This is a genomic window from Polaromonas sp. P1_F8 (assembly GCF_056405635.1).
Map to the genome: position 1 here is coordinate 54,530 of NZ_JBFUBS010000008.1, position 56,606 is coordinate 111,135.

At 61.5% G+C, this 56,606-nt stretch carries 51 protein-coding genes (2 of these 51 running past the window's edge); 32 read left to right on the top strand and 19 right to left on the bottom strand.

Annotated features, from left to right (window positions below; translation table 11 throughout):
• Positions 1–419, bottom strand: the beginning of a protein-coding gene (locus AC1D1J_RS20665) for a M48 family metalloprotease (protein WP_477695736.1). 607 nt of this gene lie to the left of the window's left edge; the window shows 419 of its 1,026 coding nt (coding positions 1–419); the start codon lies at positions 417–419; its stop codon lies beyond the left edge, outside the window.
• Between the two features lie 22 nt (positions 420–441).
• Entirely contained in the window at positions 442–1,044 is a 603-nt protein-coding gene (locus tag AC1D1J_RS20670) for an SH3 domain-containing protein (protein WP_477685913.1), read from the bottom strand.
• A 37-nt stretch (positions 1,045–1,081) separates the two neighbouring features.
• Here AC1D1J_RS20670 and AC1D1J_RS20675 point away from each other — a divergent pair, with 37 nt between their 5' ends.
• The 9 genes from AC1D1J_RS20675 to AC1D1J_RS20715 all read left to right on the top strand — a co-directional run bounded on the left by AC1D1J_RS20675 (position 1,082) and on the right by AC1D1J_RS20715 (position 10,083).
• Positions 1,082–1,876, top strand: coding sequence for an SDR family oxidoreductase (locus AC1D1J_RS20675; RefSeq protein WP_477685912.1), 795 nt, complete (start codon positions 1,082–1,084; stop codon positions 1,874–1,876).
• A 3-nt stretch (positions 1,877–1,879) separates the two neighbouring features.
• Positions 1,880–2,266, top strand: a complete 387-nt coding sequence (locus AC1D1J_RS20680) for a hypothetical protein (RefSeq protein ID WP_477695737.1) — start codon at positions 1,880–1,882, stop codon at positions 2,264–2,266.
• A 37-nt stretch (positions 2,267–2,303) separates the two neighbouring features.
• Positions 2,304–3,347: a LacI family DNA-binding transcriptional regulator gene (locus AC1D1J_RS20685; RefSeq protein WP_477685910.1), complete on the top strand. Its 1,044-nt coding sequence runs from the start codon at positions 2,304–2,306 to the stop codon at positions 3,345–3,347.
• A gap of 166 nt (positions 3,348–3,513) precedes the next feature.
• Positions 3,514–4,578: a Bug family tripartite tricarboxylate transporter substrate binding protein gene (locus AC1D1J_RS20690; protein WP_477695738.1), complete on the top strand. Its 1,065-nt coding sequence runs from the start codon at positions 3,514–3,516 to the stop codon at positions 4,576–4,578.
• Positions 4,579–4,589: 11 nt separating this feature from the next.
• Complete coding sequence (locus tag AC1D1J_RS20695) at positions 4,590–5,870, top strand: glucarate dehydratase family protein (protein WP_477695739.1); 1,281 nt, start codon at positions 4,590–4,592, stop codon at positions 5,868–5,870.
• Between the two features lie 57 nt (positions 5,871–5,927).
• Positions 5,928–7,121, top strand: a complete 1,194-nt coding sequence (locus AC1D1J_RS20700; protein ID WP_477685907.1) for an ABC transporter substrate-binding protein — start codon at positions 5,928–5,930, stop codon at positions 7,119–7,121.
• 123 nt (positions 7,122–7,244) lie between these two features.
• Positions 7,245–8,342: an ABC transporter ATP-binding protein gene (locus tag AC1D1J_RS20705; protein WP_477686272.1), complete on the top strand. Its 1,098-nt coding sequence runs from the start codon at positions 7,245–7,247 to the stop codon at positions 8,340–8,342.
• Positions 8,342–9,229, top strand: a complete 888-nt coding sequence (locus AC1D1J_RS20710) for an ABC transporter permease (protein WP_477685906.1) — start codon at positions 8,342–8,344, stop codon at positions 9,227–9,229. Before AC1D1J_RS20705 ends, AC1D1J_RS20710 begins: the two co-directional genes overlap by 1 nt.
• Entirely contained in the window at positions 9,226–10,083 is an 858-nt protein-coding gene (locus AC1D1J_RS20715) for an ABC transporter permease (protein ID WP_477685905.1), read from the top strand. The genes AC1D1J_RS20710 and AC1D1J_RS20715 overlap by 4 nt, the downstream gene beginning before the upstream one ends.
• A 95-nt stretch (positions 10,084–10,178) precedes the next feature.
• Here AC1D1J_RS20715 and AC1D1J_RS20720 read toward each other — a convergent pair whose 3' ends face one another.
• From AC1D1J_RS20720 to AC1D1J_RS20730, 3 genes are all read right to left on the bottom strand, one after another.
• Positions 10,179–12,167: an AAA family ATPase gene (locus tag AC1D1J_RS20720; RefSeq protein ID WP_477695740.1), complete on the bottom strand. Its 1,989-nt coding sequence runs from the start codon at positions 12,165–12,167 to the stop codon at positions 10,179–10,181.
• 13 nt (positions 12,168–12,180) lie between these two features.
• Complete coding sequence (locus AC1D1J_RS20725; RefSeq protein ID WP_477669692.1) at positions 12,181–12,417, bottom strand: hypothetical protein; 237 nt, start codon at positions 12,415–12,417, stop codon at positions 12,181–12,183.
• Between the two features lie 337 nt (positions 12,418–12,754).
• Entirely contained in the window at positions 12,755–13,654 is a 900-nt protein-coding gene (locus AC1D1J_RS20730) for a DMT family transporter (protein WP_477686271.1), read from the bottom strand.
• Positions 13,655–13,794: 140 nt separating this feature from the next.
• Between AC1D1J_RS20730 and AC1D1J_RS20735 the strand changes: the two genes are divergently transcribed.
• From AC1D1J_RS20735 to AC1D1J_RS20750, 4 genes are all read left to right on the top strand, one after another.
• Positions 13,795–14,790 carry a quinone oxidoreductase family protein gene (locus AC1D1J_RS20735; protein WP_477695741.1) on the top strand — a complete coding sequence of 332 codons (996 nt, stop codon included), beginning with the start codon at positions 13,795–13,797 and terminating at the stop codon, positions 14,788–14,790.
• A 113-nt stretch (positions 14,791–14,903) separates the two neighbouring features.
• Complete coding sequence (locus AC1D1J_RS20740) at positions 14,904–16,337, top strand: DUF1800 domain-containing protein (RefSeq protein ID WP_477695742.1); 1,434 nt, start codon at positions 14,904–14,906, stop codon at positions 16,335–16,337.
• A gap of 122 nt (positions 16,338–16,459) precedes the next feature.
• Positions 16,460–17,827, top strand: a complete 1,368-nt coding sequence (locus AC1D1J_RS20745; protein ID WP_477695743.1) for a DUF1501 domain-containing protein — start codon at positions 16,460–16,462, stop codon at positions 17,825–17,827.
• Positions 17,828–18,056: 229 nt separating this feature from the next.
• Positions 18,057–18,878 (top strand): NUDIX hydrolase, encoded by an 822-nt coding sequence (locus AC1D1J_RS20750; protein WP_477685900.1) that lies wholly within the window; start codon positions 18,057–18,059, stop codon positions 18,876–18,878.
• On the opposite strand, the gene AC1D1J_RS20755 is transcribed toward AC1D1J_RS20750, so the two are convergent.
• The 4 genes from AC1D1J_RS20755 to AC1D1J_RS20770 form a co-directional block, all read right to left on the bottom strand.
• Positions 18,875–20,533, bottom strand: a complete 1,659-nt coding sequence (locus tag AC1D1J_RS20755) for a Na/Pi cotransporter family protein (protein WP_457279510.1) — start codon at positions 20,531–20,533, stop codon at positions 18,875–18,877. The two genes, AC1D1J_RS20750 and AC1D1J_RS20755, sit on opposite strands and share 4 nt — an antisense overlap.
• Positions 20,534–20,589: 56 nt before the next feature.
• Positions 20,590–21,090, bottom strand: a complete 501-nt coding sequence (gene lspA / locus AC1D1J_RS20760; RefSeq protein WP_477685899.1) for a signal peptidase II — start codon at positions 21,088–21,090, stop codon at positions 20,590–20,592.
• The gene (ileS, locus tag AC1D1J_RS20765) at positions 21,090–23,909 is read right to left on the bottom strand and encodes an isoleucine--tRNA ligase (RefSeq protein WP_477695744.1); all 2,820 of its coding nucleotides are present in this window, start codon (positions 23,907–23,909) and stop codon (positions 21,090–21,092) included. Before ileS ends, lspA begins: the two co-directional genes overlap by 1 nt.
• 121 nt (positions 23,910–24,030) lie before the next feature.
• Positions 24,031–25,065, bottom strand: a complete 1,035-nt coding sequence (locus AC1D1J_RS20770) for a bifunctional riboflavin kinase/FAD synthetase (protein ID WP_457279507.1) — start codon at positions 25,063–25,065, stop codon at positions 24,031–24,033.
• A gap of 161 nt (positions 25,066–25,226) precedes the next feature.
• Between AC1D1J_RS20770 and AC1D1J_RS20775 the strand changes: the two genes are divergently transcribed.
• Positions 25,227–25,784: an HNH endonuclease gene (locus tag AC1D1J_RS20775; protein WP_092128654.1), complete on the top strand. Its 558-nt coding sequence runs from the start codon at positions 25,227–25,229 to the stop codon at positions 25,782–25,784.
• Positions 25,785–25,902: 118 nt separating this feature from the next.
• Complete coding sequence (locus tag AC1D1J_RS20780) at positions 25,903–26,514, top strand: hypothetical protein (RefSeq protein WP_477695745.1); 612 nt, start codon at positions 25,903–25,905, stop codon at positions 26,512–26,514.
• Between the two features lie 65 nt (positions 26,515–26,579).
• Here AC1D1J_RS20780 and AC1D1J_RS20785 read toward each other — a convergent pair whose 3' ends face one another.
• The 3 genes from AC1D1J_RS20785 to AC1D1J_RS20795 are packed head-to-tail and all read right to left on the bottom strand — an operon-like array spanning position 26,580 to position 29,154.
• The gene (locus AC1D1J_RS20785) at positions 26,580–26,810 is read right to left on the bottom strand and encodes a hypothetical protein (protein ID WP_477695746.1); all 231 of its coding nucleotides are present in this window, start codon (positions 26,808–26,810) and stop codon (positions 26,580–26,582) included.
• Positions 26,811–26,834: 24 nt separating this feature from the next.
• Entirely contained in the window at positions 26,835–27,950 is a 1,116-nt protein-coding gene (locus tag AC1D1J_RS20790) for an acyl-CoA dehydrogenase family protein (protein WP_477695747.1), read from the bottom strand.
• A 22-nt stretch (positions 27,951–27,972) separates the two neighbouring features.
• Entirely contained in the window at positions 27,973–29,154 is a 1,182-nt protein-coding gene (locus AC1D1J_RS20795; protein ID WP_477695748.1) for an acyl-CoA dehydrogenase family protein, read from the bottom strand.
• A gap of 170 nt (positions 29,155–29,324) precedes the next feature.
• Here AC1D1J_RS20795 and purN point away from each other — a divergent pair, with 170 nt between their 5' ends.
• On the top strand, positions 29,325–29,921 hold the full coding sequence (gene purN, locus AC1D1J_RS20800; RefSeq protein WP_477695749.1) for a phosphoribosylglycinamide formyltransferase: 597 nt from the start codon (positions 29,325–29,327) through the stop codon (positions 29,919–29,921).
• Positions 29,922–30,088: 167 nt separating this feature from the next.
• Positions 30,089–30,643 (top strand): fasciclin domain-containing protein, encoded by a 555-nt coding sequence (locus AC1D1J_RS20805; protein WP_477695750.1) that lies wholly within the window; start codon positions 30,089–30,091, stop codon positions 30,641–30,643.
• Positions 30,644–30,705: 62 nt separating this feature from the next.
• Here AC1D1J_RS20805 and mdeB read toward each other — a convergent pair whose 3' ends face one another.
• Positions 30,706–33,402: an alpha-ketoglutarate dehydrogenase gene (mdeB, locus tag AC1D1J_RS20810; protein WP_477695751.1), complete on the bottom strand. Its 2,697-nt coding sequence runs from the start codon at positions 33,400–33,402 to the stop codon at positions 30,706–30,708.
• 106 nt (positions 33,403–33,508) lie between these two features.
• On the opposite strand from mdeB, the gene AC1D1J_RS20815 reads away from it, so the two are divergent.
• Positions 33,509–34,018: an Lrp/AsnC family transcriptional regulator gene (locus AC1D1J_RS20815; protein WP_477695764.1), complete on the top strand. Its 510-nt coding sequence runs from the start codon at positions 33,509–33,511 to the stop codon at positions 34,016–34,018.
• Here AC1D1J_RS20815 and AC1D1J_RS20820 read toward each other — a convergent pair.
• The gene (locus tag AC1D1J_RS20820; RefSeq protein ID WP_477695752.1) at positions 34,001–35,848 is read right to left on the bottom strand and encodes a sensor domain-containing diguanylate cyclase; all 1,848 of its coding nucleotides are present in this window, start codon (positions 35,846–35,848) and stop codon (positions 34,001–34,003) included. The two genes, AC1D1J_RS20815 and AC1D1J_RS20820, sit on opposite strands and share 18 nt — an antisense overlap.
• Positions 35,849–35,994: 146 nt before the next feature.
• On the opposite strand from AC1D1J_RS20820, the gene AC1D1J_RS20825 reads away from it, so the two are divergent.
• Entirely contained in the window at positions 35,995–37,386 is a 1,392-nt protein-coding gene (locus tag AC1D1J_RS20825; RefSeq protein WP_477695753.1) for an esterase-like activity of phytase family protein, read from the top strand.
• Positions 37,387–37,472: 86 nt separating this feature from the next.
• Here the strand turns inward: AC1D1J_RS20825 and AC1D1J_RS20830 are convergent, their stop codons facing one another.
• Together AC1D1J_RS20830 and AC1D1J_RS20835 are read right to left on the bottom strand one after the other, a co-directional pair.
• Positions 37,473–39,089: a peptide chain release factor 3 gene (locus tag AC1D1J_RS20830; RefSeq protein WP_477695754.1), complete on the bottom strand. Its 1,617-nt coding sequence runs from the start codon at positions 39,087–39,089 to the stop codon at positions 37,473–37,475.
• A gap of 130 nt (positions 39,090–39,219) precedes the next feature.
• Entirely contained in the window at positions 39,220–39,468 is a 249-nt protein-coding gene (locus tag AC1D1J_RS20835) for a DUF1653 domain-containing protein (protein ID WP_477685890.1), read from the bottom strand.
• Positions 39,469–39,534: 66 nt separating this feature from the next.
• On the opposite strand from AC1D1J_RS20835, the gene AC1D1J_RS20840 reads away from it, so the two are divergent.
• From AC1D1J_RS20840 to AC1D1J_RS20855, 4 genes are all read left to right on the top strand, one after another.
• Positions 39,535–40,791 (top strand): RsmB/NOP family class I SAM-dependent RNA methyltransferase, encoded by a 1,257-nt coding sequence (locus AC1D1J_RS20840; RefSeq protein WP_477685889.1) that lies wholly within the window; start codon positions 39,535–39,537, stop codon positions 40,789–40,791.
• Positions 40,792–40,990: 199 nt separating this feature from the next.
• Positions 40,991–42,190, top strand: a complete 1,200-nt coding sequence (locus AC1D1J_RS20845; RefSeq protein WP_477685888.1) for a DesA family fatty acid desaturase — start codon at positions 40,991–40,993, stop codon at positions 42,188–42,190.
• A 588-nt stretch (positions 42,191–42,778) separates the two neighbouring features.
• Positions 42,779–44,704: a linalool dehydratase/isomerase domain-containing protein gene (locus AC1D1J_RS20850; protein WP_477695755.1), complete on the top strand. Its 1,926-nt coding sequence runs from the start codon at positions 42,779–42,781 to the stop codon at positions 44,702–44,704.
• A 127-nt stretch (positions 44,705–44,831) separates the two neighbouring features.
• Positions 44,832–45,230, top strand: a complete 399-nt coding sequence (locus AC1D1J_RS20855; protein WP_477695756.1) for a diacylglycerol kinase family protein — start codon at positions 44,832–44,834, stop codon at positions 45,228–45,230.
• A gap of 297 nt (positions 45,231–45,527) precedes the next feature.
• Here AC1D1J_RS20855 and rpmG read toward each other — a convergent pair whose 3' ends face one another.
• From rpmG to trxB, 3 genes are all read right to left on the bottom strand, one after another.
• Positions 45,528–45,695, bottom strand: a complete 168-nt coding sequence (gene rpmG / locus AC1D1J_RS20860) for a 50S ribosomal protein L33 (protein ID WP_007863188.1) — start codon at positions 45,693–45,695, stop codon at positions 45,528–45,530.
• Positions 45,696–45,706: 11 nt separating this feature from the next.
• Entirely contained in the window at positions 45,707–45,940 is a 234-nt protein-coding gene (rpmB, locus tag AC1D1J_RS20865) for a 50S ribosomal protein L28 (protein WP_293403299.1), read from the bottom strand.
• Between the two features lie 201 nt (positions 45,941–46,141).
• Positions 46,142–47,086, bottom strand: coding sequence for a thioredoxin-disulfide reductase (trxB, locus tag AC1D1J_RS20870; protein WP_477695757.1), 945 nt, complete (start codon positions 47,084–47,086; stop codon positions 46,142–46,144).
• A 176-nt stretch (positions 47,087–47,262) separates the two neighbouring features.
• Here trxB and AC1D1J_RS20875 point away from each other — a divergent pair, with 176 nt between their 5' ends.
• From AC1D1J_RS20875 to AC1D1J_RS20915, 9 genes are all read left to right on the top strand, one after another.
• A complete protein-coding gene (locus AC1D1J_RS20875; RefSeq protein WP_431097946.1) occupies positions 47,263–47,940 on the top strand; it encodes a Crp/Fnr family transcriptional regulator in 678 nt (225 codons plus the stop codon).
• Between the two features lie 248 nt (positions 47,941–48,188).
• Complete coding sequence (locus AC1D1J_RS20880; RefSeq protein ID WP_477685885.1) at positions 48,189–50,543, top strand: DNA translocase FtsK; 2,355 nt, start codon at positions 48,189–48,191, stop codon at positions 50,541–50,543.
• A 5-nt stretch (positions 50,544–50,548) separates the two neighbouring features.
• On the top strand, positions 50,549–51,193 hold the full coding sequence (lolA, locus tag AC1D1J_RS20885) for an outer membrane lipoprotein periplasmic chaperone LolA (protein WP_477695758.1): 645 nt from the start codon (positions 50,549–50,551) through the stop codon (positions 51,191–51,193).
• Positions 51,194–51,263: 70 nt separating this feature from the next.
• Entirely contained in the window at positions 51,264–52,562 is a 1,299-nt protein-coding gene (locus AC1D1J_RS20890; RefSeq protein WP_477685883.1) for a replication-associated recombination protein A, read from the top strand.
• Positions 52,563–52,825: 263 nt separating this feature from the next.
• Positions 52,826–53,755, top strand: a complete 930-nt coding sequence (locus AC1D1J_RS20895; RefSeq protein ID WP_457279487.1) for a branched-chain amino acid ABC transporter permease — start codon at positions 52,826–52,828, stop codon at positions 53,753–53,755.
• Between the two features lie 34 nt (positions 53,756–53,789).
• On the top strand, positions 53,790–54,908 hold the full coding sequence (locus AC1D1J_RS20900) for an ABC transporter permease subunit (protein WP_457279486.1): 1,119 nt from the start codon (positions 53,790–53,792) through the stop codon (positions 54,906–54,908).
• Positions 54,909–54,919: 11 nt separating this feature from the next.
• Positions 54,920–55,687, top strand: a complete 768-nt coding sequence (locus AC1D1J_RS20905; protein ID WP_477685882.1) for an ABC transporter ATP-binding protein — start codon at positions 54,920–54,922, stop codon at positions 55,685–55,687.
• 14 nt (positions 55,688–55,701) lie between these two features.
• Positions 55,702–56,418 (top strand): ABC transporter ATP-binding protein, encoded by a 717-nt coding sequence (locus AC1D1J_RS20910; RefSeq protein WP_477695759.1) that lies wholly within the window; start codon positions 55,702–55,704, stop codon positions 56,416–56,418.
• Positions 56,419–56,580: 162 nt separating this feature from the next.
• Positions 56,581–56,606, top strand: the beginning of a protein-coding gene (locus AC1D1J_RS20915) for a DUF2845 domain-containing protein (protein WP_477685880.1). 364 nt of this gene lie beyond the right edge of the window; 26 of the gene's 390 nt are visible here — the first part of the coding sequence; its start codon is at positions 56,581–56,583; the stop codon falls past the right edge of the window.

The window sequence follows — 56,606 nt, forward strand, 5'->3', positions numbered from 1 at the left end:
CTGATCCAGCGGCCCAACTGGTTGATATAGCGCTGCGCAGCCACGTCAGGGTAAAGCGGTTTGCTGCCCAGCAGCACGGCTGCCAGTTGCTGGCCGATCTGGATTTCACGTGGCTCGTCAATCTGATCCAGCGATTGTGACAACAGCTGGAACAGGTCACCACCTTGGGCCGCCTGCTGTCCGCCCGGTGTAAGGCTGGCGCCCAGCAATGCGCCGGCCAGGCCGGCCGCAGAATTGGGTTGCGCGGGGGCGGGTTGCGCCGGCTGGTTCGGGCGTATCAGTGACTGGAACAGGCCGCCCAGCGCTTTGCCTGCATCCTGGGCATGAGCGCCCAGAGGGAGCAGGCCGGCCAGCAGGGCCAATACAAAAAACGCACGGCGTGCGGGCGTTGCCAGTGTTTGGAGGGTGTGAAGATTCATTGCGGGGCCTCTTGTCTTGTTTTTAGCCGCCGTATTGTTCGGTCCTGGCGCTGGGTGCGGCAGCCGGCGGTGTGGGTGTGGGCAGGGGATCGACCTGCCGGACGTTCAGCGAGGCACTGCCCGCGAACTGCCGGGCTTGCGCAGCGTTCGCACGGTTGGCGTCGGCTTGCGCCACGGCCGCCAGGTTGGGAACGGCATTGGCCAGGTCTTCCGCACCCAGGCCGCGAATGCCGACGGTGGATGTGGCAACTGCGCCGCCCGGCGCCTGTGCGCTGCCCTTGTTGAAAAAGCTCGACAGGCTGCGCAGTGCACCGGTGCCGGCACCGGCCTGCGAGCTGGGGGCCGTGATGTCAAACATGTGCACCCAGCCGCTGGTGCCGTCGGCTGTGCGGACCTTGATCCACGCGCCGTTGCGCTCGCCCAGCCGGGTCACCGAGGTTTGAACCGGCAGCGGGGCCAGGCTGCGGGCCGATTCGCCCGGACCTTCGCGCAGTTGGGCTGCGCGCTTGATCAGTACGGCCTCGCCTTGCGGCTGGGCCTGTGCCGCCGCACTGAAAACCAGCATGGATGTGAGCAGGGGAGCGATAACCATTCCCGCCTGCATTTTGTATTTACTCAGTATCATGAGCCGCTCTCCCCTGTGGTTGTAATGAGGAATTATTATGGATTTGGGTATTGCAGGCAAATGGGCGCTGGTCTGCGGCGCCAGCAAGGGTTTGGGTCTGGGTTGCGCTGAGGCGCTGGTGCGCGAAGGCGTGCATGTGCTGATCGTGGCGCGCGGCGAGGAAACGCTGAAGGGCGCAGCTGAAAAACTGAAGGCGGACAAGGTCAAACCCGCGGGCACCAGCGTTCAGTATGTTGCCGCCGACATCACCACGCCCGAAGGCCGGGCCGCGGTTTTTGCGCTGCGCAAGGACTTCGACATCGTGGTGACCAATGCCGGTGGCCCGCCGCCCGGTGACTTCCGCGACTGGGACCGTGACGCCTGGATCAAGGCGGTGGATGCCAATATGCTGACCCCCATTGAACTGATCAAGGCCACGGTCGACGGCATGGCGGCACGCGGCTTCGGGCGCATCGTCAACATCACTTCCAGTTCGGTCAAGTCGCCCATCGACATCCTCGGCCTGTCCAACGGCGCGCGCAGCGGCCTGACCGGCTTCGTGGCCGGCGTGGCGCGTACCAAACTCGCGGCGCAAGGCGTCACCATCAACAACCTGCTGCCGGGCGCCTTCGACACCGACCGCCTGCGCGGCACCATGAGCGGCGCGGCGCAAAAAACCGGTCAACCTCTTGAGGCCATCATGGATGCGCGTCGCAAGAACATCCCCGCCCAGCGCTTCGGTACGCCCGAGGAGTTCGGGGCCATCTGCGCCTTCCTGTGCAGCATGCATGCCGCCTACATGACGGGGCAGAACGTGCTGGCCGACGGCGGGGCCTACCCGGGCACCTACTGAGCATTGAGCGCGCCCTTGAGCCTGGACTACCTCCACTTCGATTACGCGGAAGGCAACGACGGCACGGGCACGCTGGAAGCTATGGCCTCCACCTGGCCCGAGCAGGTGCAGGTCGTGCAGGCCGAGGTCGTCCAGGTGCTGGCATGGGCCCACGCGGAGTTCCCCGGGCGGCGCGGCCCGCTCGAGGAAGGCTTTGACTGGGACTACGACCTGCATGGCATGCAGGAGATGACGGCACCCGAGGCCTTGCACTATGACGAGGCGGCGCATCGCCTGAAGGTGGACGCCGGCAAGCCCGGCAAGCCGCGGCACACGCTGACCCTGTCGCTCAGCGGGATCGCGGAGTTTTGCGATGCGTTCAGGCGGCACTTCGGCCTGGACCAGGATTGAGTGCCGAAGGCACTCAAGTTAGCGTTAACATTCGGGCATGAAGTCACCCACAGAGACGCTGCGAAAAACCAAGCGCGCCCCGCGCCCCGGAACCGGCGGCATCACCCTGAGCGACGTGGCCAGTCTGGCCGGTGTTTCGGCCATCACGGTGTCGCGTGCGCTCAACACACCGGCGGCCGTGTCGCCCGAAACCCTGGAGCGTGTGCGCAGCGCGATTTCGCGCAGCGGCTATGTGCCTAACCTCATCGCCGGCGGCCTGGCGTCCAATCGCAGCCGCCTGGTGGCGGCCCTGGTGCCCACCATCGCCGGCCCGGTATTTCTGGAAACCATACAGGCGCTGACCGACGCGCTGGCCGAGGCCGGCTGCCAGCTGATGCTGGGGCAAAGCGGCTACGGCGGCGCGCGTGAAGACGCACTCATTGATGCCATCGTGGGCCGCCGGCCCGACGGCATCGTGCTGACCGGCATCATGCATTCGCCGGAAGGGCGACGCCGCCTGCTGGCCTCGGGTATTCCCATCGTCGAGACCTGGGACATCACGCCCACGCCCATCGACATGATTGTGGGTTTCTCCCACGAGAAAGTCGGCGCGGCGGTAGCGGACTACCTGTACGACCAGGGCTTTCGCCGGCCCGGCGTGGTCATCGCGGAAGACCAGCGCGCCTTGCGCCGCCGCGCCGGATTTGAGGCGCGGCTGGCCGAGCTGGGCGTGCACGGCATCCCGGTCTGTACCGTGCCTGCGCCTTCATCGCTGGCCAACGGCAGGGCCGGTTTCGCCGACCTGCGCGCGCGTCATCCTGATATTGATGTGGTTTTTTGTGGTTCCGACGTCATTGCCCATGGCGTCATCACCGAGGCCCAGGCATTGGGCCTGTCTATTCCGGGTGATGTGGCGGTCATGGGTTTTGGTGATCTCCCGTTTGCTGCTTTTACCCATCCCTCCCTGAGCACGGTGCGTATCGACGGCACATCCATAGGTCGTCAGGCAGCCCGATTCATCCTCGACGTCGCTGAAAATCGCGACGTCGGCGCGCGGGTGCGAGACCTAGGGTTTCTCATAGTAAAAAGAGCCAGCGCCTGACTTGACGCAAGGCGGGCCTTTATTCTAATATTCATTTGTTAGCGCTAACAAATTGGTTGAGGCAATAGTCAATTAATTTCCTGTTGTCAGGCGGCCCCAGCCCCTTGTTTTGCTAATGCGATGCAGGGCACCGACCTTGCCGCCGGCAAATAAAAAGGAGACAAACATGAGTCAGAACACTGTGCGCGCGCGGCGCGGGTTTCTCAAAACCGCTGTTGGCGCCAGGGCTGCGAGGGCCGCTTTTGTGTGCGTGGCTACGGCCATGGGTCTGCTGGCCCTTCCAGTTCAGGCCCAGACCGACTATCCGTCGAGGGCGATCAAGCTCATTGTTCCGTTCCCGGCGGGCGGCACCAGCGATGTGATGGGACGCATGATCGCGGATGAGCTGACCAAAGCCCTGAAGCAGCCCGTGGTTGTAGAGAACCTTGGCGGTGCGGGCGGGGTCATTGGCACAGAGAAGGGCGTCAGAGCGGTGCCCGATGGCTATACGCTGATACAAACAGGTGTTGGCCAGAATGCGGTGGCGCACGGACTCAACCCCAAGCTCGGCTACGACTCCGTCAAGGATTTCATCCACGTCACGCAGGTCCATTCAGGACCGAACGTGCTGGTGGTCCATCCTTCTGCGCCCTTTAATACCTTCCAGGAGTTGGTCGCTTACGGCAAAGCCAATCCCGGAAAACTGAGCTATGGCTATGTGCCTGCGGCTTCCGGTCACATGGCGATGGAGCTGCTCAAGCAAACCGTCGGCACCTGCTCGGGCGCCAAAAAAGAAAACTGCAAGCCCCTGTTCATGGTGGGCATTCCCTACCGGGGCGGCGGCCCCATGCTGACGGATATTCTCGGCGGACAGATCCCCTTGATGTTCATCAACCAGGACGTGGCGTTGCCGCATATCAAGGCGGGCAAGCTCCGGGCCCTGGCTGTGACCAGTCTGGCGCGCAATCCGCTGTACCCGGACGTGCCCACCATTCACGAATCGGGTTACCCCGGTTTCTCCGCCTTGTCGTGGTCCGGCCTGTCGCTCCCCAAAGGCACGCCCAAGCCCATTGTGGACAAAATAGAAGCTGCCGCTGTCAACGCGATGCAGTCCCCCGCCATCCGCGCGCGGATGGAGGCCAACGGTTTTGTGCTGCCGGCCCAGGGCAGTACGGAATACACGCAGTTCGTGGCACGGGAGCTGGACCGCTGGACGCGGGTCATCAAGGTCGCCGGCATCAAGGCTGAATGATGGTTGGGCGGATGAAAAGTATCAAAATCAGCGCAGTCCGGATCACGCCCATTGCGTTTCGCGATGCGCCGCTGCTCAACGCCAGCGGTATCCACGAGCCCTGGGCGCTGCGCAGCATTGTCGAATTGGAAACTTCGGACGGGCGCGTTGGCATCTCTGAAACCTACGGCGACGAGCCCATGGTGAAAGTGCTGGAGCAGGCCCGTGCCCTGGTCCTCGGCTTGTCTCCGTTTGAGCTGAACGTCATGGAAGAGCGCGTACGCGCAGCCATCAAGCCCGGACACGCCACCGACGGCAGTGTGCAGTTCGAGCTTGCACCGGGCTCGCACACTGCCAAAAATGCCGACAAGGTCATCAGTGCGATGGAAGTCGCCATGCTCGACCTGCAAGGGCAGATCCTGGGCATGCCCGTGTGCGACTTGCTGGGCGGTGCCGTGCGCGCAGAGGTGCCTTACAGCGCCTATCTGTTCTACAAATACGCAGAGCACGCTGACAAACCTTATGCGCCCGACGCCTGGGGCGAAGCCGTTACGCCTGAGCAGGTTGTGAAGCAGGCGCAGCGGATGGTGAGCCTTTATGGCTTCAAGAGCATCAAGCTCAAGGGCGGCGTGTTCCCACCGGCTGAAGAAATCGCCGCCATGAAGGCGCTGTCCAAGGCCTTCCCCGGTGTGCCCTTGCGGCTGGACCCGAACGCCAACTGGTCGCTGGAGACCAGCATTGCCGCCGCAAAAGAACTCGACGACTTGCTGGAATACTACGAAGACCCGGCACCCGGCCAGGAAGCCATGGCCGAGCTGGCCCGGCACTGCCGCATGCCGCTGGCGACCAACATGTGCGTCACCACGATGGATGAATTCAAGCGCAATGCCTCCACGCATGCGGTCAGTATCCTGCTGTCAGACCATCACTACTGGGGTGGCCTGCGCGCCACGGCCTCACTGGCGCGCATGTGCAGTGTTTTCGGGATGGGCATGTCCATGCATTCGAACTCGCACCTCGGCATCAGCCTGATGGCCATGACGCACGCCGCCGCCGCGATCCCCAACCTCACCTATGCCTGCGACACGCATTACCCGTGGCAGGAGGAAGAGGTCATCAAGGGCGGGCGGCTCCAATTCGACCAAGGCGCCGTCAAGGTGCCGACGGCGCCCGGCCTGGGCGTGGAACTCGATCCGGCCAGATTGGCCGAATTGCACCGGCAATACCTGGATTGCGGCATCCGAAACCGCAACGACCTCGCGCAGATGCGCAAGTACCAGCCGGGGTTTTCCGGCATCAGCCCGCGTTTTTAAGAGGCCGCAACGAGCCTCGAATTTTGAGTCCACAGCAACAACGAAGGAGACAAGACCATGACGAAGTTCAAGCATTTGATGTCCCGCCTGGGAGGGGGCCTGCGGGCCGCCGGTGTCCTGGCAACGATAGCGGGCGTTCCGCTATTCACGGCCGGAACGGCCTATGCGGAGCCCGTGACGCTCAATGTCGTCGATGTGGCGGGCAATCTGGCGTTGACGCAGGAGGCACTGGAGAGCTTTGCAGCGAAAAATCCGAACCTGGTGTCGCGCATTACCTTTACCAAGGCGCCCGCACCCGAGCTTCCCGGGAAAATCAGGGCCATGCAGGCGGCCGGCCGCACCGACATCGACCTGGTACTGACCGGCACCGACGCGCTGGCTGCCGGCATGGCGCTCAACCTGTGGGAGCCCATGCTGCCTGCGCACGCGGCCAAGTTCCCGAACCTGATGGACAACTACCTGCCCAGCGCCCGCAAGATGCAGGACCTGGCCAACGGCCAGGCCGTCATGGTGACCTATATGCCTGCAGGCCCGCTGCTCGAGTACAACCCCGACAAGGTCAAGGCACCGCCTAAAACACCGGCTGAGTTGCTGGCCTGGTGCAAGGCCAACCCCAACAAGCTGATTTACGCTCGCCCCGCCAACTCGGGCCCGGGCCGCACCTTCCTGATGGGCTTGCCCTACCTGCTCGGCGACAAGGATCCCAAGGAACCCCTGGCCGGCTGGGACAAGACCTGGGCTTACCTGAAAGAGCTCAACAGCTGCATCGAGTACTACCCCACAGGCACCGGCGCCGTGATGAAGGAACTCGGAGAAGGCTCGCGCGACATGACTGTCACGGTGACCGGCTGGGATATCAATCCGCGCGCGCTGGGCGTGGTGCCCAAGCAATTCAAGGTGGCGGCGCTGGGCGGCTTCACCTGGGTCAATGACGCGCACTACATGGCGATGCCCAAGGGCTTGCCCGCCGCCCGTCAGGCGGCGGTGATGGAACTGATGGCCTACCTGCTCAAACCCGAGCAGCAGGCGCTGACCTATGACTCCGGCTACTTTTACCCCGGCCCCGCCGTGAAAAACGTCCCGTTGACCGCAGCGCCGCAAAAGAGCCAGGACATCATCAAGGAATACGGCCGCCCCGAGTACGCCGACTGGATCGCCAAGCAGCCGCACACCCAGCCGCTGGATGACAAGGCCATGGTCGCCGCGTTCAAGAAGTGGGACCAGGAAATCGGTTCCGGCAAAGGCAAGTAAGAGCCGCACACAAAACCCTCCTGGCGTTGTTGCGTCGCCTTGCCAGGACCGCTTCGCTGGGTTTTGTGAGCAACTCTAAATAACAAGCAAACCCGCGCTGCGGGCGTGAAGAAGGTTTTTGACATGGTGATGCCCAACACCGCGGGACGGCCCGCGGGAAAAAACGAGTTCAGGCAGTTGCGCCTGGACGGCGTGAGCCGCAGCTTCGGCGGCGCCCACGCGCTCGAGAAACTCTCGCTGACCATAGAGCGTGGCGAGTTCATCGCGCTGCTGGGCCCCTCGGGCTGCGGCAAGTCCACCGCGCTCAACTGCATGGCGGGGCTGTTGCCGCTGTCGGACGGAAGTATCTGGCTGGACCAGCAACGCATCGATACGCTGCCGCCCGAGAAACGCGGCTTCGGCATGGTGTTCCAGAACTATGCGCTGTTCCCGCATCTTTCGGTCAGCCGCAATGTGGGCTTCGGCCTGAAGATGCGCGGCATGCCGGCGGCAGAAATCGACAGGCGCGTGGCGGGGGCGCTGGACACCGTGCAACTGCTGGGACACGCGGACAAGCTGCCCGGGCAGCTCTCGGGCGGGCAGCAGCAGCGCGTGGCCATCGCGCGTGCCATCGTCATCGAACCACCACTGATCCTGATGGATGAGCCGCTGTCCAACCTGGACGCCAAGCTGCGCATTGAAATGCGCTCTGAAATACGCCGCATCCATCGCGCCCAAGGCTGCTCCACGGTGTATGTGACGCACGACCAGGACGAGGCGCTCGCCATGGCTGACCGTGTGGTGGTGATGAAGCTGGGTGTGGTGCAGCAGGTCGGCACGCCGCAAGAGGTGTTCGCGCGGCCGGCCACGCTGGATGTGGCGCGTTTCATGGGCTACCGCAATGTGCTGCCGGCCCGCGTGCTGCGCGCGGACGGCGACCATGTCACGGTCGAAGGTGCGGGCGGTGTGCGCCTGTCGGGAACGGCCATGCAGGCATTGACTGACGGCGCCGGTGTGATGGTGGCCGTGCGACCCGACGAGATCGCGATCGGCGAGGGTGCGCATGCATTCCCGGGCACAGTGGAAACCGCGGAGTACGGCGGCCGTGAATGGCTTCTCCAGGTCAGGACGGCATTCGACGATTTGCTCTACGTGCGTTCCGCGCGCGTGGTCTCGCCGGGCGACACCGTGATGCTGGTTGCGGCGCCGGAACGGGTTCTGGTTTATGCGGAGGAGTCCTGATGGCCACGTTTGCCACGCCCTCGCCGGTTAACCGTTCACGCCCGCCGCTGGACCCGGCCGTGATGCTGGTCGCGCCGGCGGCCGCGGTGATGATCATGTTTTTTGTCTACCCCTTCGCCTACGGCCTGCTGCTGTCCTTTCAGCCGGCGCAGGGCGGAGTGCTGCAGAACTACATTCATTTCTTCCAGACGCGCGACCTGTGGAAGACCATAGGCAACACCCTGCAGCTGGCGCTGCCGGCCACGTTGATCAATGTCGGGTTCGCACTGGCGATCGCCTATGCCACGCGGACCAAAAGCCCTTACCAGCGCCTGTTGTCTACCTTGCTGGTGGTGCCGCTGACGCTGGGCACAGTATTGATCGCCGAAGGCATGCTGACCTACTTCGGCCCGCAGGGCTGGCTGGCGCAGACACTGCGCTGGCTCCATCTTTACGAAGGTTCGATCCGGCTCACGCACAACTATTGGGGCGTGCTGATTTCGCTGGTCATCACCGGTTTCCCGTTTGCCTATCTGCTGATCCTCTCTTACATCACCGGTATTGATCCGGCGCTGCCGCGTGCGGCAGCGACGCTGGGTGCAGACGGCTGGAATCGCTTTCGCTACATTTATCTGCCGCTGCTGACGCCCGGGCTGGTCATGGCCTTCTGCCTGAGTTTTGTGCAGGCCTTCTCGGTCTTTCCTTCGGCGGTACTGCTGGGCTCGCCGGCTGGTACCACGCGGGTAATCGCGATTGCTGCCTACGAAGCTGCCTTTGAGCAGTACGACTATTCGCTGGCCTCAGCTGTCGCCATGATCATGGGCCTGGCTCAACTTGCGATCGTCGCTGCGGCGCTGGGCCTGCGCCGTCTGTTCTACCGCGGTCCTGTTACCGGAGGCAAGGGATGAGCGCCGCGGCACGCAACTCCAGCCCGCTGCGCGATCGTGCCTGGCGTGCGTTGATCTGGGGTGTCATCGCCTTCTTTCTGGTCAACGTCGGCCTGCTGATCGTCGCGGTGGCCACCAATTCGGTGGCCACGCGCTGGCTGGGCACCTGGCTGCCCGAGGCCTACACCCTCAGTTGGTATGTATCGGCGTGGAAGGAATTCCAGCTGGGCCATGTGCTGGTGGTCACGGTGGTGGTGGTGTTCTCGGTGGTCTTTTTGTCGCTGCTGATCGGTGTGCCCGCCGCCTACACACTGGCACGCAAGGACTTTCGCGGCAAAAAGTTGCTCACGCTGCTGTTTCTGCTGCCGCTGATGGTGCCGCCGATTACCTACGGCATTCCGCTGGCCACCGTGATGTACCAACTGCACCTGGCCGGCACCTTGCCGGGCGTGATCATCGCCAACATGATTCCGGCTCTGCCTTTTGTGATCCTGGTGATGACGCCTTTTGTCGAGCAGATAGACACCAATATCGAATCGGCGGCGCGCGTCTTTGGTGCCAACACGCGGCAGATGTTCCTCTACACCCTGGTGCCGCTGCTGGCGCCCGGGGTGCTGGCGGCGGGCCTGCTGGTGCTGGTGCGCACGGTGGCGATGTTCGAGCTGACCTTTCTGGTGGCCGGGCCTGACACCCAGACGCTGGTGGTGGCGCTGTACTACGCGGTGTTTGCAGCCGGCGTCCGTGCAGGGCAGTCGGTCGACGCGATGGCGATGATCTACATGGCGATCACGGTGCTGTGGCTGCTGATTGCGCTGCGTTTCGTCAACCCCACGCAGCTGGTCAGCCGCGTCAAGGAGCATCCGGGCAAGGCTTGATGAACTGAACCGGGGCCTGCAAAGATTTCCGTTGGTGGAAATTGGGCGCGGAAAGCAGCTGGGCTGCTCTCCGTGCTTTTTTTTGCCCACGCGGATCATTCCAGCGAGGGCTCCAGCGATGGTGCCATGCCGCCGACACGCCGCATCAGCGCGTGCTGCAGGCCGAACACCTGAAGCTGCTCCGCATACGGCGCAAGCATCTGTTCTTCCTTCGCGATGGCCACGCCCAGGAGGCTGGCCATTTTCTCTTTGCTCACCTGGCCGTTTTCCAGCAGTTCGTCCACGATGCTCAGCAGCAAGGCCGAATCGGCTTTGAGAATCTCCTGCGCGCGCGCGTACGCCTGCGCGAGCAGGGCCTCGATCTCGGCGTTGGTCGGCTCAACATCGGTGTTGAGGTTGTCGTCCATGTCGTGGGTCACGTCGGTGTGGCTCAGCCGGTTGCCGAAACCGAAGTGGCGCACAAAGCGCGCGGCCAGGGCGGTGGCGTTCTTGAAGTCGCTCTCGCTGCCCGTGGTGCAGGCATCGTCGCCGAACACCAGCGCCTCGGCGGCGCGGCCGGCCAGGCCCACGCAGAGGCGGTCCAGGCAGCTTTGACGTGATTCGGCCTTCATGCGCACATAGCTGTTGTAGCCGCCCTCGAAAGACGCCACGTTGATCTTGACTTCCTGCGGCGCATGGCCGAACAGGCGGCCGTAGGCCAGGCCGTGGCCTGCTTCGTGCACGGCCAGCAAGGCCCGAAAGTCGGGGCTGGCGCGCTGCTTGAGCTGGTTGAGGTCCAGTGGCACGGGGTAGGCGATGCTCCCGCCCCCGCACTCGCCATGACTGACGTGCAGGGATTGCGTGGCGGCGTCCAGCCTGACGTGCAGCGTGGTGTCCGCCGGCACATCATGCTCAAACGCCCACAGCACGGCATTCACCAGCGGCGCACTCAGGATGGCGTGAATCGACGAGAACAGCGGGCGTGTGCCCTGGGCCGGGAAGACCGCATTGGCATAAATTCCCTGGTACACCGATTCATTCAGATCAAAAGACAGCCCTGCACTCGCCTGCATTTCACCAACGTACCTGGCACAGGTGCTGCGGATCAGCCGCTCATACGTGGCCTGGCTCAGCGAGGGGTAGATCACGTGGTTGTTCCCCAGCCGGGCGATCTGCTCGGGCTTGAAGCGCTCTCCCAGGGCCTTCTTGACGTCAATGACCGACAGTTTTTTCGTCAGTGCATGAAAGATGTCGGCATCGGTGTCGCAGTCTTCCACGCGTTTGGCGGTTCCCTCATACATCTCGTCGAGGTTGCCCGAAACGATGATGAGCAAGCGGCTGTAATCCGTTTCCCACGAGTCGGTCGATGCCCTGAACGCCAGCATGCGCTCCTGCAGTTGCTGGGGTGTCCAGGTCATCACCTCCTGTAGTGGTTCCTTGAGCTTGAGGCTTTGCTTGAATTCCTGAGCCTGGTAGGGCGAGAGGGCGAACTTCAGCTTTTTGGCCTGGACGCCGTCCTTGGCAGGCTTTTCATCAGCCTGTTCCTCGCGTTCGTGGTCATACAGCGAGAAAGCCAGAGAGGATTCCAGCTCCTGCAGAAAAGACAGCGACGGCGGCAGGCGCCCGTCGGACAGCAGCTGCCACACGTCCTGGTAGCGTTTGACGGCGACCTCATCGCCCTTTTCGTTGATGGTGCGAAAGCGCTGGAATTCATCCAGCACCAGAATGCCAGGTTCGCTCTCGGCAACGGCGGACTCCGCCAGCATGCCGCTGATGGAGTCGGCGCTGCGCCAGCTGCTGCCGTTGCTGAAGCCGTCCATCTGTACTTCGACAAAGCGGTCGTAGAAACCCAGCTTTTGCGCCAGGCGGCGCGTGAGCTGGGTCTTGCCGGTGCCGGTCAGGCCCCACAGGCACACGATCACCGGGCGGCGAATGATGTGGGGCAGTACATACCAGGCGCGCACGGACTCGATCACCCGGTCGATGATGTCGTCAATACCGAACAGCTCGGTCTTCAGCTCGGTGGCGACCAGGGCCAGCTGGGCACTGCGTTCGCGCATGAGTTCGGGCGGCACGCGGGCTGCGGCCGCCGTCTCGGTTGTCATATCGTTCTTCATGTCAGTCAGTCAAATTTTTGAGGGCTTTTTGCAAAGCCACGGTTTCAGCCCGGCGGTGAGCGCCGGCGCTGCGAATATGTTTGCCCGCACCCGACGTGATGGCACGCTGGACGAGGGCCCGCACCACGGGATTGCGCGGTGTTGGTGGCGGCAAGGTCAAAGCCAGCGGCTGCTTCATGCGCCGCAAATGCTTGACCTTGCCTGCGGCAAAGTCACGGGAAAAAGTTTTGGCACTCATGTGCACGCTCCGAAAAAGCAAAACCCCGGCGAAAAATCAGCCTGGGGTTTGCGGAGCGCGCTTCACACGTGAAGGCACGGCACCGACTGCCCGCAGGGCTGGGTATGGTTGGCACCACATCCAGCCGGGGGCAGTGGAGGGTGCGTCAGGTGTGAGTGAACAAAGTCATGGTCTTGAGGGCTTCAAGGTGTTTACTACGCAAGGTTATTCGTTGCGCAGTGGCTCAAAGCAAGGAACGGATTCTGAAGAGCCCGCGTGGGCTTGGCAAGTTTTACGCGACGGTTTTCCGTAATGTGTTGTGAAAATCAAACCACTGCGTCGAGATTCACCGTTCGGGTCAGCGCCGCGACGACACCACGATGCCGCCCACGATCAGTACAAAAGCCAGCGCGTGGTAGAGGTGCGGCAACTCACCGAGGAAGGCCGCCGACAGCAACGCAGCGAACAGCGGTGTGAGGTTGGAAAAGAAGCCCGCAATCGCCGGTCCGACACGCTGTACGCCCATGCCCCAGCAACGATAGGCAATCACCGCGGGTCCCACGGCCACGTACAGCAGGGCTGCGGCCAGCGGCCAGCCCCATTGGACGTGCGCGTTGGTCAACGCCCATTCGCCGGCGGCAAACGCACCCGACCAGGCCAGTCCGAACACGATTTGCGCGAGCAGGAAGGCCGCCCAGTCGCGGCGGATTTCCGCCGGCTCTTTGGGTTGAGACAGCAGCCAGCTGTAAAACGCCCAGGCCAGTGTGGCCAGCAGCACGTAGAGGTCGCCGGGCACCAGTTGCACCTGCATTAAGAGCTCCCACTGGCCCCGCGAGAGCACCACCAGCACGCCAGCAATCGACAGCACGGCGCCGGCGACTTGGCGCTTCGACACAGCCTGGCCAAAAAACAGCGCCCCCACCACCAGCATCCAGATCGGCACGCTGGACGCCACCAACGTCACGTTGAGCGGGGTGGAGGTTTTGAGTGCCAGATACTGCAAGGCGTTATAGCAACCCACGCCCAGCAGGCCAAGAACCGCGAAACGTTTCCAGTGAGACCACAGGCTGCTGCGCGGTTTGAGCAGGCGCCAGGCCAGTGGCAACAGGATCACGAAGGCCAGGGCCCAGCGCAGGAAGTTGAGCGTCATGGGCGGCACCAGGCCAGTGACGAGGCGGCCGACGACGGCATTGCCGGCCCAGAGCAAGGGAGGGACCACCAGCAGCGTGGCGGTGGCGGGCGTGAGGCGTTGGGTCATGACGGGGACTTTATCAAGCACGACCGTTTTCCTCTCACCGCACGGGGTTCAACCCTCGGCGCCTGCGGCCCATTTCGATTCATGGCACCATGTCGGCCACCCTTTTTCTTTCTCCATCTGCAACCTTTGCAAGGAAATCCATGGCCTCCATCACCTCCAAAGCCGTACGCATCAACCAGCACGGCGGACCTGAAGAACTCACACTGGTAGACGTGACGGTAGGCGACCCCGGCCCGGGCGAAATACGCATCCGTCACAAGGCCGTTGGCTTGAACTACATCGATGTTTACCAGCGCAGCGGTGTCTACCCGTTTGCCATGCCGCTTCAGCTGGGCATGGAGGCTTCCGGCATCGTCGAGGCTGTTGGTGAGGGCGTGGCTCACCTGAAAGCGGGTGACCGCGCGGCTTACGCCAGCCAGCCGCCCGGTAGCTACTGTGAAGTGCGTGTGATGCCGGCCAAGTGCGTATGCAAGCTTCCCGACGCGATCTCGTTTGAAACCGGCGCGGCCATGATGCTCAAGGGGCTGACCACGCAGTACCTGCTGCGCCGCACACAACCGCAGGGCGGCCTGCAGTCCGGTGACTACGTGCTGTTTCACGCGGCCGCCGGCGGCGTGGGCCTGATTGCTTGCCAGTGGGCCAAAGCTCTGGGCCTGCAACTCATCGGCACGGCCGGCTCTGACGAGAAATGCGCGCTGGCGTTGTCGCAGGGCGCGGCCTTTGCCATCAATTACGCCAAGGAAGACTTCGTGGCCCGCGTCAAGGAGATCACCGGTGGCAAGGGCGTGAAGGCGGTGTACGACTCGGTCGGCAAGGACACCTTCCTCAAGTCACTCGACTGCCTGCGCCCCTTTGGTCTGCTGGCCAACTTTGGCAATGCCTCGGGCAAGACGCCACCGCTGGACATCGGCATGCTGGCTGCCAAGGGCTCGCTCTACGTTTCACGGCCGACGCTCTTTACCCACATTGCGACGCGTGAGACCACACAGGAAATGGCGGATGAATTGTTTGCCATGGTCACCAGCGGCAAAGTCCACATCCCCATAGACCAGCGCTTTGCCCTGGCCGACGTGGCCGAGGCGCATCGTGCGCTTGAAGCCCGCAAGACCACGGGCTGCACCATCCTGACGCTGTAATCACCGGCCCTGGGGCGGTAAACCTGTGTAAAGCCTGGGGCAGCATTCAACGCAAGGCGCGGTGGATGCGTTACAAGGGGCGAGGGCCTGTTAACAGACCCCAGGAGAACACCATGCCCACAGCGATCACCCAGGCCGGCATGCTCGCGGCCTTCCTGGCTTGCCTCGCCGCTCCGGCAGCGCAGGCCCAGGCCGATGCCGTGCCGCCGCCGGCCAAGCTTGCCGCCACATGGCGCGCCGCTTCGCGCCTGGGGTATGCGCCCACGCCGGCCTCGACGCAGGCCGCCGCGGCCTCACCCCGCGCCTGGGCGTTGCAGCAGCTGGATGTGGCCTATGCCGCAAGCCTGCGCCCTCCCACCCTTCCTGCCGAAATCGCCGGCATCAACGCACCGCTCAATGACATCGCGCGCAGCTTCCAGGCCGAGCGCGAGATGCGCCGGGCTGCGCGCGAAACGCCCAAGCCCGGTATGGCCGCCGCGGCCGATACAGGCGGGGAAAAATTCAGCCGCGAGATGGCCCAGGGCGCGGCCGCCTGGCGGCTGATGTCCTGCAGCGATCCGGCGCTGGAAAATCCGCTGCTGGCCCGCATGACCGAGTTCTGGTTCAACCACCTCAATGTGTTCGTCGGCAAGGGACCGGTGCGCCCCTTTGTCGGCCACTACGAGATCAATGTGATTCGCGCCAACGCCCTGGGCCGTTTTGAAGACTTGCTGCTGGCCAGCGCCAGGCATCCGGCCATGCTGTTCTACCTGGACCAGGCGCAGAGCAACAGCCGCGGCCTCAATGAAAACTACGCGCGTGAGTTGATGGAGTTGCACACCCTGGGCGTGAACAGCGGCTACACGCAAAAAGACGTGCACGAACTGGCCCGCATCCTCACCGGCTGGACGGTGAACCTCAAGGACGGCGAGGGTTTTCGTTTTGCCGAGCGCCTGCACGACAAGGAGGGCAAGGTGCTGCTGGGCCGTACGTTCGGCAGTGAAGGCGTTGCGGAAGGCGAGGAAGCCATTCGCTTCCTGGCACGCCGGCCCGAGACGGCACGGCGTGTGTCCATCCGGCTGGCCAGTTTTTTTGTGGCCGACAAACCCTCGCCCGCGCTGGTTAACCGGTTGGCGACTGCCTTCACGGCTACCCAGGGCGACATCCGCGCAGTGATGCGCACCCTGATCGAATCACCGGAGTTCTGGGCGCAAGACAACCAGTTGTTTAAAACCCCGCTGGACTTTGCCTGTTCGGCGCTCACTGCGGCCGGGGGTGTCAAGGAGCGCCGCGATATCGTGCAAACCCTGGGCTTCCTGGCGCAGGCCGGCCAGCCCATGCATGGCTGGCAAACGCCCGACGGCTACAAAACCGATGCCGGTACCTGGCTTGCGCCCGAGGCTTTGACGCGCCGCGCCGATTACGCCATGGGCCTGGCCCAGCGCACAGCTGAGCCGTCTTACCTCAACGCCTTTTTCAGCATTGCGACGCGCGAGCGCATTGCGCAGGAACCCGCGCAGATGCGCACCGGCCTGATGCTGGCCAGCCCTGACTTCATGCGCAAATAATTCCATGTCCAAATCAAACGTGCACTTTGTCGGCCCGCCTTGCCGTGCTGTAGCACTGTCTGCAGCGGGCCTTCGCGTTCACGCTTGATCTGGACATGGAATATGCCGCAACAAGGACTCCTATGAACCCCAATTTTTCTTCATCGGCGAATCTGCTGCAACGCCGCCGGCTGGTGGGCCTGGGCGCGTTGTCCGCCTTGTCGCTGGCAGCGCCCGGCGTGTGGGCGCAAGCCTTGCCCGCAAGCCGATCAGGCCTGGACGGCGGGCGCCTCATCGTCGTCTTCCTGCGCGGCGCGTATGACGGTCTGTCGGCCTTTGTGCCCTACGCAGACAAGGACTACTACGCTTTGCGCCCCAACATCGCGATTGCGGCGCCCGACGGCACGACGCAAACCGCCTTGAAGCTCGACAGGACTTTTGCCCTGCATCCCGCGCTGGCTCCACTGCTGCCGCTGTGGCAGCAAGGCGTTCTGGGTTTTGTGCCTGCGGCCGGCCTGCCTGCGCCCAACCGTTCGCATTTCGATGCGCAGTACCAGATGGAGATCGCGCAGGGCGGCAAGACCAGCAGCGCACCCGGGTGGCTCAACACCACGGCGGGCCTGGGCAAAGCCGCTGCACCGGGCGCCACCGCTCTCGGCGTGGGCGAGGCCAACCCCGCCATTCTGGGCGGGCAGGCTGCCGTCAGGTTGATCCCTCGCGGCCAGTCGGCCGAGCGCACCGGCGTGCTGGCCAACGACCGAACCCGCCAGGCGCTGATGGACCTGTATGCCGGTGACGACAAGATCAGCGAAGCCTTCCGCCAGGGTGCGGGTAGCCGCATGCAGAGCGCGCAGGAGCTCACGGAACAGAAAAACGCCAGGGCCGAAAAAATGGCGGAAGACAGTAAACGCATGGCAGACAAGCGCCTGGACCGCGACGGCACGCCCGGCAATCCGCAGGCCCTGAATGCGCAAATGCAGGCGGCCAGCAACGGCGCGGCCGACCCTGTGGGCCTGCAACTCGATGCGCAGCACCTGGGCACGCTGATGCGCAACGACCGAAAATTACGCCTTGGTTTTTTGTCGGCCGGCGGTTGGGACACGCATGCCAACCAGGGCGCCGCCACCGGCCAGCTGGCCAACAACCTCGGCAACCTGGCGCGCGGCATCGCGCAGCTGCGCCAGGATTTCTCCGAACCCGGCGACGTGGTCGTAGTGATGAGCGAATTCGGCCGCACCAGCGCCGAAAACGGCACACGCGGCACCGACCACGGCTTTGGCAATGCCATGTGGCTCATGGGCAACCGCGTCGCAGGTGGGCGATGGCATGGCCAGTGGACGGGCCTGGCCCAACTCAACGAAGGCCGTGACTTGCCGGCCCACCATGATTACCGCGCGGTGCTGGCGCAGGTGCTGCGGGGAACCTTTTCGTTTGGCGACGCGCAGCTGGCTGATGTGTTGCCGGGAGCCAGGTGGGACAAGCGCCTGGACGGTTTGTTCGTCAAGGCTTGACCCAGCAGGTCGGGATTTAAGGGTTTTTGCCGTTCTGCCCAATAAGAACGTGCGCAAGCAGCTATTAAATTAATAGCAAATAAACTTCCGGAAGGTGATGCGTCGTGTTTTACCGGAAGGCTTGCAGCGCCGATGGATACGGGCGAAGTAAACTGCTCAGCAGAATCCCGGCTGGCCTGCTGCCCTCCGGTCTTTTGCATATCCACGGCCTGCCTGGCCCCAAGGACGCATGATGATGCCGCCTGCTTTTGATGCCCGATGGCTGCAAGCCCTGCGCGCTGGAGCGATCCAGCCACCGCTGCGCCCACGTGTGCCGCTGTGGGCCGGTGAATCGGTGATCGGCTCGGTGGAGCCCGGCTTCTTCCACAAGCGGGCCCTCCACGCCATGACAGACGGCCACCATCCCCTGCTCAAGGAAGAACACCCCGGTGGCCTGGGCTGGCGCTTGATGGGCGATGTGACCACCAGCCTGAACAAAATCGCGATCGCGCTTCATGAGGCCGGCCTGGCTGGCGCGTGGCGCAACGAGCAGCTCGCGGTGCCCGACCAGTTCGGCCACCGCAAGGGCACGGTGGAGCGCGCGGCTGTGCGGCCGCTGGGCATCACCACGCTGGCGGTGCACCTGGTGGGGCAGTCACCTGACGGGCGCTTCTGGGTGCAGCAGCGTGCTTTCAACAAATCGAATGATCCGGGCCTGTGGGACACGCTGATGGGCGGCATGGTGTCGGCGGCCGATACGGTGGAAACCGCGCTCGTGCGCGAGACCTGGGAAGAGGCCGGCCTGCACACGGCCGCGCTGCAGGCTATGCGCTACGGCGGGCGCCTGGCGGCGCGGCGGCCGGCCACCGACGGCAACGGCGCGGGTTATGTGGTGGAGGACATCGACTGGTATGTCTGCACCGTACCCGAGGGCATGGTGCCCGACAACCAGGACGGCGAGGTCGAGCAGTTTCGCTTGATGGAGGCCGGGGACTTGCTCGAGGCCATGCAGCGCGGCGAATTCACGGCCGAAGCGACGCTGATTCTTTCAGACGCCATGGGCCTTACTTAGGCCTGGTCGGTCAGTGCCGGCTGGCGCAAGCGATTGGGGGCCAGTGCGCCGGCCGAATCCAGGATCGGGTAGGCGATCGAGCAGATGTGCGAGTTGATGCGCTTGAGTTCGCTGATGAGGTCAATGTGCAGCGAGCTGGTTTCCAGGCTCTGCACCGTATTGGCTGATAGCCGACCCAGGTGGGTCGTGGCGTAGGCACGTTCCAGGTCGCGGAAACGGGCTTTTTCTTCCAGCAGCTTTTGCGCGTCGCGCACCGTTCCATTGAGGAACACGCTCATGCCCAGGCGCAAGTTGGCCACCAGGCGCTCGTGCAGTTCGACGATTTCAGCCATGCCGGCGTCCGAGAAGTTGCGGCCTGGTTTGATCTTTTTGTCTTCGATATCGATCAGTACGCGCTCGATGATGTCGCCGATCTGCTCCATGTTGATGGTAAAGCTGATGATGTCTGTCCAGCGGCGGCTTTCTTCCTCGGCCAGTGCTTCGCGTGAAATCTTGGTGAGGTAGTACTTGATCGACGAATACAGCTCGTCGACGGCATCGTCCATCTTGCGCAGGTCTTCGGCCAGCTTGAGGTCGTTCTTCTGGATGACCGCCAGCACGCCCAGCAGCATGGTTTCCACCACGTCGGCCTGGTGCAGCGCTTCACGGGCCGCGCAGGAGATGGCCAGGGACGGCGTGGCCAGTGCGGAAGGGTCGAGATGATGGGGGCGGCCGCCGGCCTTGTTTTTGTCGGGCTTGGGCAGCAGCTTTTCCACCCAGCGCGCGATCACCTGCGTCCAGCCAATGAATATGGCACCCACCACCATGTTGAAGGTGAGATGGAACAGCACCACCACGGTGGCGGCTTCGCCGAGGTAGGGGCGCACGTGGCGCAGCCACAGGCCGATGAAGGGCGCCGCGACGATGATACCCAACAGCTTGAAGAACAGGTTGCCCAGCGGAACCTGCCGCACCTCAACGGCCGAGCGCAGTGTGGTCAGCACCGCCAGCAGCCCGCTGCCGAGGTTGGCGCCCAACACCAGGCCCAGCGCCACGTCGATGGGAATAACGGCCGAGGCGGCCAGCGTGGCCGTGAGCAGCACGATCGCCAGGCTGGAATACGACACCACGGCCAGGAAGGCACCTGCGGTGATTTCGAGCAGCAGGTCGCTGCTGAGGGAGCCCAGCAGGGCTTTCACGGCCGGTGCCTGTGTCAGGACTTCGGTGGAGGCCGTGACCAGCCGCAAGGCCAGCAACATCAGGCCCAGGCCGATCAGCACCCGGCCGAAGCGGCCGACATTGGTGTCCTGCCGCGAGATGAACAGCACGACGCCGACAAAGATAAAGAGCGGCGACAGCCAGGACAGGTCAAAAGAGAACACCACGGCCATCAGGCTGGTGCCGATATCTGCCCCCAGCATGACGGCCAGCGCCAGTGGCAGGGTGACCAGGCCCTGCCCGACAAATGACGAAACGATAAGGGAGGTGGCGGTGCTGGACTGCACCAGGGCCGTCACCCCAATGCCCGAGACGGCCGCAGCCAGCCGGTTGCTGATGCTGACCGCCAGCACGTGGCGCAGATTGGCACCGAACACCCGCAGGATGCCGGTACGAACGAGATGGGTGCCCCACACGAGCAGCGCAATGGCTGCCAAAAGATTCAACAAATGCTTCATAAGGTCGGAACCACTATACCCTTGAACCGGATGGCTGCAAGCGGTTCGGCTCCTGTTTATCGGGTACGCCGAACCCGGAGCAGCTCATCCAGGATGAGGCAAACCGCGCCAACGGTGATGGCGGCATCGGCGATATTGAACGAAGGAAAATACCAGCCGTGCCAGTGGAACTGCAGGAAATCCACCACATAGCCATGCAGGGTGCGGTCAACGACATTGCCGACAGCGCCGCCCAGGACGCAGGCCAGCGCGAAGGAAAACAGTTTTTGCCCGGCATGCGAGCGCAGCATCCACACAATAAAGAGCGCCGCGGCAACCCCGATGGCGGTGAAAAACCAGCGCTGCCAGCCAGAGGCTTCGGCCAGAAAAGAAAACGCCGCACCGGTGTTGTGCACCCGCACGACATTAAAAAAGCTCGTCACATAGGTGGAGTCGCCCAGGCGGTAGTAGCCCAGGATCAATACCTTCGTGAACTGGTCAGCGATCAGGATCAGCAGTGCCAGGCCCAGCCAGGGGAGCATGCTGCCCTCTGATTTGATGAAGGTCATCTTGGCCATCAGGCGAACTTCCTGTCTTCACCGGCACCATACAGGTTGCTGGTGCAACGGCCGCAAATGGTCGGGTGGGCGGGGTCGTGTCCCACGTCACTCCGGTAGTGCCAGCAGCGCTCGCATTTGATGTCAGAACTGGCTGAAACCCGCGTTGATACTGCGCCAGCAGCTATTAAATCAATAGCGGATGTGATGAAGACAAATTTGAGATCTTCACCGAGCGAGGCCAGCAGTGCATGGTCTTCGGCGGCCACTTCCAGCGCGACATTGGCCTGCAGCGAAGAGCCTACCTTGCCGTCGGTGCGCAGGGCTTCGATGTCCTTGTTGACCGTGTCGCGGATTTCGCGGATGCGTGACCACTTGGCCAGCAGCGCGGCGTCGGGCGCGGGGAACTCGGCATAGGTTTCCATGAAGATGGACTCGGACTGCCCGAACACCTTCCACGCTTCTTCGGCTGTGAAGCTCAGGAAGGGCGCCATCCAGCGCAGCATGGCGTGCGTGATCTGCCAGAGCGCAGTTTGCGCACTGCGGCGGGCCAGCGATTTGGGGCCGGTCGTATACAGCCGGTCTTTCAGGATGTCGAGGTAGAAGGAGCCCAGGTCTTCGCTGCAATAGATCTGCAGCTTGGAGACCACCGGGTGGAATTCATACACCTCGTAATGCGCCAGGATGTCGGCCTGCAGTTGCGATGCACGGCTGAGCGCGTAGCGGTCGATTTCCAGCATCTGCTCAAATGGCACGGCGTCTTTGGCCGGGTCGAAGTCGCTCACGTTGGCCATCAAGAAGCGCAGCGTGTTGCGGATGCGGCGGTAGGCGTCCACCACGCGGGCCAGGATCTTGTCGTCGATGCCCAGGTCGCCCGAATAGTCGGTCGAGGCGCACCAGAGGCGGATGATCTCGGCGCCCAGCTTGTCGCTCACCTCTTGCGGTACCACGACATTGCCTTCGCTCTTGCTCATCTTGCGGCCCTTGCCGTCGACGGTGAAGCCGTGCGTGAGCAGGCCCTTGTAGGGCGCATGGTCGTACATCGCGCAGGCGGTGAGCAGTGACGAATGGAACCAGCCGCGGTGCTGGTCGTGGCCTTCCAGGTACAGGTCGGCCGGCCAGGTTGATTGCGCGGCGTGGCTGTGACGCAGCACGTGGTCGTGCGTGGTGCCCGAGTCAAACCAGACGTCGAGGATGTCGGTGCTCTTGATGTAATCCGGCGCATCGGCGCCGATGATGGACTCGGCCGTGGCCTTGCTCCAGGCCTCGATGCCGCCGGCCTCCACCATGGCGGCTGCCTGGTCCATGATTTCCATGGTGCGCGGGTGCAGCTCGCCGGTGGCGGTGTGGATGAAAAAAGGCAGGGGCACGCCCCAGTTGCGCTGGCGGCTGATGCACCAGTCGGGCCGGCCGGCAATCATGTCGCGCAGGCGGACTTTGCCGTTTTCCGGGTAGAAGCTGGTTTCTTCGATGGCGGCCAGGGCCAGCTTGCGCAGGGTTTGCGGCGCTTTGTCTTTGGTGAAAACGCCTTCGCCCTCGTCCATGCGCACAAACCACTGGGCCGCCGCGCGGTAGATCACCGGCGTCTTGTGGCGCCAGCAGTGCGGGTAGCTGTGCAGGATGTCTTGCGTGGCAAAGAGTCGTTCGTGCTCACGCAGCTTGTCGATGACCAGCGGTGCCGCCTTCCAGATATTGAGCCCGCCGAACATCGGCAGTTCGTCGACATAGCGGCCGTTGCCCTGCACCGGGTTGAGGATGTCGTCGTAGGCGATACCGTTGGCCACGCAAGAGTTAAAGTCTTCCACCCCATAGGCGGGCGAGGAGTGCACGATACCGGTGCCGTCGTCGGCGGTGGCGTAGTCGGCCAGGAAGACCGGGCTGAAGCGCCGGTAGCCTGCATCGACGTCATAAAAGGGATGCTGGAATTTCAGCAGCGCCAGGTTTTTGCCCAGCGTGGTGGCCAGCACGGTGCCAGTGAGCTGGTAGCGCTCAAGGCATTTCTCGACCAGCACGGAGGCCAGCAGCAGGATGCCGCGCTCGGTGTCGACCAGTGCGTATTCGAGCTCGGGGTTCAGGTTGAGTGCCTGGTTCGCCGGGATGGTCCAGGCGGTGGTCGTCCAGATCACCGCGAAGGCGTCTTTGGCCAGGCTCTTGAGGCCGAAAGCGGCCGCGAGCTTCTCCGGCTCAGCGCACTTGAAGCCGACATCCAGCGTCTGCGACTTCTTGTCGGCGTATTCGATCTCAAATTCGGCCAGCGACGAGCCGCAATCAAAGCACCAGTACACCGGCTTCAGGCCGCGGTAGACAAAGCCGCGCTCCATGATGCGTTTGAGCGCGCGGATTTCATTGGCCTCGTTGGCGAAGTCCATCGTGCGGTAGGGGTTGTCCCATTCGCCGAGAACGCCCAGGCGCTTGAAGTCGGCCCTCTGGCCCTCGATCTGCTCGGTGGCGAAGGCTCGGCTCTTGGCCTGCACTTCGTCCCTTGGAAGATTGCGTCCGTGCAGTTTTTCGATGGCATTTTCGATGGGCAGGCCGTGGCAGTCCCAGCCCGGCACGTAGATCGCGTCCAGGCCCTTGAGCTGGCGCGCCTTGACGATCATGTCTTTCAGGACCTTGTTGACGGCGTGGCCGATATGGATCTTGCCGTTGGCATAGGGTGGGCCGTCGTGCAGCACGAACCTGGGCTTGCCGGCGCGCACGTCGCGCAGCTTCTTGTAGATGCCTTTTTCGTCCCATTCCTTGACCCAGCCTGCTTCGCGCTTGGGCAGGTCGCCGCGCATCGGGAAGGGTGTGTCGGGCAGGTTCAGGGTGCTGCGGTAATCGGTTTTGGTCTCGGACATGGGATGCTTTTGGAATGCTGTTGTTAGGGCGGCCTGAAAAGGCGGGCCGCCGGAAATACGGTGGGGAAGTAAGCCGCTCGCCAGTGGAAGGCAAAGCGAGGGCCAGAGGCGACGAGATCGTCTAAATTCGGTCGCGCGTGGTCTGGCGGCTGGTTTCCGTGTGCATCGAAGCCGAAAACGACTTGGGCGGCTGGGCAAAAAACGCCCGCGCTTCGTCACAGTCTTTGGCAATGCCTGTTTTCAGGCTGTCCAGGCTGTCGTATTTCAGTTCGTCGTGCAGTTTGTGCAGCAGTTCCACACGGATGATTTTACCGTATGCCCCCTCGGAGCCCAGGCTGGTCGGCCATTCGAGGCAGTGGGTCTCCAGGAGCACGCGCCCGCCGTTGATGTCTGCAGGGTCCAGCGAGGGCCGGATCCCCAGGTTGGCTACGCCGGGAATGGGCTGGTCGGCCAGGCCGTAGACCTGCACCGCAAAAATCCCGCTGGCCGCCGGTTTCCAGTGGGAAAACCGCAAATTGAGGGTGCGAAAACCGAGGTCACGGCCCAGCTTGCGGCCATGCACCACATGGCCGGAGATGCTGTAAGGTCGCCCCAGCAGGCTGGCCACACGGGTCATCTGGCCCCGCGCCAGCGCCTCGCGCACGGCCGAACTGGAGACCCGGGTGTTGCTGACCTCGTAGCTGTTCATGCGGGCTACGTCAAAGCCCAGGCGCTCGCCGGCGGCGTCCAGCATGGCGTAGTCGCCCACCCGTTTGGCGCCAAAGCGGAAGTCGTCGCCCACCAGCACGTACTTCACGCCCAGGCCTTTGAGCAACACATCTTCAATAAACGATTCGGCCGGCTGGGATGCGAGTGCTGCGTTGAAGGGCAGCACAACGCATTGGTCGATGCCGCAGCGCGCCAGCTCGGTCAGCTTGTCGCGCAGCGTGGCGATACGTGCGGGGGCCAGCTCGGGTTTGCGGGCCACGCCGGCGAAATAGTCGCGTGGATGCGGCTCAAAACTCATGACGCAGCTGGGGACGCCGCGGTGCTGTGCCTCATTTTTCAGCAGCGCCAGCATGGCCTGGTGGCCGCGGTGCACACCATCGAAATTGCCGATGGTCAGGGCGCATTGCGCCGCCAGCTGGGGATGGTGGTAGCCGCGGAAAATTTTCATGGGGCAATTATCGTTTTTATAGCGCTGGAGGCCGTCTCAACGGGGCTTCAAAGTGGTTTATGGGGGATTTGAACCTGTTTGCCATGATTTCACTGTATATTGATACACAGTCAGCCGAACGCCGTGTTTCCATGCGTCATCCACCATGATGGAGGTTCGTTTTGAAGGTCTTGAAGCTCTCAGCCCAGGGGTTGCCGCAATCCTGGATCAGCCTTGAACAAGCCGTGTTGCATTACGCGGCCGACGAGGTGCGCTGGGAGATGGGCGCGCGGGTTGTCACCTTCCATGGCGGTCACAACGCCATCACGGGTGAGCAATCCATCATCACCGTCAACAGCATCATCGGCACCAAGGGCGTGCCCAACATCAACCCGTTTGACCTGAAACCGGGCCTGACCAACGGCAAGCTGTTTGCCCGTGACCGCAATGTGTGCGCCTACTGCGGCGGTCATTTCCATGAAGAAGATCTGACGCGCGAGCACATCATCCCGTTTGCTCAAAAAGGCATTGATACCTGGATGAACGTGGTCACTGCCTGCCGCGCCTGTAACCACCGCAAAAGCAGCCGTACGCCCGAGCAGGCCCACATGCCGCTGCTTTACACGCCTTATGTGCCTAGCCTCTGGGAAGATTTCATCCTGCGCAACCGCCGCATCCTGGCGGACCAGATGGAGTTTTTGATGGCGCATATTCCGAAAACGTCACGCCTGCACGCGTGACGCTCCGGGCTTTGTCGCGCCTGCATGCGTGGCAACCCGCTTCTCACAGCAAAACGGTAGGGGCGACTTTGCCAGAACCAATTTCATGCATAAATGTGCAGCAATCAGGGCTCCCCTAATGTCCGTGAACGGTTTTTTCAGATGGAAAACAAATTGTTATCCGATCCTTGGAACAGTTACCCGCACATTTGCCCTCCTACTCGCGACCGCAAGTGGCATCACTTTGGCTACTGCCGGGATGCTTCCTACCGAGGAGGTGCTCCTCGGCGCAGCTGAAGCGGCGCGGCTGGAGCAAAGAGTTACGTTCAGCCGCCAGGATGTGGTCATTCAGAACGTTGAGGTACGACGGACGACGCTTGGCAAACCCGTCTTTCTATCAGCGAAAGTATCTTCAACGGCATACGAGGAAGGCAGTCGTTATCGCCGGTATGAGGTGGTGTTTTGCAGATATATGGAAGGTTGGATCTGCGAAGCTCCTCGGCCTTATGTCGAGGTGCAGGGAAAGACGCATGTTCATGTGGGGGCTGATGTATCCAGTGATGTCGTCGTCAAGATCTACGACTTCCTAAATGCCGATAGTGCTCGGCTCAGTAGTGTTTTTTTTCAAAATGGAATGTACAGCGCCGGAATTGGTCGCGGTGGATGTACAACCGGAGTGCCTTTAATTCCGACCCAGGAGGGTTTCAAATACGCTGGAGTCGACGTGCCGCGACCCGTGATGTGTCACTGATATGTTTGGATGTTTTTCGCGCACAGCCCGCGTCTACCGCCTTGAATCGGCAAGCGCCGCAAAACTCAGTGAGTAAACTCCAGCACAACCAAGTGGTTGTCCGCCACCGGCCAGGTCCGGCCAGTGATCTTTTCTGCATTGAACTCCGCTGCAATCGGTCGAAGTCCTTCCTGGTTCACATTGATTTTTAAGCTGGACACACCAGCACCCGCGGGAGGCACGCCGGGCAAGCTGGTTTTTCCGTCAAAACGTATCTTGTCGCGTACTGCATCAAAGTAACCTCTGGGCCGCGTCAAGCGAACGACCTTGGGGGCTAGGTTCTAGGCAAATACGCCAGCCGTCTCCTGCATGCGGCTCGACACTTCGCCGAGTTGATGCAGCGTGTCGCCAAACGTCATTTCCAGCTGCGTCAACTTCTTGAAGTAGTGGCTCACGATGTACTCGTCGGTCACGCCGATGCCGCCATGCAGCTGCACCGCCTGTTGGCCGACAAAGCGCATCGACACGCCCAATTGGTACTTTGCGCGCGCCAGCGCACGGGCGCGTTCATCGGCCGGCGCATTGAGCTTGAGTGATGCGTAGTAACTCATCGAGCGCGCCAGCTCCAGCTGCATCTTCATGTCGGCCACGCGGTGGCGTAGGGCCTGGAAGCTGCTGATGGCCACGCCGAACTGCTTGCGGGTGTTCATGTATTCGACAGTGATGGCGAGCGTCTTGTCCATCACGCCGACGGCTTCGGCGCAGGTCGCGGCAATGCCGATGTCGATACCGTGGGCCAGGGCCGTGAGGCCGTCCAGTGTGACCAGGGTGGCGGGCGCGTTTTTAAGCGTGATCTCGGCAGCCCGGCCGCCGTCCTGCGTACTATAGCCCGTGGTTGTTACGCCGGCAGCGCTGCGCTCCACCAGAAACAGCGCCAGCTTGCCCCTGGCCATGGCGGGAACGATGAAGGCATCGGCTTTATCGCCGGCCGGCACTATGCTTTTGATAGCTGTTAGCGCCCATCCATCGCCGGCTGCAGCCGCATTTGCCTCGCATTTTTTGAAGTCGTAGCGCGCGGCGCGTTCCTGGTAGGCCAGTACCACCAGGCTTTCACCTGCGGCGATTTTCGGCAACCAGGCTGCTTTGACGGCTTCGGGGGCGTAGTTCGACAGCACGCCGCCGGCAATCAATGTCTGCGCCAGGGGTTCCAGCACAATGCCGCGCCCGAGCTCTTCCATCACCACCATGCCCTCGACGGGGCCCATGCCCAGGCCGCCGTCGTCTTCGGGTATGTAGAGACCGGTCAGGCCCAGCTCGGCGATCTGGCCATAGGCCTCGCGCGAGAAACCGCCCGCCTTGGCGATGCCGCGGCGGCGCTCAAAGTCGTAGCCCTTGTCGACCCATTTGCGCACGGCGTCGCGCAGCTGTTCCTGGTCGTCGGTGAAATCGAAATCCATGATGTGTTCCTTTGAATCAGATTTAGCCGAGAACGACTTGCGAGACGATATTGCGTTGCACTTCGTTGGAGCCGCCGTAAATCGTGGTTTTGCGCATGTTGAAGTAAGTGGACGCCAGCGGCGCGTCGCCCAGCAGGCCGCCGGGGAAGTCGCCCTGCCAGCCGGCTTCCATGGCTTCTTCGATGAAGGGCAGGCTGAAGGGGCCGGCGGCCAGCATCATGAGCTCGCTGTAGCGCTGCTGGATTTCGCTGCCGCGAATCTTGAGCAGGCCCGCGATGTCCAGCGAATTCTTGCCCGACTTCTCGGCCGAGAGCACGCGCAGCACCAGCATTTCCAGCGCCACCACGTCGACCTCGAGCTTGGCGATCTCGTCGCGAAAGCGGAGGTCGTCGTACACGCCTTCAGCCTTGGCGATGCGTTTGAGGCGTTCCAGCTCGCGTTTGGCGCGGTTGACGTCGGCGATGTTGGTGCGTTCGTGGCTGAGCAGGTGCTTGGCGTAAGTCCAGCCCTTGTTTTCTTCACCGATCAGGTTGTTGGCCGGCACCTCGACGTTGTCGAACCAGACTTCATTGACCTCGGCCTCGCCGTCCAGCAGCACGATGGGGCGCACTGTCACGCCGGGCGACTTCATGTCGATCAGCAAAAACGAAATGCCGGTTTGTGGCTTGCCTTCAGTGCTGGTGCGCACCAGGCAGAAGATCCATTCGCCGTACTGGCCCAATGTGGTCCAGGTCTTCTGGCCATTGACGACGTATTTGTCGCCCTGGCGCTCGGCCCGGCATTTGACGGATGCGAGGTCAGAGCCCGAGCCTGGCTCGCTATAGCCTTGGCTCCACCACACTTCGCCGCTGGCGATGCCGGGCAGGAAGCGCTTTTGTTGTTCGGGGCTGCCGAAGGCCATGATGACGGGTGCCACCATCACGGGGCCGAAGGGCACCACGCGCGGCGCGCCGGCCAGCGCGCATTCTTCTTCAAACAAATGCTTTTGCACCGCGTTCCAGCCCGGGCCGCCGAACTCTTTGGGCCAGCCGTGGCCGAGCCAGCCCTTTTTCCCGAGGATTTTGGCCCAGCGCTGCATGTCGTCACGCGACAGGCGCAGGGCGTTGTGCACCTTGTGCGAGATGTCTTTGGGCAGGTTGGCGTGAACCCAGGCGCGTATCTCTTCGCGAAAGGCCTGTTCTTCAGGGGTGAAAGCTAAATCCATGGCGGGGTTGTCTCCAGGCGGTTGGCAGGCATTTCTGCGGTCGATTTCTTATTTTTAGCACGGTCGTTCGTAATTTTATGTCTCAGGTGGGACATAACGCAAAGGCCGGGCAACGAGAAGGCAGTTTGCCTTTTTCTTTGCCCTTCAGCCGCGTTCTAAACTAGAGGGCTATGGCAACTGCGCAGAAAAACATCGTCATCCTGATTTCGGGGGGCGGCTCCAACATGGCGGCCATCGCCCGCGCCGCTGAAAAAGAGGACTGGCGCAGCAAATGGGGGGTGCAGGTAGCCGCGGTCATCAGCAACAAAGCGGACGCCCCGGGGCTGGCCCTGGCCCAACGCCTGGGAATTGCTACCGAAGCTGTGCCGCACAAGTCTTTTGATTCCCGGGAGGCTTTTGATGCGGAACTCATGGCCCGCATTGACCGGTATTCGCCCGCGCTTGTGGTGCTGGCCGGTTTCATGCGCATTTTGACGCCGGGCTTTGTGCAGCACTACGCTGGCCGCTTGATCAACATTCACCCTTCGCTGCTGCCGGCCTTCACGGGGCTGGACACCTACCAGCGCGCCATCGATGCGGGCTGCAAGGTGGCGGGCGCTACGGTGCATCAGGTCACGGAGGTACTGGACCACGGCGCCATCCTGGCGCAGGCGGTGGTGCCTGTGCTGCCGGGCGACACTGCCCAGACGCTGTCTGCCCGCATCCTCACGCAGGAACACCTGATTTTCCCGCAGGCTGTGCGCGCGTTTTTTGAACCTGCCGCCTGAGCTCTGCCCGCGCGCCCGCGCGGCGAAAAGCGTTGATGCATCCGGATTGATACGTTTGATTTGAATCCAGCCGGTCTTCGGCCCCGTATTCATGTCAGCCGCTTTGAAAACCCTTCCGGTTGCGGCTTGCGTATCTACTTCATCAACATCAGTTCAAAGGTATTCACATGCAGACAAAACACAAACTGGCATCCGTCGGCGTGGCCATCGCCCTGTCATTGGCTGCCGCATCTTCCTTCGCCCAGGTCATGGTGGGCGGTGCGCCCATGCTGGCCAGCAAGGACATCATCGACAACGCTGTCAACTCCAAAGACCACACCACGCTGGTCGCCGCGGTCAAGGCCGCGGGCCTGGTCGACACGCTCAAGGGCCCGGGTCCGTTCACCGTGTTCGCGCCCACCAATGCGGCCTTTGCCGCATTGCCCGCCGGCACGGTCGACACCCTGCTCAAGCCCGAAAACAAGGGCATGCTCACCGGCATCCTGACCTACCACGTCGTACCCGGCAAGTGGGACGCGGCAGCCATCAGCAAGATGATTGTCGACGGCAAGGGCATGGCCACCATCAAGACGGTGGCCGGTGGCACGCTGGTGGCCAAATCGGCCGGCGGCAAGGTCACGGTGACCGACGAGAAGGGCGGCGTTGCGACAGTCACCATTGCCGACGTGTATCAGTCCAATGGTGTGATCCACGTGGTCGACAAGGTGCTGCTGCCCAAGTAAGCCGGGCGCTTCTTCCCCGAGCCCGTGCGCGGCCTGCCGCGCGCGGGATTTCGTGCGTTGGCCTACTTCTGGTTCAGCATGTGCAGCGCCGCCTTCACGATGCTTTGCGCATCGACGCTGAAGAATTCACGCAGCGCGGCGCGCGTGTCGCTGCGGCCAAAGCCGTCGGTGCCCAGGGTCAGGTAGCGCCGGCCTTCGGGCACAAAGGCACGAATGCTTTCAGGCACGGCGCGCACATAGTCGGTGGCGGCAACGATGGGGCCGGTGCTGCCCTGCAACTGCTGAGCGATGAAGGACGCAGTCACAGCGCCGTCATTGATCGCCTCTTGCTGGCAAGCCGCACCATCACGCGCCAGCTCACTCCAGCTGGTCACGCTGAAGACCGCGGCCTCAATGCCCTGCGTGGCCAGTTGCTGCGCAGCCTTGATCACTTCGGTCAGGATCGCTCCCGAGCCCATCAAAACGACTTTTTGGGCCTTTTTTTGAGGTGTTTTAGCGCTGGGGGGCAATAAATCCGGGCGCGACCAGCTATTGAATTGATAGCACCCGCGAATAATGTCCGCCTCGGAACCGGCTTGCAGATCGGGCTGCGCATAGTTCTCGTTCATCAGCGTGACGTAGTAGAAGACGTCTTTTTGCTCGACCATCATCTCCTGCATGCCGTGGTCCAGGATCACGGCCAGCTCGCCGGCGAAGGCCGGGTCGTAGGCCTTGCAATTGGGAATGGTCGCGGCGATCAGGTGGCTGGTGCCGTCCTGGTGTTGCAGGCCCTCGCCGCCCAGCGTGGTGCGGCCCGAGGTGGCACCCAGCAGGAAGCCGCGGGCGCGCTGGTCGGCGGCAGCCCAGATCTGGTCGCCCACACGCTGAAAGCCGAACATCGAGTAGTAAATATAGAAGGGCAGCATCGCCAGGCCGTGCACGCTGTAGCTGGTGGCCGCCGCCGTCCAGCTGGCCATGGCGCCGGCTTCGCTGATGCCTTCTTCCAGGATCTGGCCGTCGAGCGCCTCGCGGTAACTCAGCACCGAGCCAATGTCTTCCGGCGCATACCGCTGGCCCACGCTGGAGTAAATGCCCACCTGCTTGAACAGGTTGGCCATGCCGAAGGTGCGCGCCTCGTCGGCCACGATGGGCACGATCTTCGGGCCCAAGGCCGCGTCTTTCAGCAAGCCGCCCAGCATGCGCACAAAGGCCATGGTGGTGCTCATTTCCTTGCCGTCGGCAGCCAGTGCGAACTGGGCATATGAGGGCAGGGCCGGAATGTTCACGATGTCAGCCGCCGTTTCACGCCGCGGCAAATAGCCACCCAGTGCTGCGCGTTTTGCGTGCATGTATTGCATCTCGGCGCTGTCTGCAGCGGGCTTGTAGAAGGCCAGGTTTTTGGCTTGCTCGTCAGACAGCGGCAGGTTAAAGCGGTTGCGGAATTCGATCAGCTCTTCGCCGTCGAATTTTTTCTGCGAATGTGTGGTCATCTTGCCCTGGCCGGCGCTTCCCATGCCGTAGCCCTTTTTGGTGTGGGCCAGGATCACCGTGGGCTGCCCCCGATGGCTGGCCGCCGCGGCGTAAGCGGCATGGATTTTCACCAGGTCGTGGCCGCCGCGTTTGAGGCGGTCGATTTGTTCATCCGTCATGCCCTGGGCCAGGCGTGTGAGTTCAGCGTTCTGGCCGAAGAAGTTGTCGCGGTTAAAGCGCCCGTCTTTGGCGGCAAAGGTTTGCATCTGGCCGTCCACCGTCTGCGCAAAAGTTTTTGCCAATGCGTCCGTCAGGTCACGTGCGAACAGGCCGTCCCAGTCGCTGCCCCAGACCAGCTTGATGACATTCCAGCCGGCGCCGGCAAAGAGCTTTTCGAGCTCGTCGATGATGCGGCCATTGCCGCGCACCGGGCCGTCGAGCCGTTGCAGGTTGCAGTTGACGACCCAGACCATGTTGTCCAGTCCCTCGCGGGCGGCCAGGGTCAGCGCGCTCATCGATTCGGGTTCGTCCATCTCGCCATCGCCGAACACGCCCCAGACTTTCCGCCCGGTGCAGTCCAGCAGGCGCCGGTGCGTGAGGTAACGCATGAAGCGTGCGTGGTAGATCGAGCTGATCGGGCCTATGCCCATGGAGCCGGTGGGGAACTGCCAGAAGTCCGGCATCAGGTACGGGTGCGGGTAGCTGCACAGGCCTTGCGCGCCCTGGCTGGGCGCGGTCAGCTCCTGGCGGTAAAAGCCCAGGTCTTTCTCATTCAGGCGGCCTTCCAGGTAGGCGCGTGCATACACGCCCGGTGCGCTGTGCGGCTGGAAGAACACCAGGTCGCCACGGTGCTGTCCTTCACCTACGCCTTCACGCGCGCGAAAGAAATGGTTGAAGCCGGTTTCAAACAGGTCGGCTGCGCTGGCATAGCTGGCGATGTGGCCGCCGAGTTCGGCCGAGCCGCCGGTCTCGGCCTGGTTGGCGCGCACCACCATGGCCAGCGCATTCCAGCGCATCAGCGAGGCCAGGCGCTCTTCCATCGCCAGGTCGCCGGGGAACACGGGCTGCTCGTCTACGCCAATGGTGTTGACGTAAGGCGTGGCCAGTTCGGGCTGCCAGCCGATGCGCTGCTTGCGCGCGACGCGGCTCAGCTCGTGGAGCATTTCCCGCGCGCGGGCCGGGCCTTGCGTGAGGGCCAGGGCTTCAAATGCCTCGCGCCATTCGGCGGTTTCCTGTGGGTCAGGGTCAGCGGAAGGATCGGTGTAAGAAGCGGCCTGCATCAGTAAATGGTGGGGTGTGGAGTCGTTCATGGCACCAATCACTTTACGCAGAATCACCCGGAAGGTGTTGCTTCAATATCGGGGAGTGACACAATTTAAAAGCATAAAATGCTGTAAATAGCGAATTTTAAAGATGATACAGCTCGATAACCTTGATTTGAAGATTCTGGATGAGTTGCAGCGGGATGGCTCGCTGACCAACGTGGAGCTGGCGCGCCGCGTGCACCTGAGCCCTTCGCCGTGCCTGGCCCGCGTCAAGGCGCTGGAGGCCGGCGGCGTGATCGACCGCTATGTCGCCATTGCCAACGCGGCGGCGCTGGGTTTGGGCCTGAATGTGTTCATCTCCATCAGCCTGCGCACGCAAAGCAAGGAGTCGCTGGCCGACTTTGAACGACGCATCGCCGAGCACGACGACGTGATGGAGTGCTATTTGATGTCGGGAGACAGCGACTACCTGATTCGTGTGGCTGTGGCCGACATCGGTGCGCTGGAGAAGTTCATCCTTGAGCAGCTGTCCCCAATTCCGGGCATCGAGAAAATACGCTCGAGCTTTGCGCTCAAGCAGGTCAGGTACAAGACGGCTTTGCCTTTGCCTCTGACCAGGGCGCCTGAACCCACCGCCAGGGTGTCAGCGGCCCGGGGCTGACGTCTGTTCGGTGGCCAGGGCCGGGTGCGAAATTTCAATTTCGTTGATCTTGGCCAGCAGGTCTTCCCGACGGCTCACGTCTTCTCCTGCGGCACTTACTGTATCGCTCGGCGAATCGACAAACTGCACATAGCGTTTTGTTCCAGAGGACATCTGGTGCAAGCGGGACTTGAGCCTTTCAACCACTTCCTGTGCGGTCGTCTGGGAGCTGGGCGTGTCATGCCACAGGGCGACGTGCAGGTTAAAGGCGTTCGCATCGCCCAGCTTTTCAGAGGCGCGTATGCAGTCGGCCAGGATCTTGGTTGAAACTTCGGACAGCGTGGTGCGGTTGACCGGACCTTCGATCAGCATCATGAAGTCGTTTTCGCCATGGCGAACCACGGTGTCGACGTCGCGTGCTGCCCCGCGCAGGATTTCGCCGATGCGGGAAAGTGCGGCACCGCGCTTCTGGTCGCTTGCCGCGTCATGGCTCGGGGCCTGGCCCTGCCAGCGCAACATCAATACGCCGAATGCCGACTTCTGCCGTCGCGCGCGAAGCAGCATGGGCGGCAGCCTGTCGTCGATGATCCGCGGCAACATCAGCCCGCTGGCCGGGTCGTAAGTCGCCAGTGCGGCGCTGCGGTGGTTGGCAAACAGTGCTGCCCGGCTGCGCCATGCCAGCACGAGGAAAACCCAGAGCAGGCCGATCATCGCCGACAGGACACCGGCTGCCTGTGCCGCTTCAACATTCCAGACCCAGCCCGCGTTGTAGGAAAGCCGGGCCAGCGCGGCCAGCCCGATGGGCGCGGCGCCCAGCAGGATGAGGAGGTTCCAGGTCTGTCCCCGCAAAGACATCCACAGGAGGCTTCCCATGATGGCCAGGGTGGAAAACGCCAGCCACAGGTTGCGAAGATCACGCGGCACGAGGTTCTGGCTGGCACCCATCAGGCAGGCCATGAACAGGCTGCCAGCCGCCACGATAAGCAGCAGACGGTGTATGCGCGGGTAGCCGCTCTTGGCATAACTGGCCTGGGTGCAAAACCATGCACCGGCGGCCATGCTCACCGAGGCCGACACCCAGCCCATGACCTGGTTCAGGTGTGCGCTGTGCGGCCAGATGCGCCAGCCGCCATAGCCGATCAGCACCAGCTGCGTGAACATGAGCGTGACCACGACGGCGCCGAACCACAAAAATACCTTGTTATGCGCCATGACGAACGCGGCCAGGCATAGAAAGGCCAGCAGGCTGAACATTCCCCACATCAATCCGATCACCACGCCAACCCGGGACGCGCCGTCGATGTACTCAATGGGCGACAGCAGCATGGGCCGCGCCGTGATGGCCCTGCGGTGCTCAAAGCGCAGGTAGTAGGTCTGCATGCCGTCGCCGCGCGTTTGCAGTTCAAAACTCGGCACGCGTGTACGCAAGGCCCATGCGGCCGGAGCAATCGCTTCGCCGGCGGATTGGACCAGCCAGCCGCCTTGCGGGTTGCGCGAAAAAAGGCTCGCCTTGAAGATCGCCTGGCCCGGCATCCGTATGTACCAGGTCTGCAGGGCTTCGGTGGCCGGCAGTGAAAAAGTGGCCCAGACATCCTGCGTGTTCGAGGTGGGCAGGATGGAGTCGTCTGTATAGGGCTGGAAGGTCCACGGCCCGGTTGCGGGATCGCCGGCTGTCAAGGCATCAGGTGACTCGATGGAATCCTTGGGCACCGCGACCCATTGCAGCGGCTGGGCCAGCGTGATTGTGGGACTGTCTTCGTACAGGCGGTCAAAGACCTGCGCATGGGCTGCGCCGCAGAATGCGCAGAGCAACATCAGGAAAAAACCACGCAGGCTTGCCGTTCGATACATCTGTATAGCTTATTGCAAAAAAACGGCCTGCCCTGAAGGCCGTGGCCCTGCCGTGCAAACGCCCGATGCGGACCCGGGGCGCTGTGTGTAATCAGGGCGTCACATGCGTTGGCCACCATCCGGCTTTCTTCAACAGTGGATTGCCCATGCCTTCTTCCCGTTTTGCCGCCAACCGGCACCCCGCATTCAAATCTCTCTTCAAAGCCATCGTTCCTGCGCTGGCAACCGTTGCGCTGGCTGCGCCGCTGCAAGCCCAGACCGCCTTGCCGGCCACACTGGCCGGCCATGTGGTGGCGCCCGCCCGGTCGTTTATTGCAGCGCCCAAAGATGCGCCGCAGGACCTGCAGGTCAGCGGCAAGTTCATCAATGGCAAGCGCACGGAAGCGCTGGGCACGGTGGAGGGCCTGTCTGCCGGCAGGCCCACGGGGGTGAGCCTGCCTTTCAAGGGCCAGCCGCTGCAAGGCCACTCGGGCATCAAGAAAATGCCCGATGGCAGCTTCTGGATCCTGACCGACAACGGCTTTGGCTCCAAAGCCAATTCGCCGGATGCCATGCTGTACCTGAACCGCTACAAGGTTGATTTCAAGGGCGGCGCCTTGAAGCGGCTGGAAACGATTTTTCTGCACGATCCTGATAAAAAAGTGCCGTTTCGCATCGTCCATGAAGGCACGAAGCAGCGTTACCTCACGGGCGGCGACTTTGACACCGAAAGCTTCCAGTTCGCCGGTGGCGCCTTGTGGATTGGCGACGAGTTCGGCCCTTTCCTGATCAGGGCCGACCTGAAAGGCAAAGTGCTGGCGGTGTTCGACACGCTGGTCGACGGCAAGGCCGTGCGTTCGCCCGACCATCCGGCCGTGACGACTCCCGGTGTGCCGGGCGGTGCGGTGGATTTCCAGGTTCGCCGCTCCAAGGGGTTTGAAGGCATGGCCGCTTCGAAAGACGGCAGCAAGCTGTATGCGCTGCTCGAGGGCGCGCTGTATGACGCCGCCGCCAAAGGCAATGAAAACGTGGGCGGCAAGGACTACCTGCGCGTACTGGAGTTTGACGTGAAGAGCGAATCCTGGACCGGCCGCCACTGGAAATACATGCTGGAGAGCAACAGCCACGCGATTGGCGACTTCAACATGATTGACGGCACGACGGGCCTGATCATCGAGCGCGACAACGGCGAAGGCACGGCCGACAAGGCCTGCCCGGAAGGCCAGAAGCGCACTGACTGCTTTCATGACATCGCCAGGTTCAAGCGTGTCTATAAAGTGGAACTGAGCGACGCCAATGCCGGCGGCGCGCTGCGCAAGATCGGCTACATCGATCTGATGGCCATTGCCGACCCGGCGAAGCTGGCGCGCAAGCCCCTGAACAACGGCGTGCTGACCTTCCCGTTCTTCACCATTGAAAACGTGGACGTGGTGGACGCCACGCACATCGTGGTGGGCAACGACAACAACCTGCCGTTTTCCAGCAGCCGCGAGCCCAACAAGGCGGACGACAACGAGCTGATCCTGCTGGAAGTGGGCGATTTCCTCAAGGCCCAATAGGCCGGGGCTTCAGGATACGCGCGCAGGTTGCTATGGATTTTATAGCTGCTTGCGCCCGTCCTGATTGGACTGCAGGCCAAAAGTATTTACATTTTTGACTGAAAAACCAGTCCGGCGTGCTCGCGCAGCGCATGGAACTTGATCTTGGGCCACTGCTGCTCCACCGCGCGCAGGGTGGCGCTGTGGTCCACAAGCAGGGTGGGGGCATCGACCGCATCCAGTGCCACGCGGTGGGCATTGGCGTCCATGAATTTCTTCAGTTCGTTCGGGTCCTCGGACGTTACCCAGCGGGCCAGGTTGAAGTTGCTGCCCATGATGCGGGCCTTGACGCCGTATTCATGCTCCAAGCGGTGAGCCACCACTTCAAACTGCAGCTGGCCGACAGCGCCCAGCAGCAGCAATGAGCCGGCAATCGGACGGAACACCTGGATCGCGCCTTCTTCACCCAGCTGCGTGAGGCCGGCGCGCAACTGCTTGCTGCGCAGCGGGTCGGCCACCTCGACGGCGCGAAACATTTCAGGCGCAAAGAAGGGCAGGCCGGTGAACTGCAGCGCTTCGCCTTCGGTCAGCGTGTCGCCCAGCTGCAGCACGCCATGGTTGGGAATACCGATGATGTCGCCGGCGAAGGCGGTGTCGAGCAGCTCGCGGCGCTGGCTCATGAAGCTCACCACGGTGTTGGGGCGCAGCTCCTTGCCGCTGCGCACCACCTTCAGGCGCATGCCTCGGGTGAATTCGCCGCTGGCCACGCGCAAAAACGCGATGCGGTCGCGGTGCGCCGGATCCATGTTGGCCTGGATCTTGAACACCACACCGGAGAATTTTTTCTCTTCGGGGTGCACCACGCGCTGGATGGCTTCGCGCTCGGCAGGCGCGGGCGCCAGGTCGACCAGCGCGTCCAGCACTTCCTGCACGCCGAAGTTGTTGATGGCCGAGCCGAAGAACATGGGCGTCTGTTTGCCGGCCAGGAATTCGGCGCGGTCGAACTCGGGCGTGGCGCCGGCCACGAGTTCGATCTCGCCCTGGGCCTGGGCGTATTCGGCGCCAAAGCGCCTGGCGGCTTCGGCGTTGTCCAGACCGGCCAGGATTTCATCGTCGCCACCGGCTTTTTCTTCGCCGGGGCTGAAGACGCGCATGCGGTCTTCGCGCCTGTCGTAGACACCGTGAAAGAGCTTGCCCATGCCGACCGGCCAGGTGAAGGGTACGACCGTCATGCCGAGCTCGCGTTCGATCTCGTCCATCACGCTCATCGGGTCCTGCACCTCACGGTCCATCTTGTTGACGAAGGTCAGGATGGGCGTGTTGCGTGCGCGGCAGACCTGCAGCAGGCGGCGCGTCTGCGGCTCAACGCCGTTGGCCGCGTCGATCACCATCAGCGCCGCGTCCACGGCGGTCAGCACGCGGTAGGTGTCTTCCGAGAAATCCTGGTGGCCTGGTGTATCAAGCAGGTTGATCACGCAGTCGCGGTATTCCATCTGCATGACCGAGCTGGCGACCGAGATACCCCGCTGCTTTTCAATTTCCATCCAGTCGGAGGTCGCGTGGCGCGCAGCCTTGCGGGCCTTGACGCTGCCGGCGATCTGGATCGCGCCCGAGAACAGCAGCAGCTTTTCGGTCAGCGTGGTTTTACCCGCGTCGGGGTGGGAGATGATGGCAAACGTGCGGCGGCGCTTGACCTGTTTTTCAATTTCAGTGGATTCGGACATAACCCACGATTATCGGTGAGATGGCCCCCACGCTCCGCCGCTACGCGGGTCGCTGCCCCCCGAGGGGGCTGGCCTTGCTTGGGACGGCCCGGCGCGGCGGCCGCCGTTTCTCTTATTGGGGATGCGGTGCTTAACCAGGTTGCCGGGCGAAACGCGGTTGTTTCACCCCGTCGATCACGACCTCTTCATTGAACATGCCAGCAGGCCGCACCCACAGCCCTTTTTCACCGTAGAGCGCGCGGTACAGCGTCATCGGCTCCAGGCTTTCGCTGTGGCGCACGGTGCCGACCACCTCATACAACATGCCCTTGTAGTGGCGGTACAGGCCGGGCGGGGTTTCGATCAGGGGCGGCAATTCTTCTGCGGGGATTTCAGGCATGGGCAGTCTGGGTTCCAAAGGGCTTTAAAAACGGTGCGGCGAGACCGCAGTGGGACAATAGGGGCTATGCATCCTAAAGCCTTACTCGACAGTTGTTCCGAGCTTCTCAAGCAGGTCCTCAAATTTGATCATCCCGCCGACATGGTGGTGTCGCGCTATTTCCGCGACTATCGCCTCGGCCCGCGTGAACGCGCCACCGTGGCGGAAACGATTTACGGCGTTCTGCGCAAGAAAAATCTGTATACCTATCTGGCCCAGCATGGCAGCGGCGCGCCGGAGCGGCGTCTTGCGATTCTCGGTTTTGCGGCGGACCGCGACTTTCTTTTAGGCGCGTTGACTGACCAGGAGAAAGACTGGCTGGCACGCTGTGACCAGGTCAAGCCATCGGACCTGATGGAGCTGCACCGCCACAACCTGCCGCAGTGGCTGGTGGAGCCGCTGAAAGAGCAGCTGGGTGATGATTTCTGGCCGCTGGTCGAAAGCCTGAACGCACCGGCCGGGCTTGACTTGCGCGTCAACACGCTCAAGGACAAACGGGCTGATGTCCAGAAGGAACTTGCGAAAGCAGCTATCAAAACCGTAGCAACACCGTATTCGCCCTGGGGCCTGCGGATTGCCGACGGCAAGCCCCAGCTGGGCAAACTGGATGCCTTTACGCGTGGCGCCATTGAAGTGCAGGATGAAGGCTCGCAGCTGCTGGCCCTGCTGGTCGATGCCAAGCGCGGTGAGATGGTGGTCGACTTCTGTGCCGGGGCAGGTGGCAAGACCCTGGCCTTGGGGGCTTCCATGCGCAATACCGGTCGCCTTTATGCGTTTGATACGTCGGGGCACCGGCTCGACGCGCTCAAGCCGCGGCTGGCGCGCAGCGGCCTTTCCAATGTTCATCCGGTGGCCATTGCCCATGAACGTGACGACCGGATCAAGCGCTTGGCCGGGAAGATAGACCGGGTCCTGGTAGATGCTCCGTGCTCGGGGCTCGGCACTTTGCGGCGTAATCCTGACCTCAAATGGCGGCAAACGCCCAAGGCGATTGAGGAGCTCAGGGCCAAGCAAACTGCCATTTTGCAAAGCGCTGCGCGGCTTTTAAAGCCCGGCGGACGCCTGGTTTACGCGACCTGCAGCGTTTTGCGTGAAGAAAACGAAGCCATCGCTGAAGCCTTCAGTGAGGCGAATAAAGAGTTCAACGTCCTTGAAACAGGCCCCTTGTTGACTCATCTGGGGGTGGAACACGCGGAAAAACTCTGCCGCGGACCTTACCTTCGGCTGTGGCCCTACCTGCATCAGACGGACGGGTTTTTCGCAGCAGTATGGCAAAAGTCGTGATATTTTTGGCGACAAAAGACGACAGATAGGCTGAGGTTACATATTCATTCGTGATTTTTCGCACTGTTTTACCCTTGGGGCCTGTACTGAAAGTGACTTGGTATTTGTGGGGGATCGCCTTACAATAAGGGGTTATTTTTTGCAGCGCCTGGAGACACATCTGGATAGGCGACTGCTTCAGATTGTTTAAAGGATTTTTATGATCTTGTTTGATGCGGCCCTCGACTGGCTTGCCAATGGGTTGCTTGCCGCCAGCTGGTGGCAAATCGTGTTGTACACGCTGGTGACCACCCATATCACCATTGCCAGCGTCACCATCTATCTGCACCGTCACCAGGCGCACCGCGCCATGGACCTGCACGCGATTCCTTCGCATTTTTTCCGCCTTTGGCTCTGGCTGGGTACGGGCCAGGTCACCAAGGAATGGGTGTCCATTCACCGCAAGCACCACGCCAAGTGTGAAACCTCTGAAGATCCGCACAGCCCGCAGGCTTACGGCATCAAGAAGGTTTTCTGGGAAGGCGCCGAGTTGTACCGCGCCGAAAGCAAAAACAAGGAAACCATGGCCAAGTTCGGCCACGGCACGCCCAATGACTGGATTGAGCGCAACGTCTACACCCGCTATAGCTGGCAGGGCGTGGGCCTGATGATGATCATCGACCTGGCGCTCTTCGGTGCTGCAGGCCTGGCTGTCTGGGCCGTGCAAATGGCCTGGATCCCCGTGACGGCGGCCGGCATCATCAACGGCATCGGCCACTATTGGGGCTATCGCAATTTTGAGGCGCCTGATGCCAGCACCAACATTTCGCCCTGGGGCATCATGATTGGCGGCGAAGAGCTGCACAACAACCATCACACCTACCCGACGTCGGCCAAGTTCTCGGTCAAGCCCTACGAATTCGACATCGGCTGGGTGTATATCCGTGCCATGGAAAAAGTAGGCTTGGCCTCCGTCAAGAAGGTCCCGCCCAAGCTCCAGCTGGGTTCTATCCAGCCTGTGGCAGATGAAAAAACCCTGGAAGCCCTGATCGCCCATCGCTATGAAGTCATGGCGGGTTTCGCGCGCGAACTGCGCCGCGCCGGCAGGGCCGAACTCGAAGTGCTGAAGGCCAGGAAAGCCGACGTGTCCGTGTTGCGCGCAGCCAATCGCTGGCTGCACCGCGATGACGACAAGGTGCCGGCTGCAGCCAAACCCCAGCTGGCGCAGGCCCGCGCCGAACATCCCGTGCTGGACAAGATGGTCACCATGCGAGAAGAACTGCGCCAGATGTGGCTGACCACCTCGGCCTCCCGTGAGCAGCTGGCTGCGGACCTACAGGCCTGGTGCCACCGCGCTGAGGAAAGCGGCATCGCCGCTTTGCGCGAATTCTCGATGAAGCTGCGGGCTGCCCGCACCTGACCTGACGCTACATATCCGACCTGGTCACCCGGTCGAAACTTCAAGGCCGCTTCCGGAGAAATCCAGGAGCGGTTTTTTATTGTTCGGCGCAAAGTACGAGTTCCATGATCGAGCGCCCCAAGATTTGGTAATGGTAGGGTCGCTACCAGCGCACTGATCAGGGCGTCCGAGATTAGTCATCTTCTGCACACAGAAGAGCCTTCTCACGTGAATTGCGCTGAACCTGACACACTCTCGAGGTGAAAGCGCTGTCCCCACATTCGACAACTGGTGGTCGCGCCCACTGACGAGCCAAACGCTGCCACCGGCAGGTCGTAGTGCTTGAGGTTCTTCCTCCAGGAAGCCGGCTGTTTGCCAATACTCGAGGCAAGAATCGCGGAAGCAGCGGCGCACCTGGATGCAGATCCCACACACGCAACTCAAAACGGGCTATTGGGTCGATGTTCCGCGGCGTAAATGGTCGTCTGGCAGGTGACTTCACACCCACTTCATACAGTTCATCAAGACCTCACAGATGCGTATCAGACTGCACCTATCGAAAGCCGAGTGCATCAAATCTGGTGTTTTCATTCGAAGAAAGGTCGGTCTGTGAGTTCAATCTGTAGCGTCGCTACTCTTCCGCCATACACACGAATTTTCGGCCCGGTGACGACAAGAAAGACTGTCCGGCTTCTAAAACTGTATCTGCTGCTCGTTACGGGCGGCTCGGCTTTGCTGCTTTTCGCGCATCAGGATGCCTTGCAGATTTTCGGCTTGGGGTTGATGGTGCCGGGCGGTGGATTTCTGGCGCATGCTGATATCTGCACAGGCAGTGGCATAGGTCATATAGCCGCGTGGCTGTGTTCGGTTGGTGCCTTGGCGTTGGCGCTGTTGGTCTGGTTTGGCACGGGCAACGTGTTGCTGCCTCCGTTTGTATGGCTCGGTTCGGCATTTTGGGCCGCGAGCATGAACCATGGCGCAATTCAGCCAGGGGTGGTAATTAATGTGTACTACGCGCTCATGCTGTTTGCTGCAGCAGGCTACCTGTCGATGCTGGCCTGGTTTATGTTTTCAGGCCGGCAAAGGCGCATCGATAACGACTACTTGATCCGACAAACGGCTCGATTGGACACGATCTTCACAGCCCAATCACCAAGGCAAAAACCGGAAATGTCTTTGGCGCATCTGCATCGTGTGAGGTTCGCACTCGATCGGGCTCTGCAACCTTTAGATAAATTTTCCGGATTCGAGCAACGCGATCAATTTCAGACGGCGGCGCTTCGCTATCAAGTCAACTTTCTGGCTTATGGCATTGCCTTGACGCAGGCACGCTTCACGCCTGCGTTAGGCGGGTACATGAGCGACGCGCAAAGCAAGCTGCTGAACAAGCAGACACAGCATCGCGCATGGGCCTACTGGTCGCTGGAAAATCTATGGGGAAACTTCCGATGGAACTCCGACCCTACGGTCCGTGAAAACATCATGTACACGGGCTTCGTGGCGCTGCAGATGGCCCTGTTCCAGGCCAGCACAGGAAGTCAGGAATTTTCGAAAAAAGGTGCCTTTACGCTGGTGCACCCGAACGGAAAACGCTACGAACACAGTTTTGAGTCCTTGCTGTCCAGGTTGGAAAAAGAATACGAACGTTCACCCTTCTATTTGATGGCCTGCGAGCCCAACTGGGTCTATCCCCTGTGCAACACAATGGGGGCCGCGGCATTGCGTGCCCACGATGCGCGGTACGGTCAGATGAAATGGGCCGGTCACGCGTCAGAGTTTCGCCGGCAGCTGGAGGCGGAGTTTCTGGATGGTACGGGTCGCTACGTGCCATGCCGTTCTACGTATACGGGATTGGCCTTGCCCGCCATTGGTGGCGCAATGCCCCTCGCGATGCCCTGCTACTTTTTGAATGCGCTGGAACCTGACTTGGCGCGTCGCCAATGGCTGTTGTTGAGACGTCAGCTGTTCGATGGTCATGAGCGACTTCGACGCAGTGAATTCTGGCCCATCGACACAGGAAACTATGGTTTCTCAAGAGGCAGTGCCTTCGCAGTGACGGCCTTGGCGGCGGCAGAGTTGGGCGATGAGTGTGTGTATCAAAACTGCATGGATGCCCTGGAGCGCGAGTGTCCAACTACTCTCAGTCATGGGGTCGCTCACAGGAATATGGCCTCGGTATGGGCGCATGGCGTCGAGCTGATGGCGCACTCCGGAGGGCACGACAGTTTTCGAGACTTGATCAACAACCCACTTTCATCAAAAGGTCCCAGGTTGGAACCCCTGTCCTATCCCGATGTGCTGGTCGCATCTGCGCACTCCGATGCTGTAAGCAGCTCTTTGCAAGCGGTGCTGTACGGCGGAGCCGGCGATGGCATTAAGAGCTTGGGCGTGTCGGGCTTGCGTCCGTTAGCACCTTATCGGGTCACAGGCGCATGCCTGACGCAGGTTCTGGCTGACGACACGGGAAATGTGTGCTTGCAGATTCCGCTTGCTGGGCGCACCTGTTTGACGCTGGAGCCGGCCGGCGCGCTGTGATGGGTTGCTGTATTTTGATGGCCACGGTATGGGGCTGCTTGTATGGGTTGCAGGTTATGCAGGTGTGCACTGTTCGACGTTCATGTGTTGCTCAGGCTTGGCGGTTGGTAAATAGGAAGGACGGGAAATGAAAGAAGTCCCTTATACCCGCGCGCCGCAACGATTCACTCTGGTCGCACGCCTCAAGAGCTTTGGTTATGCCTTCGAGGGGATTGCTTTGATGCTTAAAACACAGCACAACGCATGGCTGCATCTAATCGCCACAATGCTGGTGACGGGATTGGCCGCTTGGTGCCGAGTGGACGCCGGCGATTGGCGCTGGCTGATTGGTGCGATGACCATGGTTTGGATGGCAGAGGCCATGAACACTGCAGTGGAGTCGCTCTGCGATGTTGTGTCGCCACAATATTCATTGGCAGTCAAATGCGCAAAGGATATTGCCGCCGGCGGAGTGTTGATTGCGGCTTGTGCAGCAGCGGCAACCGGTGTCATAACCTTCTGGCCCTATTTTGGAAATAGTCTATAAATTTCCGTCGATGGCTCTGCTCTTGGAGTTAGCCTGAGTTGGCTGCGGATGTGGCTTGCCAGATGATTGCGTTGTGGCGCTGTGCGTGGTGCGCCGCCTTGGTGGTAAGACTTAAACCAAAAATGGGCTTATGTGGACCAGATTTCGACAGGATTCAAACAAGCCACGTGGCAACCTGCTTATTTGGTGGGAGTTTTGCTTTCTAGATCCCAGAAAAAAAGGACACCGAGGTGTCCTTTTTTTCTGGGTGTGCCGACCGAGCGGGTAGTTTTTAACTAGGCACGGATTCGTAACTATTTATTTCAGCTTGATTTCTTTGTATTCCACGTGCTTGCGTGCCTTGGGATCAAATTTCATGATCAGCATCTTGTCGGGCGTGGTTTTCTTGTTTTTGGTGGTCGTGTAGAAATGACCCGTACCGGCAGTCGATTCCAGCTTGATTTTTTCGCGTGCGCCTTTAGCCATGATGCTTCTCCTTAGACTTCACCGCGGGCACGAAGGTCCACCAGGACCGCATCGATGCCTTTTTTGTCGATCAAGCGCAGACCAGCGCTGGTGATGCGCAGGCGCACCCAGCGGTTTTCGCTTTCAACCCAGAAGCGGCGGTACTGCAGATTAGGCATGAACCGGCGCTTGGTTTTGTTGTTTGCGTGAGAAACATTGTTTCCCACCATCGGGCCTTTGCCCGTTACCTGACAGACGCGTGCCATGAGCACTCTCCGTAAAAAATTAGAAATCGGATGCTGGCAAAGGGTAAATCTGCACGAGACAGACCTGCAAATGCCCAGCTAAGCCATAGATTATAGCCTGAAAACTGATTTGTTCCAATTCCGCCGATTGAGAGCCTCGGCAGGGCGGCAAAAGAGCTGGAAAAAAGAGACAAAAGAGGAAGTCAGCGCTTCCTCTGGTTTTCAGGAGCCTTGTTCCAGGAAGCGCTGGGCATCCAGCGCCGCCATGCAGCCTGTTCCGGCACTGGTAATTGCCTGGCGGTAAATATGGTCCTGCACGTCGCCGGCAGCGAAGACGCCCGGAACGCTGGTCATGGTGGCAAACCCCTGCAGCCCGGTTTTGGTGATGATGTAGCCGTCTTTCATTTCCAGCTGCCCTGCAAAGATGTCTGTGTTCGGCTGGTGGCCGATCGCGATAAAACAGCCTTTGAGGGTGATGTCCTGCGAGGCATCGCTGTTTGTGCTCTTCAGGCGGACGCCTGTCACCCCTGAAGCGTCACCGAGCACCTGCTCCAGCGTGTGGTGCAGTTTGAGTTCGATCTTGCCTGTGGCCACTTTTTCGTGCAGTTTGTCGATCAGGATGGCTTCGGCCTTGAATTTGTCGCGGCGGTGTACCAGCGTGACCTTGCTGGCGATGTTGGATAAATACAGTGCCTCTTCGACGGCGGTGTTGCCGCCACCCACCACGCAGACCTCTTCTCCGCGGTAGAAGAAGCCGTCACAGGTGGCGCAGCCGGAAACGCCGCGGCCCATGAATGCCGTCTCCGACTCCAGGCCCAGGTACTTGGCGGAGGCACCGGTAGCGATGATCAGCGAGTCGCAGGTGTAAGTCCCGCTGTCGCCCGTCAGGGTAAAGGGGCGTTTGCTGAAGTCGACCTTGTTGATGTGGTCAAAAATAATCTCGGTCTTGAAGCGCTCGGCGTGCTCCAGAAAGCGCTGCATCAGGTCGGGCCCCTGCACGCCATGCACGTCGGCGGGCCAGTTGTCGACCTCGGTGGTGGTCATGAGCTGACCGCCTTGCGCAATGCCGGTGATCAATACCGGGTTGAGATTGGCGCGCGCTGCGTAGACGGCTGCGGTGTAACCCGCAGGCCCTGAACCGAGGATGAGGACTCTGGAATGTTTCATGATGAAAAACTGATTGGGAAAGTGTAAGAACTCATGTAGAGTCATGCCGCATAAGTGCAGCGTCAAGTAAAAACAGCTGCTGGTACTTTTCAGGCATTTGATTTCTTATGAGATTGCGTGCCATTGTAAGAACTCACACGACTAGCCGTCCGATGTGAGGTTGGGAGATATCTGCTATGACAACGATGGTGTCTAACCTGGAATTGATTCGCCGGGTCCCTCTTTTTTCCGTGTTGACTGCCAGCCAGGCTGCATCGGTCGCCGATACCGTGGTCAAGCGCCGGTTCAAGCGCGGCGAGCCTATCGTGGAGCAGGGCAAAAAATCCAACGCCCTTTCCATCATCCTGACAGGCCGCGCACGCGTTATCACCACAGATTCCCGGGGCCGCGAGGTCATTCTGGCCACCATGCACCCTGGTGACTACGTGGGTGAAATGAGCCTGATCGACAATGAACCTCACTCCGCCACGGTGCGTGCCGAGATCCAGACTGATGCCCTGATTCTGGGCCGCCTGGAGTTTGCACGTTGCCTTCCGGAAAACAGCTCTATGGCCTATGCCGTGCTGAAGGGGCTGGTCCAGCGACTGCGCCATGCAGACCGGCAGATTGAGTCGCTGGCCCTGATGGATGTGTATGGCCGTGTGGCCAGGGCATTGCTCGAATTCGCCAATGAAGACGGCAGCGGAAATGCCGTGATCCGCGACAAGGTTTCCAGGCAGGATCTGGCCAAGATGGTCGGCGCTTCGCGCGAAATGGTCAGCCGGGTGATGAAGGATCTTGAAGAGCGCGGATTCATCGAAACCCGCGACGATGGCTCGCTTTTGGTGAAAGAGCGTCTTCATACGCTGGGATAGTGCCCTGGCAGACCCTGCCGTACGGTTTGGCGTCTCTGGCGCTCCCTCAAAGCCCTTACCCAACTACGGTAAGCTTGGTACTGCAACCCGGAAATATCGAAACATGAATGCGCGTCTTCGTACCTATGGCGGCGTTGCAAGCCTTGCGAAGGCATATAGCCTTCGCTGCGGCTCGCGCCTTGCCCTGGGCACGAATCCAACCCTTTCATTTTGTCTCGCTACTTCCGGCTTGCAGTACTAGCCGGGCCATGACTTACTCACTCGATACCCTGAACTCCAGAAATTCCCCAGCCGTGGGCGCGCCCAGCGGCATCAAACGCTTTGCCCATGAAGTCAGCCTGATTCTGGGTCTGCTCGGCCTGATTTTCTGGCTCGCGGCATTGCTCAGCTATTCACCGCAAGACGCTGCCTGGTCAACATCCGGTACCGCGGACATCCTGGGCGGCGCCCAAGCTGCGGCCCGCAACTGGGGTGGCCGCCTGGGCGCATGGCTGGCAGATGCGAGCTATTTCCTGCTGGGCTTTTCCGTCTGGTGGGCATTGGCGGCAGGCGCACAGGTCTGGCTGTCTTCATTGGCGCGCTGGCTTCGCGGCGAACCCCTTGCTCCCGATTCTTCCCACTCCGCCGGCCGGATCCGGTTTTGGCTGAGCCTGCTCCTGCTTTTGCTGGCCAGCGCGGCGCTGGAATGGTCACGGCTGTACCGTTTTGAATTCAGATTGCCCGGTCACGCTGGCGGCGTGCTGGGTTACCTGGCTGGAACGCAGGGCGAGAAATGGCTGGGTTTTGCTGGCTCAGGCCTGGTCTTCATTGCGCTCGGCGTTATCGCCGTGTCCGCCGTATTTGGCTTTTCCTGGGGGCATGTGGCCCTGCGTGTTGGCGCGTGGATTGACAACCTGATTGACTCCCGTCGCGAAAAGCGCGAAATTGCCGAAGACCTCGCCTTCGGCAAACTGGCTGCGCGTGAGCGCGAAGAGACCTTGATAGACGAGCGTATCGAGATTGAAGAGCACCACCCGGTGCCGGTCCTGATCGAGCCCGTGCTCGTGGACATTCCCAAAAGCGAGCGCGTGGCAAAAGAACGGCAAAAACCGCTCTTCAGTGAGATGCCCGACTCCAAGCTGCCGCAGGTTGACCTGCTCGATGGTGCGTTGACGCGCCAGGAGACCGTGGCCCCCGAGACGCTGGAAATGACCTCGCGGCTGATCGAGAAAAAGCTGAAAGATTTCGGCGTCGAGGTGCGTGTCGTGGCCGCTGCGCCAGGCCCCGTCATCACCCGTTATGAAATCGAGCCGGCGACGGGTGTGAAGGGTTCGCAGGTCGTTAACCTGGCCAAAGACCTGGCGCGCGCCCTCAGCCTGGTTTCCATTCGCGTGATCGAAACCATTCCCGGCAAAAACTACATGGCGCTGGAGCTGCCCAACGCCAAGCGCCAGTCCATCAAGCTCAGTGAAATCCTGGGTTCACAGGTCTACAACGAAGCCAAGTCCATGCTCACCATCGGCTTGGGCAAGGACATCAGCGGCGCTGCGGTGGTGGCTGACCTCGCCAAGATGCCGCACTGCCTGGTGGCCGGTACCACCGGCTCGGGCAAGTCGGTCGGCATCAACGCCATGATCCTGAGCCTGCTCTACAAGGCCGATGCACGTGACGTGCGGCTGCTGCTGATCGACCCCAAGATGCTGGAGATGAGTGTCTATGAAGGCATTCCGCATTTGCTGGCGCCGGTCGTGACCGACATGCGCCAGGCCGCCCACGGCCTGAACTGGTGTGTGGCCGAAATGGAAAAACGCTACAAGCTCATGAGCAAGCTGGGCGTGCGCAACCTGGCTGGCTACAACGCCAAACTCGACGAGGCCAAGGCCAAGGGCGAATTTATCTACAACCCCTTCAGCCTCACGCCCGAGCAGCCCGAGCCGCTGGAGCGCCTGCCTTACATCGTGGTGGTGATCGACGAGCTGGCCGACCTGATGATGGTGGTCGGCAAGAAGATTGAAGAGCTGATTGCCCGCCTGGCGCAAAAAGCCCGGGCTGCCGGCATCCACCTGGTGCTGGCTACCCAGAGGCCAAGCGTGGATGTGATTACCGGCCTGATCAAGGCCAATATCCCCACCCGCCTGTCTTTCCAGGTCAGCAGCAAGATCGACAGCCGGACCATTCTTGACCAGATGGGCGCTGAGGCATTGTTAGGAATGGGTGACATGCTTTACATGCCGAGTGGTACAGGCTTTCCAATTCGGGTGCATGGTGCGTTTGTGAGCGATGACGAAGTGCACCGCGTGGTGGCCTACCTCAAGCAGCAGGGCGAACCCAATTACATCGAAGGCGTGCTCGAAGGCGGTACCGTCGATGGCGAGGACGGCGACTTGCTGGGTGATGGCGGCAGTGGCGGCAACGGCGGTGGTGAAAAAGACCCGATGTACGACCAGGCCGTGGAAGTTGTACTGAAGAACCGCAAGGCCAGCATTTCGCTGGTGCAGCGTCACCTCAAGATCGGCTACAACCGCGCGGCGCGGTTGGTCGAAGACATGGAAAAAGCCGGGCTGGTCAGTGCCATGAGTGGCAGCGGTCAGCGCGAAATCCTGGTGCCCTCGCGGGCGGAGTGACGATCATGAAGAAATATTTTGCTACTGTTTTGATAGCTGCTTGCGCCCATCCTGTATGGGCCAATGGCCTGGAAAGCCTGGAGACCTTTGTGAAGACCGTCAGCAGCGGGCGCGCCGAATTCACCCAGGTGGTGACTGCGCCGGGCAAGGACGGCCAGGCTGCACGCAGCAAGACGTCGAACGGTACGTTTGAGTTTTCGCGGCCCAACCGTTTCCGCTTTGTCTATAAAAAGCCTTTTGAGCAAACCATCGTGGCCGATGGCCAGACCTTGTGGCTCTACGACTCAGACCTCAACCAGGTCACCTCGCGCAAGCAGTCCAGCGCGCTGGGCTCGACGCCAGCTGCCTTGATCGCTGCGGCTCCTGATTTGCGCGCGCTGCAGGCCGATTTCACCCTGGCTGCGGCGCCCGACGCCGGCGGTCTGCAGTGGGTAGTTGCCACGCCCAAGGCCAAAGATGGGCAACTGCAGACCGTGCGTGTGGGCTTTCGCCCCGGCGAAAAGTCGTCAGGCCTCGCTGCGCTTGAAATCCTCGACAGCTTCGGGCAGCGCTCCGTGTTGAGCTTCAGCAAGGTCGAAGTCAACCCCAGCCTGCCAGCCGATACGTTTCGCTTCGTACCGCCCCCCAAGGCGGATGTGATCAAGCAGTAAAGACGGGTAACACGGCGCCGGTGCCGCCCGCGAAGCGTCAGGTGCTCAAGGCGGGACAACGCAAAGACTCATGGCCACCAAATCCTCCCACCAGCCACTGGCCGAACGCTTGCGCCCCCAAAACCTGGGCGAAGTGATCGGTCAGCAGCACCTGCTGGGTGAAGGCATGCCACTGCGCATCGCGTTCGAATCGGGACAGCCGCACAGTTGCATCCTTTGGGGCCCGCCCGGCGTCGGCAAGACCACCATCGCGCGGCTCATGGCGAGCAGTTTTGATGCTCACTTCATCACTATTTCCGCCGTGCTGGGCGGCGTCAAGGACATCCGGGAGGCAGTCGAGCAGGCGTCTGTCTGGCAGGGGCAGGGCGGCAAGCGCACGATTGTGTTCGTCGATGAGGTACACCGCTTCAACAAAAGCCAGCAGGACGCATTTTTGCCCCATGTGGAAAGCGGCCTTTTCACCTTCATTGGCGCCACCACTGAAAACCCATCGTTCGAGGTGAACTCGGCCTTGCTCTCGCGCGCGGTGGTGTACGTATTGCAGCCGCTGGGTGAAGCGGATCTCAAGAAAATAGTGGCCAAGGTGCTTGCGGAACGGGCGCTACCAGCTATAGAAACCATAGCAGATGAGGCCGTTGACAGGCTGGTTTCCTATGCCGACGGCGACGCCCGCCGCCTCTTGAACACGCTGGAGTCCCTCAGCGTGGCGGCCAAGGCCGAGAAAGTCACCGAGGTCACCGACGCCTGGCTGCTCAAGGTACTGGGCGAACGCCTGCGCCGTTACGACAAGGGCGGCGAACAGTTCTACGACACCATTTCCGCCCTGCACAAGTCGGTGCGCGGCTCAGACCCCGACGCGGCGCTCTACTGGTTCATGCGCATGCTCGACGGTGGCGCCGAACCGCGCTACATGGCGCGCCGACTGGTGCGCATGGCCAGCGAAGACATCGGGCTGGCCGACCCGCGTGCCTTGCGCATGGCGCTGGATGCTGCGGAAGTCTACGAACGCCTCGGTTCCCCCGAGGGCGAGCTGGCGCTGGCCCAGTGCGTTATCTATCTGGCAGTCGCGCCCAAGTCCAATGCCGTCTACAAGGCCTTCAACGAGGCCAAGGCTTTCATCGCCAAAGACGGCACCCGCCCGGTGCCTCTGCATTTGCGCAATGCACCAACAAAGCTCATGAAACAGCTGGATTACGGCAAAAACTACCGTTACGCCCACGACGAGGAGGACGGCTTTGCCGCGGGTGAGAATTATTTTCCGGAAGGCATGTCACCTCCAGGTTTCTATCGCCCCGTCAACAGGGGGCTGGAGATACGCATAGCTGATAAGTTAAATGAGTTGAAAATTAAGAACAATAAGAAAGGCTAATAAAAAACAAAAGCCGCTGATAAAGGCTGATCCAGCCCCGAAAATACACTCCCTCAAGGGTAAACCCCGCGAAAACCGCACCGCTGGCTCGATTCTCGCTAGAGACGCTTGGCTACAATTTGCGGATTAGCTCGCCAACTTCACCAGCCATCCGGCTTTGATAGGCGGGCTTTTTGTTAACTCGCGCCAGCCGCCGGTGATCCCGGCAGCTGGCGGTCGCCAGGCAGAGTTGGCAATTTCATCAAACGGACGGAGAGTGAGTTATGGAAATATTGCTACAGCAGATCATCAATGGTCTGGTGCTGGGCAGCATGTATGCCTTGATCGCCTTGGGCTACACGATGGTGTACGGCATCATCAACCTGATCAACTTCGCACACGGCGAAGTACTGATGGTGGGGGCTTTGACCAGCTGGACCATCATCGGCCTGATGCAGGATTCCATGCCGGGCACGCCAGGCTGGATTATTTTGCTGATTTCGCTGCTGATCGCCTTTGTGGTGTGCGGCGCCCTCAATTTCGCGATTGAGAAAATCGCCTACCGGCCCTTGCGAAACTCTCCCAAACTGGCCCCGCTGATCACCGCCATCGGCATGTCGCTGCTGCTGCAGACCCTGGCCATGATCATCTGGAAGCCCAACTACAAACCCTATCCCACGCTGTTGCCTTCCGAGCCTTTCCAGGTCGGCGGTGCCGTCATCACCGTGACCCAGCTCTTCATCCTGGGCGCAACCGTTGTCTCCCTTTCCGTGCTCATGTGGCTGGTGCATTACACCAAGCTGGGCCGCGCGATGCGTGCCACCGCTGAAAACCCCCGCGTCGCGGCACTGATGGGCGTGCGGCCCGACACTGTCATCTCGGCCACCTTCATCATCGGCGCCATCCTCGCCGCGCTGGCCGGCGTCATGTACGCCTCCAACTACGGGACGGTGCAGCACACCATGGGCTTCCTGCCCGGCCTCAAGGCCTTCACGGCGGCTGTGTTCGGCGGCATCGGCAACCTGGGCGGCGCGGTGCTTGGCGGCATTTTGCTGGGCCTGATCGAATCCATCGGCGCCGGCTACATCGGCCCGCTGACGGGCGGCGTTCTGGGCAGCCAGTACTCCGACATCTTTGCTTTCATCGTGCTGATTTTTGTGCTCACGCTGCGGCCTTCGGGCTTGCTGGGTGAGCGTGTAGCGGACCGGGCGTGACGCCGCGTCCATCCGGTACACAAGGAGAACATTCATGAATTCTGTCAAATCGAAAAAACTCATTACCTTCCTGATCGTCGCGGCGGCGCTGCTGGTGCTGCCCCTGATCCTGCAGCAGGGCGGCAACGCCTGGGTGCGCATTGTCGACATGGCGCTGCTGTATGTGCTGCTGGCCCTGGGCCTGAACATCGTGGTTGGTTACGCCGGCCTGCTGGACCTGGGTTACGTTGCCTTCTTCGCGGTCGGCGCCTACCTGTTCGCGCTGCTCGGCTCGCCGCACCTGGCCGACGCCTTTCCCTGGATTGCAGCGCAGTTTCCGAACGGGCTGCATTTGCCGATCTGGGCGATCATCCCGGCCGCAGCGGCCCTCGCCGGATTCTTTGGCGTGGTGCTGGGCGCACCGACCCTCAAGCTGCGTGGCGACTATCTCGCCATCGTGACACTGGGCTTCGGTGAAATCATCCGCGTGTTCCTGAACAACCTGGACCGCCCCATCAACCTGACCAACGGTCCCAAGGGCATCAACCAGATCGACTCGATGAAGTTCTTCGGCTTCGACCTGGGCAAGCCGCATGAGTTTTTCGGCTTCGAAGTCAACTCGGTGTCGATGTACTACTACCTCTTCCTGGTGCTGGTGATCGTCTCGGTTGTGGTTTGCCACCGCCTGGAAAACTCCCGCATCGGCCGCGCCTGGATGGCGATCCGTGAAGACGAAATCGCCGCCAAGGCCATGGGCATCAACACCCGCAACCTGAAGCTGCTGGCCTTCGGCATGGGCGCCACTTTCGGCGGTGTGTCAGGCTCCATGTTTGCCGCCTTCCAGGGGTTTGTATCTCCCGAATCCTTCAGCCTGATGGAGTCGGTCATGATCGTCGCCATGGTGGTGCTGGGTGGCATCGGCCATTTGCCCGGCGTCATTCTGGGTGCCTTGCTGCTCGCGGCCTTGCCTGAAGTGCTGCGCCATGTGGCCGGCCCGCTGCAGGCCATGACCGACGGCCGGCTTGACTCCGCCATCCTGCGTCAGCTGCTGATCGCGCTGGCCATGATCAGTGTCATGCTGATGCGTCCGCGCGGCCTGTGGCCCGCTTCCGAGCACGGCAAGTCGCTGAACAAGCCCGTCGGCCCGGACCCTATCCAGTCAATCAACCCCTAAGGAGAATGGACATGAGCGAAACCATTCTTAAAGTCTCGGGTGTCTCCAAGCGCTTCGGCGGTTTGCAGGCCCTTTCCGATGTCGGCATCCATATCGAGCGTGGCCAGGTGTATGGCCTGATCGGCCCCAACGGCGCCGGTAAAACCACCTTCTTCAATGTATTGACGGGCCTTTACACGCCCGACAGCGGCACCTTCGAGCTCGCCGGCAAGCCCTACAAGCCGACGGCGGTCCACGAAGTGGCCAAGGCCGGCATTGCCCGTACCTTCCAGAACATCCGTCTGTTTGCCGACATGACCGCCCTCGAAAACGTCATGGTCGGCCGTCATATCCGTACCAGCTCGGGCCTGATTGGCGCCGTGCTGCGCACCCCCGGTTTCAAGCACGAAGAAGCCGCCATCGCCAAGCGCTCGCAGGAGCTGCTGGACTATGTCGGCATCGGCAAATACGCCGACTTCAAGGCGCGCACCCTGAGCTACGGCGACCAGCGCCGCCTCGAAATTGCCCGGGCTCTCGCGACCGACCCGCAGCTTATTGCGCTGGACGAGCCGGCCGCCGGCATGAACGCGACCGAAAAAGTGCAGCTGCGCGAACTGATCGACCGGATCCGCAAGGACAACCGCACCATCCTGCTGATCGAACACGACGTGAAGCTGGTCATGGGCCTGTGCGACCGGGTCACCGTGCTCGACTACGGCAAGCAGATCGCCGAAGGCGCGCCCGCGGACGTACAAAAAGACGAAAAAGTGATCACCGCCTATCTGGGCACAGGTCATTGAAGGAAAGCAAGAACATGGCAAACACACTCCTTAAAGTGACCGGCCTGAAAGTCGCCTACGGCGGCATCCAGGCGGTCAAGGGCGTTGACTTCGAAGTCAACGACGGCGAACTGGTCACCCTGATTGGCTCCAACGGCGCCGGCAAGACCACCACCATGAAAGCGATCACCGGCACGCTGCCGATGCTGGGCGGCGACATTGAATACCTGGGCAAGAGCATCAAGGGCCGCGGCGCCTGGGATCTGGTCAAAGAAGGCCTGGCCATGGTGCCGGAAGGCCGCGGCGTGTTCACCCGCATGACCATCACCGAAAACCTGCAGATGGGCGCCTACATTCGCAGCGACAAGGCGGGCATCGCCGAAGACATGGAAAAGATGTTCGTGCTTTTCCCCCGACTGCGTGAGCGCAAGGACCAGCTGGCCGGCACCATGTCGGGCGGCGAACAGCAGATGCTGGCCATGGGCCGCGCATTGATGAGCCGCCCCAAGGTGCTGCTGCTGGACGAGCCCTCCATGGGCCTTTCGCCCATCATGGTCGACAAGATCTTCGAAGTGGTCAAGGACGTTTCAGCCCGCGGCGTGACGGTGCTGCTGGTCGAGCAGAACGCCAGCCGCGCACTCGGCATTGCCAACCGCGGCTACGTCATGGAGTCGGGCAACGTCACCATGAACGGTGACGCGAAAGACCTTCTGAACGACCCGCGCGTGAGGGCCGCTTACCTCGGCGAGTAACCAGGCGTCCCGCACTCCGGCAGGCATTGCGGGACGTACGTTTCCACCAAATCTGGCGAACCAGCGCGAGGGCATAAATGCCTTGCGGCGCCTAATATTTACGCATAAAGTTCGAAGGGTACGCACCACGCGCACCCTTGTTGAACCTTGGGGAAGCCAAAAATGAACCAGTATGTTGTCCGCACTGC

Bases quoted from the DNA above. Each gene is read 5' to 3' on its own strand.
- AC1D1J_RS20670 (WP_477685913.1), bottom strand. From the start codon at position 1,044: ATGATACTGAGTAAATACAAAATGCAGGCGGGAATGGTTATCGCTCCC.
- AC1D1J_RS20675 (WP_477685912.1), top strand. From the start codon at position 1,082: ATGGATTTGGGTATTGCAGGCAAATGGGCGCTGGTCTGCGGCGCCAGC.
- AC1D1J_RS20685 (WP_477685910.1), top strand. From the start codon at position 2,304: ATGAAGTCACCCACAGAGACGCTGCGAAAAACCAAGCGCGCCCCGCGC.
- AC1D1J_RS20690 (WP_477695738.1), top strand. From the start codon at position 3,514: ATGAGTCAGAACACTGTGCGCGCGCGGCGCGGGTTTCTCAAAACCGCT.
- AC1D1J_RS20695 (WP_477695739.1), top strand. From the start codon at position 4,590: ATGAAAAGTATCAAAATCAGCGCAGTCCGGATCACGCCCATTGCGTTT.
- AC1D1J_RS20700 (WP_477685907.1), top strand. From the start codon at position 5,928: ATGACGAAGTTCAAGCATTTGATGTCCCGCCTGGGAGGGGGCCTGCGG.
- AC1D1J_RS20705 (WP_477686272.1), top strand. From the start codon at position 7,245: ATGGTGATGCCCAACACCGCGGGACGGCCCGCGGGAAAAAACGAGTTC.
- AC1D1J_RS20710 (WP_477685906.1), top strand. From the start codon at position 8,342: ATGGCCACGTTTGCCACGCCCTCGCCGGTTAACCGTTCACGCCCGCCG.
- AC1D1J_RS20715 (WP_477685905.1), top strand. From the start codon at position 9,226: ATGAGCGCCGCGGCACGCAACTCCAGCCCGCTGCGCGATCGTGCCTGG.
- AC1D1J_RS20720 (WP_477695740.1), bottom strand. From the start codon at position 12,167: ATGACAACCGAGACGGCGGCCGCAGCCCGCGTGCCGCCCGAACTCATG.
- AC1D1J_RS20725 (WP_477669692.1), bottom strand. From the start codon at position 12,417: ATGAGTGCCAAAACTTTTTCCCGTGACTTTGCCGCAGGCAAGGTCAAG.
- AC1D1J_RS20730 (WP_477686271.1), bottom strand. From the start codon at position 13,654: ATGACCCAACGCCTCACGCCCGCCACCGCCACGCTGCTGGTGGTCCCT.
- AC1D1J_RS20735 (WP_477695741.1), top strand. From the start codon at position 13,795: ATGGCCTCCATCACCTCCAAAGCCGTACGCATCAACCAGCACGGCGGA.
- AC1D1J_RS20740 (WP_477695742.1), top strand. From the start codon at position 14,904: ATGCCCACAGCGATCACCCAGGCCGGCATGCTCGCGGCCTTCCTGGCT.
- AC1D1J_RS20745 (WP_477695743.1), top strand. From the start codon at position 16,460: ATGAACCCCAATTTTTCTTCATCGGCGAATCTGCTGCAACGCCGCCGG.
- AC1D1J_RS20750 (WP_477685900.1), top strand. From the start codon at position 18,057: ATGATGATGCCGCCTGCTTTTGATGCCCGATGGCTGCAAGCCCTGCGC.
- AC1D1J_RS20755 (WP_457279510.1), bottom strand. From the start codon at position 20,533: ATGAAGCATTTGTTGAATCTTTTGGCAGCCATTGCGCTGCTCGTGTGG.
- lspA (WP_477685899.1), bottom strand. From the start codon at position 21,090: ATGGCCAAGATGACCTTCATCAAATCAGAGGGCAGCATGCTCCCCTGG.
- ileS (WP_477695744.1), bottom strand. From the start codon at position 23,909: ATGTCCGAGACCAAAACCGATTACCGCAGCACCCTGAACCTGCCCGAC.
- AC1D1J_RS20770 (WP_457279507.1), bottom strand. From the start codon at position 25,065: ATGAAAATTTTCCGCGGCTACCACCATCCCCAGCTGGCGGCGCAATGC.
- AC1D1J_RS20780 (WP_477695745.1), top strand. From the start codon at position 25,903: ATGTCCGTGAACGGTTTTTTCAGATGGAAAACAAATTGTTATCCGATC.
- AC1D1J_RS20790 (WP_477695747.1), bottom strand. From the start codon at position 27,950: ATGGATTTCGATTTCACCGACGACCAGGAACAGCTGCGCGACGCCGTG.
- AC1D1J_RS20795 (WP_477695748.1), bottom strand. From the start codon at position 29,154: ATGGATTTAGCTTTCACCCCTGAAGAACAGGCCTTTCGCGAAGAGATA.
- purN (WP_477695749.1), top strand. From the start codon at position 29,325: ATGGCAACTGCGCAGAAAAACATCGTCATCCTGATTTCGGGGGGCGGC.
- AC1D1J_RS20805 (WP_477695750.1), top strand. From the start codon at position 30,089: ATGCAGACAAAACACAAACTGGCATCCGTCGGCGTGGCCATCGCCCTG.
- mdeB (WP_477695751.1), bottom strand. From the start codon at position 33,402: ATGAACGACTCCACACCCCACCATTTACTGATGCAGGCCGCTTCTTAC.
- AC1D1J_RS20820 (WP_477695752.1), bottom strand. From the start codon at position 35,848: ATGTATCGAACGGCAAGCCTGCGTGGTTTTTTCCTGATGTTGCTCTGC.
- AC1D1J_RS20825 (WP_477695753.1), top strand. From the start codon at position 35,995: ATGCCTTCTTCCCGTTTTGCCGCCAACCGGCACCCCGCATTCAAATCT.
- AC1D1J_RS20830 (WP_477695754.1), bottom strand. From the start codon at position 39,089: ATGTCCGAATCCACTGAAATTGAAAAACAGGTCAAGCGCCGCCGCACG.
- AC1D1J_RS20835 (WP_477685890.1), bottom strand. From the start codon at position 39,468: ATGCCTGAAATCCCCGCAGAAGAATTGCCGCCCCTGATCGAAACCCCG.
- AC1D1J_RS20840 (WP_477685889.1), top strand. From the start codon at position 39,535: ATGCATCCTAAAGCCTTACTCGACAGTTGTTCCGAGCTTCTCAAGCAG.
- AC1D1J_RS20845 (WP_477685888.1), top strand. From the start codon at position 40,991: ATGATCTTGTTTGATGCGGCCCTCGACTGGCTTGCCAATGGGTTGCTT.
- AC1D1J_RS20855 (WP_477695756.1), top strand. From the start codon at position 44,832: ATGAAAGAAGTCCCTTATACCCGCGCGCCGCAACGATTCACTCTGGTC.
- rpmG (WP_007863188.1), bottom strand. From the start codon at position 45,695: ATGGCTAAAGGCGCACGCGAAAAAATCAAGCTGGAATCGACTGCCGGT.
- rpmB (WP_293403299.1), bottom strand. From the start codon at position 45,940: ATGGCACGCGTCTGTCAGGTAACGGGCAAAGGCCCGATGGTGGGAAAC.
- trxB (WP_477695757.1), bottom strand. From the start codon at position 47,086: ATGAAACATTCCAGAGTCCTCATCCTCGGTTCAGGGCCTGCGGGTTAC.
- AC1D1J_RS20875 (WP_431097946.1), top strand. From the start codon at position 47,263: ATGACAACGATGGTGTCTAACCTGGAATTGATTCGCCGGGTCCCTCTT.
- AC1D1J_RS20880 (WP_477685885.1), top strand. From the start codon at position 48,189: ATGACTTACTCACTCGATACCCTGAACTCCAGAAATTCCCCAGCCGTG.
- lolA (WP_477695758.1), top strand. From the start codon at position 50,549: ATGAAGAAATATTTTGCTACTGTTTTGATAGCTGCTTGCGCCCATCCT.
- AC1D1J_RS20890 (WP_477685883.1), top strand. From the start codon at position 51,264: ATGGCCACCAAATCCTCCCACCAGCCACTGGCCGAACGCTTGCGCCCC.
- AC1D1J_RS20895 (WP_457279487.1), top strand. From the start codon at position 52,826: ATGGAAATATTGCTACAGCAGATCATCAATGGTCTGGTGCTGGGCAGC.
- AC1D1J_RS20900 (WP_457279486.1), top strand. From the start codon at position 53,790: ATGAATTCTGTCAAATCGAAAAAACTCATTACCTTCCTGATCGTCGCG.
- AC1D1J_RS20905 (WP_477685882.1), top strand. From the start codon at position 54,920: ATGAGCGAAACCATTCTTAAAGTCTCGGGTGTCTCCAAGCGCTTCGGC.
- AC1D1J_RS20910 (WP_477695759.1), top strand. From the start codon at position 55,702: ATGGCAAACACACTCCTTAAAGTGACCGGCCTGAAAGTCGCCTACGGC.